Origin of the sequence: Rhizobium sp. BK538 (genome assembly GCF_014197575.1) — a bacterium.
Lineage (GTDB): Bacteria > Pseudomonadota > Alphaproteobacteria > Rhizobiales > Rhizobiaceae > Rhizobium.
Genome location: NZ_JACIFT010000009.1, coordinates 112,886 through 168,914, shown reverse-complemented (window position 1 = coordinate 168,914; position 56,029 = coordinate 112,886). Strand labels below are relative to the sequence as shown.

The following is a 56,029-nucleotide window of genomic DNA, read 5'->3' as shown; positions in this document are numbered from 1 at the left end:
TGGCGGCAGTACCGCGCGAACCCTACGAGAGCGCCGAAATCGATGGCGCCAATGTCTGGCAGAAATTTCGATACCTGACGCTGCCGATGATCGCGCCGTTCCTGATGATCGCCGTCATCATTCGCAGCATCGACGCGGTCAAGAGTTTCGACATCATCTATGCGATGACGCAGGGCGGACCGGGCACTGCCTCGGAGACGATCAACATCTATCTCTACAACACGGCCTTTTCCTATTACGACATCGGATACGGCTCGGCCATGGCCGTTATATTCTTCGTGCTCATCGTGGTGCTATCCTTCGTCCTTTTGATGGTCAAGCAGCGCGCCAACTGGTCCGATGGGGAGGCACGCTGATGAAGCGCAAGGCACTCGATCGCATCGGACTTCTCTTCGTGGCGCTGGTGATGATCTCGCCGGTGGTCCTGTTCTTCCTGTGGATGATCTCATTGTCCCTGAAGTACGAGATCGATAACGGCGCCTATCCGCCGATCTTCATTCCTGAACGTTTCGCCTGGTCGAACTACGTCAAGGTGTTTAAGGAAAACAACTTCTTCCTTTACCTATGGAATTCGGTTCTGGTCACCGGGGCGGCGACGCTCCTGGCGCTCGTTATCGGCGTGCCGGCCGGTTATGGCATTGCCCGTCTGAAGGCTGAGAAATCCGCTGTCGTGATCATGATTGCCCGCATGACACCCGGCCTTTCCTTCCTGATCCCGCTCTTCCTGCTGTTCCAGTGGCTGAACCTGCTTGGCACGCTGTGGCCGCAGATCATCATCCATCTCGTCGTTACCGTCCCGATCGTCGTCTGGATCATGATCGGCTATTTCGAAACGACGCCGATGGAGCTGGAGGAAGCTGCAAGCATCGACGGGGCAACACCCTGGCAGGTCTTCCGATTGGTGGCGCTGCCGATCGCAAGGCCGGGGATCGTCGTTGCCTTCATCCTGTCGGTCATCTTCTCGTGGAACAATTTCGTCTTCGGCATCGTCCTCGCCAGCCGCGAAACGCGCACGCTCCCCGTTGCGGTCTACAACATGCTGTCGTTCGAGCAGGTGAGCTGGGGTCCGCTTGCCGCGGCAGCCTTGATCGTCACCTTGCCGGTGTTGATCCTGACAGTCTTCGCACAGCGGCAGATCGTTGCCGGCCTGACGGCAGGTGCCGTGAAGTGACGTCTGCGATTGCGATGGAGGAGCGACAGAAGCGGGCGAGGCACGTTCTGTGTATCGGCGCTGCGCTCCTCGACACGCTCTTTAGAGTTCGTGTCATGCCGACCGGGCAAGGCAAGGTCCTGCCATACGATATGTTGCAGATTGCAGAAGGCATGGCCTCAAGCGCCGCCTTTGCGGTTGCAAGGCTTGGCGGGAAGGCCAGCCTCTGGGCTGCCGTCGGAGACGACGAGACCGGCGAGCGCATCATCGCTGATCTCGCTGAAGGCGGCATAGACACCCGTGGCATGCGTCGCGTGGCAGGCGCCCGCTCGGCCGTGTCGACGATCCTGGTTGACGACGGCGGCGAGCGCCTGATCATCCCCTTCTACGATCCGCGGCTGCATCAGGTCGTCAATTCGGTTACGGCTGACGATGTCGCGGCATTCGATGCGGTTCTGGTCGACGTGCGCTGGCCAGAGCTTGCATTACAGACGCTGCTCGCTGCCGGTGAAGCAGGTATACCTGCCATCCTCGATGGTGACGTGGCGCCCGTCGGAGTGATCGAGACACTGGCGCCTGCCGCAAGCCACATTGTTTTTTCGCAGCCGGCCGCAGAAAGCCTCACGGGGACGGCGGAGGCGGTATCGATGATCCGTCTGCTGAAGGAGCGCTTCAGCCAAGCCTTCGTCAGTGTGACGTTCGGGGAAAAAGGCTCCTACTGGTTCGATGACGACAGCGCCTCTATCCGCCATCTCGAAGCACCGCGTATCACGGCCATCGATACGCTGGCGGCAGGCGATATCTTTCACGGAACCTTCGCGCTGACGCTTTCCGAGGGCTTGGCGATCGAGGACGTGATGCGCGCGTCATCGATGGCGGCGGCCATCAAATGCCAGCAATTCGGAGGGCGCCTCGGGGCGCCCGATCGAAGAGAGCTTGCGGCTGCGCTACTGAACTGGCCGGCTAGGGCTCTCGATGTCACCGCGCCGCCGGATTCGGCGTAAGCCTTTGGTATCAAGCGGCCTTCGAGGCGGTCATGGAGCAGCCGGAGGCCTTGAGCGCCCCTTCCACGACCTCGACGAACAGCTTGCGGAACCAGACCGAGCGGCCGTCGGCGTGATCAACGCGTCGGTAGAGCATCGTAACCGGGTCTGCGGGGAGCTCGATTGGCGGGGCCGAGACTTCAAGGCCGTGCAACTGTGCCATGCAGCGGGCGATCGACTCCGGAATGGTCGCGATCGCCGGCATTGCCCTCAGGGCTGGCGGCAACGCCGAAAAGCGAGGCACGGTGGCGACGACCTGACGGCTTAGACCGACCTTCGCAAGAACTGTGTCGATATTCGTTGCCGTATTGCCTTCAAAGGACACGGTGACATGCGCGGCATTGACGAAGTCTTCCAGCGTCAAGGGTGCCTTTCGCTTCATTTGCACGGGGTCGTAGACGCAGACCGAACACTGACTGAAGAGCGGTTGCCTAACATGCCAGGATGCCGGATCCTCGTGAACCGCAACGCTGAAATCATAAGCGCCGTCGTCGAGCATGCGGGCGGAATCATGCTTGTCCGCAGCGACACCGATCAGCCGTGCGCCCGGTGAGAGTTCACGCAGGCGCGCGACGAGCGGCCCGAAGAAAGCCGATTCCAGATTGTCGCACATGCCGATCTTGAACTCGCCCTGCCAGCTCTTGGGATCGAAGGCATCAGGCGGCCGGATCGCGCGCTCGATCCCCGACAAGGCATCCTCGATCGCAGGCGCAATGGCAAGGGCACGCGCCGTCGGTTGCAGGCCTCGCCCTACCCGCACGAACAGTTCGTCATCAAGTGTCTCTCGCAGCCGCTTCAAAGCGGCCGACAGGCCCGGCTGACCGAGGAGAAGCCGCTCGGCCGCACGAGAGACATTGCGCTCCTGCATCAATACCGAGAAGGCCAGCAGGAGATTGAGGTCTATCTTTCGGAGGATCGCATCATTCATCATTCTCAGTAATACCTGGCATGGTTACTATCAATTTGCAATAGGTTCAGTAGGTGTACATTTTCTCGTTCCCTGACGCTCAATCTTCCTCCCATGGCGTCGGCAGAAAGGAACGATCATTCATGACCAACTCCCGTTCTCCAGGTACAGCGAGCGTAGCATTGCTGCTGCTCTGCGCTGCCAACTTTCTCGATGCAATGGACGTATCCACGATTGGCGTCGCGCTTCCGGCGATCCAGGCCGAGCTCGGCATGAAAGCGACATCCCTCCAATGGGCGGTCAGCGCCTACGTGCTTGGCTATGGCGGGTTCCTGCTGCTGGGCGGGCGCGTCGCGGACGTCTTCGGCCACCGTCGCGTCTTCCTCTGGTCGCTCGGCATATTCGCTGCCGCCAGTATTGCGGGCGGTTTTGTCGATAGCGGCCCGACTTTGATTGCCGCTCGCTTGATAAAGGGCATTGCCGCGGCGTTCACAGCACCGGCTGCCCTTGCCCTGCTCCTGTCGGTGTTCGGCGAAGGGGCAGCCCGTGCGAAAGCGCTTGGCGTCTTTGCCTCTACCGGCGCGACCGGCTTCGTCCTCGGCATGGTGCTCGGTGGGGCCGCGACCGTTTTCAGCTGGCGGGCAACGCTTGTCATGGGCGCGCCTGTCGCCGTCATCGCGCTGGCGATTGCTCCCTTCGTCCTGCCAGCGGATCAACGTCGCAGCGGGCCGCGTGCGACGTTCGACTGGGCAGGCGCAATGACGATCACGCCTGGACTTTTGCTTTTCGTCTTTGGCATTACCAATGCTGCGGCCGAGGGCTGGCAGGCAGTGCCAACCTGGGGAGCACTGGTGGCGGCCACCGCTTTGATCGGTCTCTTCCTCATCGTCGAATCTCGCCATTCTGATCCGATGGTACCGCTTGCGATATTCCGGCGGGCAAAGCTTTCCCACGCCAATGCCATTGCCGCGCTGTTCCAGGGCGTCTATGTCGGCTTCCAGTTTATCGCGACCCTCTACTATCAGACCGTGGTCGGCTGGTCGGCCTTTGCGACCGGCTTCTCCTTTGCCTTCGGCGGCGTCTGCGTCATGTTCCTGGCGCCACGTTTTGCCACGATCGCGCAAAATCGCGGTACGACCGGGCTGATGACACTCGGCGTAGCGCTGCAGGCCATAAGCTATATCTTCTGGATCCTGAGTGTCGGCCACATCAACCCCATCTTGCTGGTTGCGCTGTCGCAGATCCCGCTCGGTGTGGGTTATGCCATGACCTACCCCTCCGTGCAGGTTGCCGCCCTCTCCGACGTTGGCGAAGACCAATCCGGGCTTGCATCCGGGCTGTTGTTCGCGTCCTTCCAGATTGGTGGCGGTATCGTCCTTGCGGCAGCTTCGGCGATCTTCGGTGCGGCCTCCGGTTTTGGCTGGGATCCGTATTTTGCCGGCATCACATTTGTCGCCGTCCTCTCGGTCCTCGTCACACTTGCTGCGGCACTCGGCCCGAGATCGTCTCTTATCGACCGGAGCATCTATCAGGCAGCGGAATAGTCCCTGACCACGTCGCACGCGACGTCGCCGGGTTCTTGCCCGGCGGTGTCCATTTTATGGATGACAGATGCGTGCTTCTCTGCCACAACAAGCCAATGAGAGACAGGGGCGCCCTCCTGATGGTGGGCTGAGAAGCACCCTTTGAACCTGAACCGGATAATGCCGGCGGAGGGAGTCGCTCGGGACTTCCAGCTTCCCGCGCAAGTCCTCGCGCCTTTCCTCCCCGATTGAAAGGCGCACCATGCCAGACCAAACCTCACCGGGAACGTTGCTGAGCCACTTGCGCGCGCGACCGCCACTCGTCCATTGCATTACCAACTTCGTTGCCATGAACATCGCGGCCAATGTGCTCCTGGCGGCTGGTGCTTCTCCCGCCATGGTGCATGCGCAAGAAGAGGCTGGCGAATTTGCCGCGATCGCTGGCGCGCTGACAATCAATATCGGTACACTTTCGTCAGGCTGGCTGCGCGGCATGGAGACGGCCGCCATCGCGGCCGGTCAGTCTGGAAAACCATGGGTTCTCGATCCGGTCGCCCATTATGCCACGGGGTTTCGTCGTGCTGCTGTGGACCGGCTGCTGGAGCTCGGCCCCGCCGTCATTCGCGGCAATGCCTCCGAAATCATCGCGCTTGCCGGCGGCGCAAGCCGTGGCCAGGGCGTGGACAGCCGCGACGGTGTCGAGCAGGCCGAGGAATCCGCACGCCTGCTCGCAAGGGTGCACGGAGCGACCGTCGCAGTGACCGGCGTTGTTGATTTCGTCACCAACGGCGAACGGGCGGCGCGCATCGAGGGGGGCTCGGCGTTGATGCCTCAGGTGACCGCGCTTGGGTGTTCGCTGACCTGCCTTGTGGGCGCCTTCGTGGCGGTTCGGCCCGACGCACCCTTCGAGGCAACGGTTGCGGCACTCGCGACCTTTGCTGTTGCCGGTGAAACGGCGGCCAGCAAGGCGGACGGCCCGGGCTCGTTTTCCTGGCGGTTCCTCGACGCGCTTGCAGGGCTCGACGCCTCACTTCTCGATCGCCACGCACGGCTGCGCTGTGCATGAAGAACATCGATCTTTCACTTTACCTCGTCCTCGATCCCGACCTTTGCGCCCGCCTAGGCATGGTGGAGACGGCGCGGGCGGCAGTCGCGGGCGGAGCGACGGTCGTGCAACTGCGCAACAAGCAAGCGGATACGGCCCGGATGATCGAGACCGGGCGGGCGCTCAAGGCGGCTTTCTTTGGCACCAGTGCGCGGCTCATCGTCAACGATGACGTCGAGGCCGCGGTCGCAATTGGTGCCGACGGTCTTCACATTGGGCAACAGGACATGGATGCACCCACTGCCCGCGCACGGATTGGGCACGACATGATCCTTGGGCTCTCGGTCGAGACCGAGGCGCTGGCCGCGGCGGTCGATCCGGCAATCGTGGATTATGCCGGCATCGGCCCGGTGTTTGCGACGCCGACAAAGGCGGACCACAAACAGCCGATTGGTTTTGCCGGGCTCGCGCGTCTGGTGCGGATCTGTCGCGTTCCCGCCGTCGCGATCGGCGGCTTGAAGGCGGATCATGTCGGAGCTGTCTTCGCGGCCGGCGCTGACGGTCTTGCGGTCGTCTCCGCGATCTGCGGCACCCCTGACCCAGAGGCTGCCACCCGCGACATCGCTGAAAACATTCGAAAGGTTCACGGATGATCCGCAACGTTCTTTCCATCGCCGGCTCCGATCCCTCGGGCGGCGCCGGAATCCAGGCCGATTTGAAGGCGTTCTCTGCCCGTGGCGTCTACGGCATGGCAGTTTTAACCGCGCTGACCGCGCAAAACAGCCAGGGTGTTTCCGGTGTCCATCTGGTTCCTGCCGCTTTCGTTGCCGACCAGATCAAGGCGGTCTTTGCCGATGTGCGCGTTGACGCGATCAAAATCGGTATGATTGCGAACGCCGAAATCGCCGGCGCCGTCGCCGATGCAATCGAACCGCACAAAGGTATACCGATCGTGCTTGATCCGGTGATGGTCGCCAAGGGTGGCGCCTCCCTCCTTGATCTGTCGGCGGTCGAAGTCCTTACTCGGCGCCTGCTGCCGCTTGCGACGCTGCTGACCCCCAACCTGCCCGAAGCTGCGGCACTCCTGCATGGACCTACGGCTGAGAGTCGTGCGGAAATGGCTGATCAGGCGCAAAGCCTGCGTGCATTGGGCCCGCAGGCCGTGTTGATCAAGGGTGGCCATCTGCCTGGGCAGGAGAGCCCTGATGTCCTGGCCACAGCCTCGAGGTTGAGCTGGTTCGAAGCGGCGCGGATACCAACGGCGAACACGCATGGCACCGGCTGCACGCTGTCAAGCGCGCTTGCCGCCGAACTTGCAAAGGGCGCCGCGCTGCTCAAGGCAGTGGCGGATGCAAAGGCCTACCTCGCCCAGGCCGTCGCGCAGGCAGACACGCTGACAGTCGGTTCCGGTCACGGACCGGTTCAGCATTTTCACGAGCTTTGGCCAACGCCACAGCTCGACCGACATTGAGGCACCCATCGAAACGCGGTGGCTATACCGCAGACCAACATTGCAGGCGTTGGCGGTGATGAGCAAGCTCCGCCGGCGGCGGGCCCGCCGCCCAGTTGAAGGGGATGAAAATGGCGACTGGAACCGTCGAGTTTCTGCCAAGCGGGGCCTCAGCGTCAGCCGATTTGGCACTCGTGGTCAGGAGGAGAATTCTTCCCGCACCATGGTGTCGAGATGTCCTGCAATCAAGCACCCACGCGGCGGGGGCGATTTCAGCGTGCGAAACATGAACGTACACGAACCGTTTTGCGATGGCCGTCGAGCATTGCTACGTTATAAGCTAGCCCTACATTCCGGAAGAGCCCTCTAGCGGTAGCCGATGCCTAGTCATCCCAAATCCTCGACCAAAAGTGGCAATGACCCAACCACGGCTGCCAATCGCCCGGCAAATTTGGAGTTCGCTGCCGACCACGTTGAGCCGCAGGCGCCTGCCTCGGACCCATCGGGAGGGCCCGGCTCATCCACCCAAGCCGCCTCCCCGGAACAGCCTCCCCGCTCCTTTGGTCAAAGCAGACAGGCGGCGCACAATCTACTGGGTGCGCTTCGCCATGATTTACAGGCAAGTTTCGCCTTCACAAGGGCAAGGGCCAAGACGGCCGTTTCCGACTTGAGAGCGAAGCTCACGGCATCAATGCCGCTGGACGCCCCATCAACTGTCCACGAACTTGGCAAGTGGTTCGCGGCTGCTCTGGTTAAAACGCGGGGCAGTGTTCGTGGCCTGCGTACAAGGCCCTTCGAAAATCGCCGGCATGCATCGCTTAAGGCGGGCTGGTGGAAGATCTCTATAGCATTGACCTGTCTTGCCGGCCTCCTCCTTGCGGGAAGTGTACTCGTGTGGGCGCTAAAGGACGTACCCTGGGGCGAGATCCGGGACGGAACATTGAAGCCCGTCGTGATACTGGAAACTGCTGACGGGGAACCGTTGGTAAGACAGGGGCCTTATCAGGGACCGTATGCGCAATACAACCAGTTTCCGCCACGTCTGATCGATGCCGTCCTCTCAATTGAGGATCGGCGGTTCATGGATCATTTCGGCATCGATGTCAGAGGAATCGGAAGGGCGCTCCTGCGAAACGTCGAAGCTGGTTCGGTGGTAGAAGGCGGCAGCACGATCACCCAACAGCTCATCAAGCTGCAATATCTCGACAGCGATCGAACAATAAAACGAAAGATACAGGAGGTCGTCATCGCCCTTTGGCTGGAGTGGAAGCTCGGCAAAAGGGAAATCCTGACGCGCTATCTCAACAGCGCCTATCTTGGGGCCGGCGCGACCGGCATGCCGGCTGCCGCGCGGATCTATTTCAATAAGGAAATCGGCGCCCTCAACCTGCCTGAATCGGCGATGTTGGCGGGATTGCTGCGGGCGCCGAGCCAGTGGAATCCCATCGACAATTACGAAGGCGCCCGGCAACGCGCCTTCGTCGTTCTCGACACGATGGTGTCCAATGGCAAGCTCACCGCATCGCAAGCAGAGGAAGTCAAGGCGAGCTTCGCCGAGCTGCATCCGACGACGCCGATACCGCGCTCCGGAAGCTGGTTTGCCGACTGGATTTCGCCGCAGGCAAGCGAAATCGCCGGTTCCTCGCCGGGTTCGACCACGGTGCGCACAACGCTGGTACCGCACCTACAGCAGATCGCCGAAAGGGTCGTGAGAACAGCCTTGGACGGGGAAGGAAAGGCTGCCAGAGCAAAGCAGGCAGCATTGGTTGCGATGACGCCGGACGGCGCGGTCGTTGCCATGGTCGGCGGGCGCGACTACAGGGCCAGCCAGTTCAACCGCGCCGTCACAGCGATGCGGCAGCCAGGCTCCACCTTCAAGCTGTTCGTCTACTACGCAGCCCTGAAGGCTGGGCTCACCTTGTCTGACCGGATTCTGGACGCGCCAATCGACATCAACGGCTGGTCGCCGGAAAATTCGGGCGGCAGCTATCGCGGCTGGGTAACGCTTGCCGAGGCCTTCGCCCGGTCGTTAAATGCCGCAACGGTGGCGCTTGCCGAAGAGGTCGGACTGGACAATGTGATTGCTGCCGCGCGAGAGCTCGGCATCAACGCGCCTCTTGCCAACACGCCGTCTCTGGCGCTCGGCACTTCCGAAGTAAACCTGCTTGACCTCACCAGCGCCTATGCGTCCGTCCATCTCGGCAGGGCGCCCGTCGAGCCCTGGGGGATCATCGACTTTCGGGCGGCCGGAGAGACGAAAACCTTTCGGGTTGGCTCACAAGCAAGGCCGAATGTCGACCTTTCGACCTACCAATCAGATCTCCTCGACCTCCTGCGGTTGGTGGTCGAGCGTGGCACTGGACGTGGAGCCGACCCTGGCACGTTTGCGGCCGGGAAGACCGGCACCAGCCAGAACAATCGCGATGCCTGGTTCGTCGGCTTCACGGAACCGTTGGTTGCCGGCGTATGGGTGGGCAATGACGACGATACGCCGATGAACGGGGTCACTGGGGGCGCCTTGCCAGCGCATATCTGGCGGGACTTCATGCGGGAGGCGATGACCGAACCTAGGCTGAATGGAGCGCCATCGACTGCAGCAGTGATCGAAGGCCAAGGCGCGCCGCAGTCCTGTAACATCACTGCCTGCGCTCGCAGCTATCGCTCGTTTCGGCCGTCGGACTGCACCTACCAGCCCTATTATGGCGGACGGCGGCTCTGCGAAAAGTGATCCTCGCTTCGGCGCACAGGCTCTGCCGCGATCTGACGCGGCGTCTTGTTGCCAAGCCTGCCGACCGGCTGGAGTGTTTCGCGGTACTGATGGTCCATGAAAGGTGTCGAAGGCGTGCACTGCGCTTTCAGGGCCCTATGGCTTGGCTTGTCCTCGAACCAGTTCCAGAAATTGATTCAGCCGGATGCCGTGACGCCTTGCAACGATGCTGACCGTCGCATCTGGCTCATACGTTTCCTGAACGACGGCAAGCTTCTCAGCAGTCGACCAGCGACGCCGCCGCTCTGGGCCGGGCAGGACGTCTCTCTTAGGATTGTGGCTGGTCATCATGGGCACATTACCTCGCTCACTTATTAAGTGGGAGATCATGTCCGGAGATTTATGGGGTCATTACACGTTCTGCAGTGCAGGCGCCGGTTCGTCGCAAGTGGTCATCATGCAGACCGCTCGACACCACTATTAACGACGTTGAAGAATTGTGACTCGACTCGTCCCTCACGCCAGTAGTTCAATTTGAAAACTGGGGTGTGAGGTTAGGTCGATGAGATACGAATGGGATGATGCCCGCGGGCGTCGGGCTTATGCGATCAAGGTCGTCTCGGTATTGTTGGCATCAGCCGTGACGGCCGGGGTTCCGACCTGGATTGTCGCCAGAGCCATGGGGTTTTGACAGACGGCGATAGCGCACTTGAAGCCGGTGCCTGCGGCCAAAAAGCCGGCCACAGGCGAACCACGTGCGCGACCGCCTCGCTCTTAACGCGATATTTGCAAGGCAAGACCACCTGCCGGCACCGTGGCTAAGGTGACTGCCAACACGGTGAGCCGAGTTGAACAAGACGATCCCGGTCCCCGCGCGCCACAACCGGTCACAATCGAGGCAATCAAACGGGTATACGAAGCACGAGGTGTCATTTTCTTCGATGAAGGGCCGCTCCCAACGGAGGAGCCGGTGTCCGCCTCGCAACGCAGTGCTATTTCGTCGCCTTGATTGGATTCGAGCGGATTTGAACATTTGAACTCCCGACCTCATGATTCTTGATCGGAGTAACGAGCCCATTTCATCAGGCACCAAGGTCGGTCAACGAGGTTGCCCAATCGCCGAACTGCCGGCATGCGGGCTTGTCCGGCCGTCTTAGTGTCATCCAGTAGGATTTGTCTTCGTTCGCCGGCCTGTCTGAGAGCAATATCAGACTTCCGCTTTGAATCTCCCGTTCAAACAATGCCACCGGGCATTGAGCTATGCCCTGACCGGCAAAAATTGCCGCGGCCAGCAGGTTGAAATCTTGATATATCGGACCTCGATCCGGAGAGAACGTTATCCTGCCGGCCGCTCGCATCCATTGCGTCCAAACCTCCATTGTTTCGTCATGAAGCAACTCGCCGGACTCGATCGTCGCAAAATCCACACTCTCCTTTGCCTTCTCGAAATAGCCCCTCGAACATGCGGGATATGTGATCCCGTGCATCAATCTGACGGTCACCTGACTGGCCGGTATATCAACGACACCTTTGTGAGCCTGGATGACGATGTCGGCTCCTTCAAGAGAGACCCCCGGAACGGCATAGACAAGATGCAGCCTGACGTTCGGACAAAGCCGTTGAAAGCCTTGCAGTTTTGGCACCAGCCACCACGAGGCGATGGATGGAATGACGGCAATCGTGAGATCAGGCCCTTCGTCCCTTTGGCGGATCTCAGCGCAAGTCTGAGCCAACTGCGCAAGCGCGTCGTCGACAGCACGTCCAAGCATGACGGCATCCTCGCCGGGCGATATGCCGCGACCATCCCGTTGAAACAGGGATCGTCCGAACCAGCCTTCAAGAGCCTTTATGTGGTGACTGACCGCGGAATGGGAGACGTTGAGTTCTTTCGCCGCCTTCGTGACACTTTGCAGCCTTGCGACAGATGCCAACGCGCGAAGGGCGACAAATGGCGGAATTCGGGACGCATTCACTTGTCTGATTTCCTAACAAATGTGTTCGATCTATCTGCTTTATTTCATGTATGCAGCTTGTCAAATGGGCGCGTCGAAAAGCAAGCAACCGCTGCTAAGGAATGAATTGGGGATCGTGAACAATGTTCGTGCGCACACTGACAGAGCTTATCGGGACAGATCGAGATGTTGATTGGGGTAACGGGTTGAGCAGGCGTTTCGTTCTGGAGCGCGACGGACTTGGCTTCGCGCTGATGGAAACGACGGTTCGCGCCGGCAGCGAATCGCATCTGCAGTACCGCAACCATCTTGAAGTCTGCTATTGCATCGAAGGCCGAGGCGAGATCGAAGATGGCGACGGAAACGTCTGGACACTCGAGCCGGGGACACTTTACGCTTTGGACAAACACGACAAACACGTTCTTCGCGCCCACACAGACATGCGGCTCGTCAGCGTCTTCAATCCACCGATCAAGGGCCAGGAATCGCACAACTACGCAAACGGCGCGTACTCCTCGTATTGACCGCGGTTCAGCGAATGGAAATGCGCTGATGACGATTGCGCAATTCCCCAGAAGCTTTTTCAATCCAGGGTGCGATAGTGACAGGTTTCGTTCATAAGTTCGATCAGGATGCAACCGGTATTGCTGTCGAAGTGGCTGCAGGACGCCTGACAGCGAGGTCGGTCGCCGAAAGCTTCATCGCCCGGACTTTGATGAAAGAGCGTGACATCCAGGCGTTCGCTGCATTCAATCACGCGCTGGTGCTCGAACAAGCCGATCGTATAGACAGAAGTCCCGCAAAGGGACTGCTTGCGGGCGTCCCAATCGGCGTCAAGGATATCTTCGATACGGTTGACTGGTCGACTGAGTTCAATTCGCCGATCTATCGCAACAATCGACCCTCTCGAGATGCCCATGCCGTCGCTCTTCTCCGGCAGGCAGGAGGGGTCGTTATGGGCAAGACAGCGACGGCCGAATTCGCGTTCATGCATACCGGCCCTACCCGCAATCCCCATGATCTGTCACGAACACCAGGCAGTTCGAGTGCGGGATCGGCGGCGGGGCTCGCGGCGGGCCTTTTTGCCGCTGCGCTCGGCACGCAGACCGCGGGTTCCCTGATCAAGCCGGCATCCTATTGCGGGCTCTACGCTTACAAACCCTCGCACAACCTGGTTTCACTCGAAGGCGTCAAGCCGCTTGCACCCAGCTTTGACACGGCGGGCTGGTATGCTGCATCCGCACGAGATCTGAGCCTGATTGCTCGGGTCTTGATTCCTGGTTTGCCAAAATACGCTGCGGCCAATGGGCGGTTGAAGATCGGCTTTTGTAGAACGCCGTATTGGGGCATGGCCGATCCGGATGTCCACCAAGCTGTCACGGCAGCCGCAACCGCGTTTGCCGAGCGGGGCCATGGCGTCGACGAGATTGTTCTGCCACCGGCTTTCGAAACAGTTGCTCGTGATCACCAGATCATAAACGATTGCGAAGGTGCCAGGGCGCTCCACAAGGAACAAAGGACCTCCATCGAATTGATGAGTCCGGAGCTCGCCGAAATGTTTGCGCGCGCCTCGGCGATTTCCTGGCAAGATGAAGTCGCAACGCGGAGCCGGCTGGCGTTGTTCGTTTCTGTTATGAATGCCACCATCGAGCCCTATGATGCCGTGATCGCACCGGGCTGCGCCCACGTGGCACCGGTCGGACTGGCTGCTACCGGAACGTCGGACTTCATAAGGCTTTGGACGGCATTTGGCCTTCCCCAAGCCAGTATTCCGCTCATGCGCAACGACGGGGAGTTGCCGATAGGTCTCCAGGTCATCGGTTCAGCATTTTCCGATGTAAAGCTTCTGCATTGCATCGAGGTCCTGTCCGGCACCCTGAACCATCGCTCCGGACATGCCCAACCGCAATGAGTTCGTCGCATTCCTCAACAAGGAGAATCCCTATGCGTTCTGCCTTTCATCTTGCCTATCACGTGACCGATCTGGACGCGTCGAGGCGCTTCTATGGTGATGTCCTTGGCTGCCGGGAAGGCCGCAGCACGGAGACTTGGGTGGATTTCGATTTTTTCGGGCATCAGATTTCCTTGCATCTCGGCATACCGTTCGCCGTCACCCGGACCGGCAAGGTCGGCGACCATATGGTGATGATGCCACATCTCGGCGTCGTGCTGCCGCTCGATGACTGGTTTGCACTGGCCGACCGCCTTCAGGCCGCTCAGATCAATTTTGATATCCCGCCAGTCGTTCGCTTTGCCGGCGAGCCAGGCGAGCAGCGCACCATGTTCTTCTTCGACCCCAGCGGCAATCCGATCGAAGTCAAAGGTTTCCGTGATTTCGACGGTATATTCGCACGCTAAGCATCGTCCCATTTGACGATTGCATTCCAAATCTCGAACCGAAAGGCCCACTATCGCCTCATGCCCTGCCGAGGGAAATCCATCAGAAATTGGCGGCGAATGGATACTATGAACAGAGCTTCGTGGCCCTGTATGGCGACGCCGCGCTCGAAGAGGCGAAAACAAAATTGAAGGACGCCTGCAGTAGACGGGTTTCCCCCGATGTCGATCTAAGGCACGCGCGTCATTAAGAACGCCCGAACGCGAATATAGAAGCCGTCACCCATGATTTGCCGATAACATCCGGGTGAGATGTCGGAACCTCCAAGTTCCAGCAACGTGCCGCCGATGCTGCTGCATAAACGGGCTGCGCAAGCTGCTTGCGATGGCTCACGGCGCACCTGAGCCCCTCACCGGTATTGCGTCACGACAGCAGGGCACGCGCGGAACCTCCGGCACGCTTTGAAAATTGGCAAGGGCTCCTTGGCTCTTTCGTGCTTGGCAGACCAGTCGGTCCCTATAATGGCGACAGCCATTCCGGACGGTGGAGAGTGCAAGCAACTAGTGTCGCGGATTACCCTCGTGAACTTTCCGGTCTTGATCGGGCACCAGCTTCGTCCTCGTGCTCCTTGCCGGAGATTGATGAGCATGCGATTATGATGCTCTCATCATCACGCACCAGCGGAGCATTCGGCTTCAATAACGATGAACAACGCTTCAGGAGCGTTTGATGATCGGCATGGGCGTGCTCGTTTCCAAGACGAACAAAAATAGGAGGTTGCTATTCATGCCTTCTGAAACGCACCGTAGCTTCCAGATCCCACGTCGTGATGGACTTTGTCTTGCGAGCCTATCCAATGGAACTGGCCTCTCCATCTCGCTCCTGCCGAACGGGACGTTGTTTGCGATCGAATACAGCGATGCGATGGGCGCAATCATGATCAATCAGGTCTTGGGATCTCCGGTCTATGGCGGCATTGGGAGGCTTTATCTCAGGATCGGTGGTTCGCGAGCCGGTGTCTTTGAAATGGTCGGACCGCGAGCTAGGGTTACATTCAGCCAAGGTGCGACTGACTTCTTCTGGGAAGGGGAATCGGGGGATATTCGACATTCAGTTCAACTTGAGTTGCACCCGACCGAGACGACGTGGTTCTGGCGGGTGACGTTGGAAAACCTCTCGCGTGATCCTCTGGAGGCGGACCTCATCCTCATGCAGGATGTCGGCATCGGAGATTTCGGTTTCCTGATGGGAAGCGAAGCCTATGCCTCCCAATACATCGACCACACGATTGCCAATCACCCTACGTTTGGGCCGGTGGTGATGAACCGCCAGAACCTTAAACAACCCGGCGATCGCAATCCATGGCTCGCCCATGGTTGTGTCACGGGAGCTGCCGCCTACGCGACAGACGCGGTGCAGTTGGCGTTTCCGAGGCGTGATTGCCACAGCGCGATAGTTCCCGATTTCGGAGACAATCTCCCCAGTTTCCGTCGACAGCATGAACTGGCATGCCCGAGTATCCAATCCACACCGTTTTCCATTTCACCGGGCGCAATCTCAACATCGACATTTTTCGGTCTGTTCGTACCCGATCACCCCGAGCCTTCGAGCGAAGGAGATCTCTCAAGGCTCGACAGAATGGAGCATATGATGGCCGTTCCCGTGCGAAGGGACAGGTCGGCAGCGGGTATCTCGCGCAGTCTGCTTCAGGACGCAAGCGAAGCGACGCCTCTAGCGCTCGACGACGAGGCCGTGGCCGCGCTCTACCCTGTGCGGCACTTGGAGGAGCGCAAAGATGGAAAGCTTCTTTCCTTTTTCGTGCCGGACGGATTGCGCAACCGCCATATCGTCCTACGGGACAAGGAGCACGTGTCCGTTAGGCGCCACGGCGCGATCGTGCGGAGCGGCCAAAACATGCTGCTGGATGATAATACTCTTGCCGCAACCTGCTGGATGCAAGGTATCTTTGCCGCGCAACTGACGATCGGGAACACGTCGTTCCACAAACTCTTCTCGGTATCGCGCGACCCCTATAATTTGTCAGTCGCGAGTGGCTTGCGGATCCTCGTCGACCAAGGCCACGGCTGGCAGCTTCTTGGTGTTCCTTCGGTTTTCCAAATGGGACTTAGTGACTGCCGGTGGCTCTACAAACTTTCAGGGCGCACCGTCACCATCACTGCAGCCGCCTCCGGCATAGAACCGGCGATGCAGTGGGAAATGACGAGTGACGGTGCCCCCTGCCGTTTCCTCATCGTCGGACACCTCACGTTAGGCGAACGGGAATATGAAAGCGGCGCACACATCGATGTCAACGTCGCACGCAGGCGCGTAACCTTCCGCCCGGACGCCACTGGCCTCTGGGGACAGAAATATCCGGACGCTGCCTATCATCTGGTCACGTCAATGCCTGACGTCGTCGAAGCTATCGGAGGGGACGAACTCCTGTATACCGATCGCGTCGCGCGTGGCGGGCCGTTCGTGGTCCTCAAGGTCGGTGAGACACACAGATTCCGCTTCGCCGTCACCGGCTCGATGGTTGACGCGGGCCAAGGCGAAGAGCTCGCGGAGCGCTACGAAGCCGGTATCGACCTCGTGGATATGCTTGTTCCCGCCACGCAATTCTGGGATCATGTGACGCGCGATCTTTCGATTCAGGGAGAGGGCCCCGACCTTGTCGCACACGCAACATTCCTTCCCTGGCTCGCCCATGACGCAATCATCCATTTGAGCGTTCCACATGGGCTTGAGCAATTTACCGGTGCCGCTTGGGGAACGCGCGACGTCTGCCAAGGCCCGGTGGAGCTTCTGCTCTCCTTCGAACATGACAACGAGGTTCGAGAGATTCTGAGGATTCTATTTGGCGAGCAGTTTCGGGACCGAGGCGACTGGCCACAGTGGTTCATGCTCGAACCCTATTCGAACATTCGCGCCGGGGAAAGTCACGGCGACATCGTCATCTGGCCCTTGAAGGCACTTTGCGACTACGTCGAGGCAACGGGCGACATTGCGGTCCTTGACATTGATGTCCCATGGCGGATCGACGACACCTTGGAGCAAACGCAGGAAACGGCGACAATCTCCGGTCATGTCCAAAAGCTGCTCCAAACGGTTCAAGAACGTTTCATCCCCGGCACAAGTTTGATCCGCTACGGCGACGGGGACTGGAACGATTCCCTTCAGCCCGCCGATCCGCATCTCCGAGACTGGATGGTGAGCAGTTGGACCGTCGCACTGTTGTACGAACAAATGACCCGATATGCCGTCATTCTTGACCGCGCCGGACGCACAGCGGAATCGGCTGAACTTCGTATAACAATCGCTGCCACGCGCCGGGATTTCAATGCTTTGCTGATCCGTGATGACGTCGTCGCTGGCTACGGCATATTCGACCCTGGCCGAGACGTCGAGCTGCTGCTCCATCCAGATGATCGGCGTACCGGTCTCAAGTACTCGTTAATTGCAATGACGCAATCGATCCTCGGTGGGTTATTTACGCCCGAGCAGAGCGAACAGCATTTCGCAATCATTGAGGAGAACCTCCTGTTTCCGGATGGCGTGCGTCTTATGGAAAAGCCCGTGCTCTATTCGGGGGGCACCGAACGGCTATTTCGCCGCGCTGAATCATCTGCATTCTTCGGCCGCGAGATCGGCCTGATGTATATGCACTCGCATCTTCGTTATTGCGAAGCGCTGGCGTTGCATGGCGACGCCGAGGGCCTGTGGAATGGGCTTGCACTCGCCAATCCTATATCGCTTGCCGACCGGCTGGCGCAGGCCTCGCTGCGCCAGCGAAACACCTACTTCAGCAGCAGTGATCCCGGTTTCAGCGACCGCTACCAAGCTACTTCCGACTGGGAGGGATTGCGGTCCGGTCGGATACAAGTTGACGGAGGATGGCGGATATACTCCAGCGGTGCGGGCATCTTCACGAAAATCTTGGTCGAGAAGGCTCTGGGGGTCAGGCGAGAGTTTGGCCAGCGGATTCACAAGCCGTTGCTGCCGGGATCGGTAAGGCTCACCAGCGTACGCCAATAAGCGGTCAGAGAGCCCGAATTTAGCTTCAACTAATGAGTGACGGAGGTAGCTCCGTCGTTGTCCGTCGAACGTCGTGAACAACCAGGATGCGATCGTGCGGCAAAGCGGGGAAAAAAGACGGAACAAGAACCCGGCGGAATTCGCGACTGAGTTGCCACGGTGTACTGTAGCCGACTGCCATTCCGATTTCTCCCACCCCCTGCCGTCTAAGTTGGAGCATCTCGCGGGCAGCTATTTTTGGACTTAAACTTTATCGGGCATCTCCATACTGTCGCACAACCGTGATAGATTTCCGCCGGTCAACTGGGGAGGCGCGGATGGATACGAACTATCGGGTCACTGGCAAGAACGCGGCGGCACCATTTTCTCTCACCATCCATCGCGGCGACGGCATGCTGCTTCTGGGAATGGACTGGAAGGATGGCCGCCCCTCGACCAACTTCGTTGGTTTTGCGATCCAGTATCGAGAGCCTGGAACCGATTTCTTCAAGAACGTGCGCAATCGCATCGGCTTCCCTGGCCAGGACGTTCCCGGTGACGGTATTCGCACCACTGACGCGCCGATCCAAAAATTCCGCTGGGTGCATTTTCCCTTCAACGCAGATCTGCCAGGCGCCTTCGTCTATCGAGTGATGCCGATGTTCATGGGTGCCGACGGTGCGCTCACGTCTGGCGAGGCGCAGGAAGCGGAACTCGCGCTGATGCGCGAAACCATTCCCGGCAAGCTCAACGTCGCCTTCACCCGGGGTTTTGTCTCATCGCAGGCATTCGTACGCAACTTTTCAGCCGGCGGACCCTTGATCACGCTAGTGCCGCCTGATGGGGATGAGGGATTGGACTTCGTGCCTACTCATGCCGATGCCGACCGCGCACTCGCCTGGATGGGGTTCGAAGCGCGCGGCGAAACGCTTTCGCTACTCGAACGCGCACGCGATGCAGGCGCGCAGGTCCGCGTCATTGCTTATGACCTCAATCTGCCGGAAGTGGTCGAACGGCTGGAAGCGCTTGGGCCAAATCTCAAGGTCATTATCGATGACAGCGCCCGAACCAGGGGACACGGACGACCAGACTCCCCCGAGACCCATGCGGCCGAACGGCTGATCGCCTCGGCCGGCGCGGAAAACGTGAAGCGCCAGAACATGGCAAACCTGCAGCATCACAAGTCGATCGCTGTCCGCGGAGGCGGTGTCGATACCGTCGTCTACGGTTCGACGAACCACAGTTGGCGGGGCTTTTATGTTCAGTCGAACAATAGCCTCGTTGTTCAAAGTGCAAGCGCGGTCGACGACTATTTTGCCGCCTTCGAGAATTACTTCACGGCGGACGGTGCGGCGGATTTCATCGCCTCGGCCAGTTCCCGCGGCTGGCATGACCTGGGGCTGGACGGCATCGACGCGAAGGTCGCCTTTTCTCCGCACAGCGAAGCCAACGGCCTGCTAAATGAGATCGGCGCCGATATCGACGCCGCGGGGTCGAGCGTGTTCTTCTCGCTCGCCTTCCTCGGCCAGACCACCAGGGGGCCGATTGGCCCGGCCTTGGGGCGGGCGTTGCGAAAGCCGGATGTGCATGTCATGGGCATCGCAGACGGGCGGGTTGCAGCCGATAACCTGGGACTGACCGTGTTCAGTCCCGACAATCGCCGCCGTGTCGTGCGCGCGGCAGCACTGACGGGCAACGTTCCGCCGCCGTTCCTGACGGAACCATCCGGACTTGCCGGCGTCCATGGAAATCAGCGCGGAACGAGGATGCACCACAAATTCGTCGTTCTCGACTTCGACAAGCCGACCGCCCGGGTCTACCTCGGCTCCTATAATTTCTCGGAGCCAGCCGACCTCGAGAACGGCGAAAATCTGGTGCTCGTCCGCGATCGCACGGTGGCGACCAGCTACATGATCGAAGCACTCAGGATGTACGACCACTACCGATTCCGCGTCGCATCCGAAGATGGGGAAGAAACGGGGCATCCGCTCGAGCTGCAATTGCCACCGCACACGGGCGAAGCCGCCTGGTTCGAACGCGACTGGACCGATCCCGTGCGCGCTCGCGACCGCCAGCTCTTTGCACGTGCCGACTGATGCCGGTGCGACGGCCGTCGGGTCTAACACTCGACTATCGTCGGTTAAAAACGAGCAATTCTATCAAACGGAAGAGTTCGCGATCGCCACCTGATTTGCGCTAACCATTGGTCTGAGAATGTTCCTGCGCTTCTTCGGCGACAAGCAGCCGCCATTGTCTGACGAGATCGCGCCGCTTTCCTGGATAGCGCTCCGCCAGGAGCGTCGCATGCTGAATCCGATCGGCGCGGAACATCCGAAAATCCTGCCTCAACTCGCACCAACCAGCGATAATGCGGCGCGAGTCAAAGAAGGCAACGGCGATCGGCCAGATCACACGGTCGCTATCAGCCTCCCTGGCATCCCGATAAATGATCCGAAGCTTCATTTGCTGCTGCATAGCCTGACGAAGCACCTTAAGATCGATGGCAGGTGTTGGAAGTGCACCACGACCGACATGGAAATCATTGTCGTTCAGCTTGTGGCGTAGCTCTGACGGCAGCACCGCGTCGATTTTCGAGAGCGCGTCATGTGCCGCCAGTGAGAGCTCGTCGTCAGTTTGCCGGCTGACCCACTGAATTCCGAGTGTAATCGCCTTCAGTTCTGCTTCCGAAAACATCAACGGCGGCAGCATGAAACCCGGTCTCAGCACGTAGCCGAAACCTGGTTCACCCTCTATTTCCGCGCCCATCGACTGGAGGAGCGCGATGTCCCGGTAGATCGTCCGCAGCGATACGCCAGTTTCCTCCGCGAGGTAGCTACCCGAGACCGGTTGCCGGTGCCGGCGCAGGATCTGCAAGAGGTCGAACAGACGTTGGCTCTGGGACATGGCAATATCCTAGCACAGGCAAAGCCGGAACAAGGCAGCAACCCTGTTGCGGCATCTCGTGCCTAATCCATTCGGACCAGAACCTTTCCGCCGAGTTTATGACCTCTCTCCAGCTTGGTGAGCATGGTGATTGCGTCGGTCAGCGGAATGATCTCGGCGATCGGCAATCGTAGCTTCCCTTCGGCCGCCGCGCTCGCGAGACCGCCGAGAATGTCAGCCCGAGCGGTGCAGATGATCGGCTTGAACCTGCGATTGACGATGGCGCGAATGAACTTGCCCGGCGTTGGGTCGATGTCCAAAAAGACGCCGCCCTTGCGCAACAGCTGGAGACCTGTGGCCACTTTCATTGTGCCAGCCGTGTCATAGACCACATCGAAACGGTCACTGATCGTCGCCAGATCGGTGGTGCGATAGTCGAACGCTTTTTGCACCCCGATCGTGCGCGCCCTTTCCATAGCCTGCGCGCTGCAGCTTCCCGATACCGTCGCACCGAGCCGTCGCGCGAGCTGGATCGCCGCTTCACCCACGGCACCCGTGCAGCCGTTGATGAACACTGACTTCCCACCCTTCAGGCCTGCCTTGTCGAACAAGCCGTTCCATGCCGTAACGCCCGGTGTGGCGAGACAGGCCGCGTCCTCAAGAGAAACCGAATCCGGCCTTTTCGCGAGGAAGGTTTCTGGCGCGATCACTGCCTCGCCAAGTGCTCCGCCGTCCTTGATCTGTGCCATGCCGAAGACGGCATCCCCCGGCTTGAAGCGGGTTACGCCGGGTCCGACCGAAATCACAGTGCCTGAGAAATCGCTGCCCATGGCCCGGGGAAAGGTCTTGCCCGTGACCATTTTCAGATAGCCCTTGCGAACCTTCCAGTCGATCGGATTGATGGCGGCAAAACTGACTTTCGCCGCAACCTCACCCTTGCCGGGAGTCCGTAGCTGGAAATCCTCAAGCTTCATAAGCTCCGGACCGCCGTATTGATGATACTGAATCCGTTTCACAGCAGTCCGTTCCTCTTCAGCGTCGCTTCGACGACATCGGCGAGCGGGGTACTCGGACGCCCCAAGAGGCGAGACAGATCAATGCTTTCCGAATACCAATCGCCGCGCTGGGTGGCGAAGCTGGTATCGGCGACGATATCTGCGAGGAAGGCTGGCAAGCCCGCGCCTGCAAGCGCCTGACCGTATGCGTCGACTGGCATGTCATGATAGACGAGCGGCTTGCCTGTGAGGTCCGAGATCGTTTGCGCGATGTCCCCCATGGTGAAGGGCGTGCCACCGAGTTCATAGACGGCGTTGCCGGGAACATCGCTGGTGAGTACCACTGCAGCCGCTTCCGCGAGGTCGTCGCGGCTCGCGCCGGAGACAAGACCACCGTCGCCTGCCGCCCCTGTCAGCAGCCCCGTGGAGAGCGCATAACCAATGTTGCCGAGATCACCGGCATAGACCTCGATATAGGCACCGTTACGCAGGAAGACGTAAGGCAAACCGGATGCCATGATAACCGCCTCGGTCTGTTTGTGTTCCTCGCCCAACCGCAGAGTGCTGGTGTCGCCATTGATAAAGCCGGCATAGGCAATGCGCCCCACCTTTGCCTCGACGGCCGCGTTGACCGCGCGTTCCATGTGGGGGAAACGCTCGCCGACCACGGTCGAGGGAATAAGTAGGAGCTTGTCGGCGCCGGCGAACGCAGGCGCCAGGGTGTCCGGCCGGTCGAAATCAGCCTCACGGATCTGAACTCCCTTGGCAGCCAGGTCGGCTGCCTTTTGGGGATTGCGAACAGCTGCCACGATGCTGGCAGCGGGCCGTCAGGGTTTTGTCGGTCCGGATCGCGGACAGCGCCTCGATGATCTCGGTTTCATGACCTGGGCGCGAAAACATCCATCGGAGCGGATGGCGCAGTGCGGCATTCTCGATTCGAGGCGAAACTAAGCGCCCGCTCCTGGGCATCCCAGTCGAGTTCAAGAAAATTAGTTGGCAAGTTCCGCCTCGTTGATTGCCTTAACCATCCACGCAGGAACGCTCGGCTTCATCTTGGAAACCTGCTTCCACTCCCCGGCGGTCAGCTTGCTGCGTACTGCCTTTGCGAAGGACGCTGCGTGCTGCGGACCCAAATGTGCAATCGCCCTGATCGCTTCACCTGCCCTGGAGTTCGGCATTGCCGTCTGCCAGGAAGGGGCATGCTTCAGAAAGACCTTTCGCCGTCCGAGCATCAGAGTCCTTGCCTTTCCGGTTGTTAGGAAAAGCTCTCCCACAGGCACTTGTGTCGTCAGACCTAGGTTATTGGCCGCCCTCGCGCCGCTGGGAACAATCCGCTCGCCAGTGATCTTTCCGTACGAGCTGACGACTTTTTCCGCAGACGGTGGGTAAGTGCCGAACTCGCTTTCCTGGGTGGCTACATACATTCCTCGCGTCACGCGGATAACCTTCCCTGCTGCCGCAAGCCGACTAAAGGTTTTGTCGACAGCAGTCCGAGACCCGAGGGAAAGGAATTCCTTCGGGGTCACGATCTGGCCTGCAGGTGCCCGGCGAAGCCGTTGGCTGATGACGCTTTTCACTTCTTCCATGATTGTTCTCTTGTCCGAATCAATATGCATGTTTCGGACATATGGCAATGTCAAGTGACTGATTCAACATCATTATTATTTAAATATAAAATGCGCATTCTCAAGCACCGAGCCGAGCAATTCTATTTCGACGAAGAAATTCAAAGCTGAAGGTGCGCTTGCCTCCGTCCCGTTCGCCCATGCCGCGGGCCGGGACGCTCGAATGGACCTATTTCCAAGCGCATGAGGCCGGCTTCCGCCGCACGCCGGTGCTGCTGACCGGCGACAAGGCGGAAATCCTCATCGACGGCGGCTTCACGCTCTCGGATGGGCCGCGCCTTGGCCGACTCCCATCCGTCGGACGGGCAAGGTGCTGACGACTATTTATGTGAGTTGCAACGACCCGGACTATTACTTCGGCCTTCGTCCGGTCGTCGAGGCTTTCCCCAATGCAAAGGTCATCGCCAAGCCGGCGACCGTCGATGCGATCGGAGGCAATGTTGAAGGCAAGCTCGCGGTCTGGGGTCCGCAGTTGAAGGACAACGGCCCGCAGACGCTTGCCGGTGTCGTCATTCCCACGGACGCCAACACGCTCGATTTCGAAGGCAACAGCATCGAGATCGTCGACGTGCCGGATAGGCACGACCGCCGTTATCTCTGGGTGCCGTCGCTGGAGCCGGTGTTCGGTGGCGTGCTCGTCTCCTCCGGCATCCATGTCTGGGTCGCCGACGAGGCGACGCCCGAAAAGGGGTCGGCTCCGGGAGGGGGCGAAATGACACCCTAAGGGAAAGCAGGAACGGCTTCAGCCAAGAATGTGGTAAACCGCGAATAAGGGCGGCGCGGGAGCGCGGCCAACATCCTTAGTGATCGAAATTGACTCGCGTTCACGGGCATAAGGGTGGTTCGCCCGTTCGCCCCGACACGGTTCTTCGTTGCAGAGATCGTTGATCTCCCCCGCAGCGCGGCCTTTCGGACGTCTTGAAATTCGCGATTTCGGCACCGATATTTTCTTCACTTCTTTTTCATCCGGTGTGAATGCGAAAGGAGGACATCATGCTCAACCCGGAATTGGTTTGGATGACGCCTGTCACCGTCCGCATGAAGGACGGGGTGCCCCAGGTCTTCGCATCTGTCAACGACGCGCTCGATTTCCTCGAAGGGGATTGGAATATCTATCGAGGCAGAAAATACAATCGGGCGGTTCAAACGTGCCGCCGTGCTCTGAACCGAATGACGCCAGTCGCCATCGCGCGTGACGCGTTCATTGACGCCTGTCACGATGCGGGCATGTCGACGGCTGCGGATGGACCGCTCGGGACGAAGAGCAGCGCTGGCGGTCCACGCTCGCTTGCCTAGAAAGGAAAGGCTGGGGCACTCTTAGTGCCCCAGCCTTTCGAGCATTCGCCCCGCGACGTGCCCGAGCAATTCGTCGTCGCGCTTAACAGGTTCCGTTAGGGCGGCCAGGCGCCATGTGTGGGCATTTGGGTCCCGCCAGAGTTCGCCTTCGGCTGCCTTTACGCATGCCAATCGCCGGGGCCGGTTGCCGACCTGCTCCGGGAACTTCCGCTCAGCGTCGAGACTTGGTTCGTACCGCTCTACCAGCCGGGCGCGTCCGCACCCGGCTGGCTTGCGGCGAGCGGTATTATTTGGTGCTGTCGATGGTGATCCGCTTGACGTTGGCTCGCGCCTTTTCGGTCTTCGGCAGCGTCACTGTGAGCAGGCCGTTCTTGAACGTTGCGGCAACGTTATTCTCATCGACCTGACGACCAAGAGCCAGCCGCCGTTCGAAGCGCCCGTAGTAGCGCTCGCTGAAGCGGCGATCCTTGTCCTCGGTCTCCCTTTTGTTTTCGCCGCGAAGCGTCAGCACACCGTCTTCCAGCAGCACCTCGACGGCGTCTGGATCGATGCCCGGAACCTCCGCTGTGATGCGGATCTCGTTGTCATTCTCCTCGATCTCCACGTGCGGCCACGCGCCATTGAAGGGCGTATCACCGAACAACGATGGCGAGCCGAAACCGCGGAAGACTTCGTCGAACAGACGGTTGACATTGCGGTGCAGCGACAGGAATGGATCCATGTCATCACCGCGATACACGCTCGGAACCTGGCTGCTGCCACGGCTCCAAGGGATCAGATCACGTACACTCATAGCTTCATCCTTTCTTCGGTTTCTTTTTCTCCTTTTTGTCAACTGCTTCCTCGGCTGTTCGGCAACAACCGAGGATCGAGCAGTGCGCGTCACATTAGGCTGCCTTGTCGCCTTCGATCTGCTTCGAAGCGGGCTTCGTCGGCTCGGCCTGGATGGCGATCCGACGCGGCTTCATCTCCTCAGGGACTTCCTTCTTGAGTTTGATGACAAGTAGCCCGTTTTCGAGCTTGGCGCCCTCGACGATGACATGATCGGCGAGTTCAAATCTGCGCGCAAACGGCCTCACAGCGAGGCCCTGGTGCAGATACTGTACCTCCTCATCCTCCGACTTCGCGCCGTTGACCACAAGCATGTTCGCCTCGTGGGTGATCGTCAGTTCGTGCTCGGCAAAACCTGCCACCGCGATAACGATGCGGTACGCGTCTTCGCCAAGTTTGACGATGTTGTAAGGCGGCCAGTTGTCAGCGTTGAGGCTGGCGTTTTCGAGCAGGTCGAACATGCGGTCGAAGCCGATGCTTGACCTGTAGAAGGGGGTAAAGTCGAGGTTTGTTCTCATAGCTACATCCTCCGTAGAGCAACATAGATACGAGGGAACGCCAAGAAGCTCGGCGCTCCCTGACCGTGCCGACCCCATTTGGGCATCGACAATAATAAGTTGGGAATGCCATTGTCTTGCGTCAAGAGGGGTGCCAAGCCTGGCGGGCCCGGGTCGGCGTAAAATATCCTATGAATTTACGGCATTAGCACTCTCTAGATGCGAGTGCTAAAAAATTTTCGTCCCCTCTTGAAACTCGAAAAATCAGAAACCAGATCGATTGGCGCGCGATGCCGAAAGGATCGCACGTCCCGCGTCGAATTCTTTAAGATGCGGCGCGGAGGAACCTCTAAAACCCTGTTAGTCCATGAGGAGAACGACATGGCGTTCCGTCCATTGCACGACCGAATCCTGGTCCGCCGCATTGAAGCCGAGGAAAAGACGGCCGGCGGCATCATCATCCCAGACACGGCAAAGGAAAAGCCGCAGGAAGGTGAGGTCATCGCCGTTGGTCCGGGCGCACGCGACGACAGCGGCAAGCTGGTCGAACTCGACGTCAAAGTGGGCGACCGCATCCTGTTCGGCAAATGGTCCGGCACAGAGATCAAGCTCAATGGTGAGGACCTCCTGATCATGAAGGAATCCGACGTCATGGGCGTGATCGAGAGCGAAGCCTCGGCGAAGAAGGTCGCCTGAGCGAACCGGATCGATTGAAGGAGTAGAAAAATGGCTGCCAAGGAAGTGAGATTCCACACCGAAGCCCGCGAGAAGATGCTGCGTGGCGTCGACATTCTCGCCAATGCCGTCAAGGTCACGTTGGGCCCCAAGGGACGCAACGTCGTTATCGACAAGTCGTACGGCGCGCCCCGCATCACCAAGGACGGTGTAACCGTCGCCAAGGAGATTGAGCTCGAGGACAAGTTCGAGAACATGGGCGCCCAGATGGTGCGCGAAGTGGCGTCGAAAACCAGTGACATCGCCGGCGACGGTACCACCACGGCAACGGTTCTTGCCCAGGCGATCGTCAAAGAGGGAGCGAAAGCCGTCACCTCCGGCATGAACCCGATGGACCTCAAGCGTGGCATCGACAAGGCAGTCGAAGCCGTGGTCGAGGAACTGCGCGGGAACGCCCGTAAAGTGACCAGGAACGACGAGATCGCCCAGGTCGGTACGATCTCGGCCAACGGCGACGCGGAGATTGGCCGTTTCCTTGCAGAGGCGATGGAAAAGGTCGGCAATGAAGGGGTGATTACCGTCGAGGAAGCCAAGACCGCCGTAACGGAGCTCGAGGTCGTTGAAGGCATGCAGTTCGACCGCGGTTATCTCTCGCCGTATTTCATCACCAATCCGGACAAGATGCGCGTCGAGCTCGAGGAACCATACATCCTGATCCACGAGAAGAAGCTCTCGAACCTGCAGGCGCTGCTTCCGGTGCTCGAGGCGGTCGTTCAATCCAGCAAGCCGTTGCTGATCATCGCCGAAGACGTTGAGGGCGAGGCGCTGGCGACCCTCGTCGTCAACAAGCTGCGCGGCGGCCTGAAGATCGCCGCTGTCAAGGCGCCGGGCTTCGGCGATCGCCGCAAGGCCATGCTCGAAGACATCGCCATCCTGACCGGCGGAACGGCAATCTCCGAGGATCTCGGCATCAAACTTGAGAACGTCACCCTCGAGATGCTTGGCCGTGCGAAGAAGGTCGTCGTCGAGAAGGAAAACACGACGATCGTCGACGGCGCAGGCTCGAAGAGCGAGATTCAGGGCCGCGTCGCCCAGATCAAGGCGCAGATCGAGGAAACGACCTCCGACTATGATCGCGAGAAGCTGCAGGAGCGGCTGGCCAAGCTCGCCGGCGGCGTTGCGGTGATCCGCGTCGGCGGCTCGACCGAGGTCGAGGTGAAGGAACGCAAGGACCGCGTCGACGATGCGATGCACGCCACACGGGCGGCCGTCGAGGAGGGCGTGCTGCCCGGCGGTGGCGTCGCCTTGCTGCGAGCCGTCAAGGCACTGGATAGCGTTGAGACCGAGAATCCCGACCAGAGACACGGCATCGAGATCGTCCGCCGTGCCATCGAAGCGCCGGTTCGCCAGATAGCCGAGAATGCGGGTGCCGAAGGCTCGATCATCGTCGGCAAGCTGCGCGAGAAGACCGAATTTGGCTATGGCTGGAACGCCCAGACCAACGAATTGGGTGACCTTTACGATCAGGGCGTGATTGACCCGGTCAAGGTCGTTCGCACCGCGCTGCAGGACGCTGCCTCGATCGCCGGCCTGCTGATTACCACCGAGGCAATGGTCGCCGAGAAGCCGAAGAAGGATGTACCGCTCCCGCCGATGCCGGGAGGAGGCATGGACTTCTGACTGAAGCGACAAGTCCGCCCCGACGGGGCGCGGACGATGGATCCAATGAACCAAGCATGCGTTGCGCCGGGATGGGTGCGACGTTTGGATGTCCGGAGCTGGTGCAGGTTACAAGCCGCGAAGATCGCGGCTTGGATGAGGCTGGATCGGAGGGCCTGCCCGCACCGAAGGAGGATCTTAAGTATTCGGGGCCAGAAATGACCACGCGTTCGTCGAATTTGGCTGGCGTATTCGCCGCACTCGTCCTCATCCTGGTTCCTGCGCCGCTACCGGCGGCGCAGCCGCAGTCCGCCTTTTCGGCGAGCACTCAGCGATTGCTTGCTGATGTCCTGGAGGAGCTCACGCCGGCGGTTGTCAACATTGCAGTGAGGTCGCGTGCTCCGGCCGAAAGCAATCCTCTCTACAACGATCCCTTTTTCCGTCGCTATTTCAACGTGCCTGAGCAGCCGCAGCAGCGCCTGAGCGCCGGTTCCGGCGTCATTGTTGACGCCGACAAAGGCTATATTCTCACCAATCATCACGTGGTCGCGGACGCCGGCGAAATCGCGGTCACCCTGAAGGACCGCCGCCGCTTCACAGCCGAGCTGGTGGGCAGCGACAAGGCAACCGATATAGCGTTGCTGAAGATCGCCGCGGACAAGCTGACGGCGCTGCCCTTTGGCGATTCCGATGCCCTCCGTGTCGGGGACTCCGTTGTCGCGATCGGCAATCCGTTCGGGCTTGGACAGACGGTAACCTCCGGCATCGTCAGCGCCCTTGGTCGTGGCGGCATCAATGTCGAGGGCTATGAGGACTTCATCCAGACGGATGCCTCGATCAATCCCGGCAACTCGGGAGGCGCCCTGGTGACTGCCGATGGCCGGCTGGTCGGCGTCAACACCGCGATCATCGCGCCCACCGGCGGCAATGTCGGCATCGGCTTTGCGGTTCCGATCGTGATGGCGTCGGCCGTGATGGAGCAACTGATAGAGCATGGCGAAGTGCGGCGCGGCCGGATCGGCATCTCCGTCCAGGACCTGACGCCCGACCTCGCCGAAGCGCTGAGGATTGAGGAAAGTTACGGCGCCGTCGTCGGCAGCGTCGAGCAGAATTCGCCGGCGGAACAGGCGGGCCTTCAGGCTGGCGATGTCATCCTCGCCGTCAACAATCGCAAAATCACGGGCGCGGCAGATCTCCGCAATCGGGTCGGCCTGGCTCAGGTCGGATCTCAGGTCGAAATGGAATATCTGCGCGATCGGGTTCGCAAGACGGTGACAATGCGCATCGAGCCGGACGAGTCAATTGCCAAGGCCGGCGCCACATCCGCCCGCCTCGAGGGCGCTGAGTTCCAGGATGCGGCCGGCAACGTGGTTGTTTCCAACATTGAAGACGGAAGCGCAGCGGCCCGATCGGGTTTGCGCGCGGGCGACGTGATCGTTGTCGTCAATCATCAGCCTGTCGCGAGCGTGGCGGAACTCGCGGCGGCCTTAGAGAATGTGAGCGGCACGATAGCGCTCGATCTGTTTCGCGCCGGGTCGAAACTCTTCCTGGTGATCCGGTAGGGTGCAACTTCGAAGACACGTGAATGGAGGAAAACGATGGAACGCGGTTGCTTTCGACATCCAGTCACAATCCTTGTGGGTCTCGGATTTCCCGCTGAGATCCAAGGTGCGAAAGAGGCCTATGCCTGGCTGAATGAGTGGCCGCCATCGAAGCGCGACCCAACGCACGCCATCGCGCTCAATGCCTGCAGAGCAGCACTTGCGGGCGAGATTGATGTCGAGACCGCTCGCGGAACGCTTGTCGCCTTCGCTCGACGGGCCAATCTCCTCGCACCTGACGCCGAGGCGATCGCCGCCGCTAGCAGAGTCGTGCGCCTGACGACGCTTCGCCCGCCGGAGCCGGCACCTCAATGTGATCCGTAGGACCGAGCCGGCGATGAGCGATATTCGATTTCCCGTTCCGGTGAGATTGCGGCTGACCTCCGCCGAGGTGCGAGTTGTCGCCAATTCCTGGGAAGCGCTGGAGTGCCTTCGCGACCAGTGGCCCGAAGGAGCGAGAGGGCGCACCTATCGCGCAGCTTGGCGGGTCTGCCGCGACGCGCTGGACGGCTGGAGACAACCGCACGAAGCAAGGCGCGCATTCGTGAAGGCGGCACGCCGCGCCGGGCTGGTAGAGCACATGGCGTGGATTCCCCGCCAGACAACATGAGAACGAAGCCGGATTGCCGTCGCGCAGCGCGTTATTTTCGCCCAACCAAGGGAGGTAGCATTATGTCCCCAGCAGAGACTTCCATTCCCTTCCGCTCTCACCCGATGACCTCGATGTGCTCCAGCGCATACTGGATGGAGAATTGGAAACTAGACACATCTCAAGCGACAGCGACGAAGCGGACATACTTGCACGAGCTCTCATAGAGCTCTTTCAGACCGGCGTGAGAGGTGAAGATGCTCTGCGCGAAATGGTGAAGGCGGCCTAAGGCAAGATCGCGCTCCTGCCGTTCTAGGAAGCGGTGCTTCCGGGTAACCGGTCATTAAGGAGTTGAGAAATTGCGGTCGTCAGTTGTGCCATGGCAAAGGGCTTCTCGATCATGATGCTGTTCGGGACACCTTTTGATGCCCAATCATGGGCACTGTCTCCACTGACGTAGACAACGGGCATCTCGGAGTCGCACTCCCTGGCGTTACGTGCGACATCCCAACCATCCGGCGGCTCGCGGAACTGAATATCAGTGATAAGGCCCTGGATGGATGAACCTTCGGCATTCAGGAGCGCTATTGCCTCCCCGCCACTCGAAACAGCGAGAACACCGAATCCTGCCTCAATGAGCGCCTGTTTGAAGTCAAGCAGTAACAGCGTCTCATCCTCGGCTAGCAGTATGACGCTGGTTTCCATTGTAAGGCCCGGGGCATGTCCGACACGGACGAACGCCGGTGGAGGCAAAAGGTTCCTTTTAGGTACAGATGCTTGCGACAAGGCGCCTCGGGTGTGAAGAGACGATGCACTGGCAGGGCTTTCCAAGGGAGGGGGAAAACGGCCGTAGGAATAATCTTCGCAGCGTCGATCGCCATCATCGCCTACCTTATCGTAGGCGGAGTGATGGTCGGTAACAAGCAGTCCGCGTCGAAAGTCTACCTGCCAGCAGCAACCCAGCACCAACCCGGATAACGAACAGCCTTCCGAACTCGTTCCAAGACCTCCACAATCTTACAAGGCGGCCGCCATAGCCCATTTACAGCGCGCATAAATGGTGTGGGTCACGACACTAGGAAGAGAACAAAAAACTGGGCAGCGGTCATCCTCGGGTTATTCCGCGGGACGCCGCGGCGGTTCCATTGCTCGAAATCGCTGCACAACGTCAGCGACGGTATTCTTGCTAATGCCAAGGTCCCGAGCGATCCAGCGGTAGCTCCGGCCTTCGGCAATTAGAGCTAACACTCTCGGGGCGAGCCGATCTGATTTAGGACGCTGACCCAGTTGGCGGCCTAGGTGCTTTCCCCGCGCTCTTGCGGCGGCGAGACCGGATTTGACGCGTTCGCTGATGAGGTCGCGTTCGAATTCGGCGATACCCGAGAGGAAAGTTGCCAGCATTCGACCATGCGGCGAGGCTAGATCGAAGGTCATACCGTTCATGGAAATGACAGAGACCTTCCAGCTTTCCAATTCGCGCAGCGTGTTGAGAAGGTCGATCGTTGAGCGCCACCAGCGCGACAATTCGGTCACCAGGATCGCGTCGATCTGCCTGGCTTGGGCTAGAGCCATGACTTTCTTGCGCTCAGCACGATCAAGCTTCGCGCCGGGGCCTGTCTCCTTGAAAATTCCAACGACATCGTAGCCGGCGCGGCTGGCAAAAGCCGTCAGGTCACGTTCCTGCCGTTCACAGGACTGGTCGGCGGTCGAAACGCGGCAGTAGACGGCGGCGCGCTGTCCCAATTGAACCCTCGTCGATTTTGGTGCCGGAAGGCCTTGATTTGCATGGGGCGATTGTTGTCCAAAACAGACTATACTTCAATAGGGACAATTCCGGCATGCCAAGGCGACATATTCTCACCGAGCGACAGCGCTCGGCACTCTTCGATATGCCAACCGATGAACTGTCGCTGCTCAGGCATTACACATTGGCCGATGACGATCTTGAGCATATCCGGGAGCGGCGCAGACCAGAGAACCGGCTCGGGTTCGCTCCAACTATGTGCCCTTCGTTATCCAGGCCGCTCGCTCGCGCCGGGCGAGATGATCCCGCATGAAGTCCTATCCTTTATCGGAGCTCAGCTCGGCATTCCGGCTGACGCGCTTCTTACCTATGCTACCCGGCGTCAGACCCGCCAGCAGCATATGGACGCGTTGCGTAAGATTTACGGCTACAAGGCGTTCGCGGGCCGTGGTGCGCGAGATCTGCGAGACTGGCTTTTCGATCAGGCCGCGGATGCCCGGTCGAACGAGGATCTTGCCCGGCGTTTTGTCGCGCAATGCAGAAACACGCTGACGATCTTGCCGGCGGTGTCAACAATCGAGCGCCTGTGTGCCGACGCTCTCGTTGCCGCCGAACGACAGATCGAGACCCGGATAGCCGAGAAGCTTGATGCTGACGTGCGCGAGCGATTGGATGGGCTGCTGACTGAGATGTCGGCCGGAAACGTCAGCCGCTTCATCTGGCTTCGCCAGTTCGACGTTGGCAGCAATTCCTCGGCTGCAAACCGACTGCTCGATCGGCTGGACTTCCTGCACGGCCTGGAAATCGATCCACAAGTGCTCGCCGGTGTTCCTGCGCACCGTATAGCGCGTCTGCGTCGGCAGGGTGAGCGCTACTTCACCGATGGTCTGCGTGACATCGGCTCTGATCGTCGTTGGGCGATCCTCGCCGTCTGCGCCGTGGAATGGGAAGCGGCGATCGCCGACGCCATAATCGAGACCCACGACCGCATCGTAGGGAAAACCTGGCGCGAAGCGAAACGGCTGCATGACGAGCGGATTGCCGGCTCAAAAGAAGCCGTCACTAATACTCTTCGCGCATTCACGGCATTGAGAGCCTCTTTGCTCGAAGCCCGCAACGATAGCATCCCGCTGGAAACGATCCTCGCCCAAACAGCCGAATGGCACCAACTTGAACAATTGGTCGCGGCAGGGACGCAGCTCACAAACACACTGGCGGACGAGCCGCTGGCTCACGTCGGCCAAGGGTATCATCGCTTCCGCCGATATGCGCCGCGGATGTTGCGATGCCTGAAGCTGAAGGCTGCACCGGTAGCCGAGTCACTGATCGCAGCCGCAAATGCCATCGGCAAAGCGCATGCGCTATCATCAGCAAGTATTTCTTTCCTACGGCCCAATTCGAAATGGCATCGCCATCTCCGAGCGCAAGACCAAGGCGATAATCGTTTGTGGGAGGTCGCGGTTCTGTTTCATCTCCGGGACGCTTTCCGATCCGGCGACATATGGCTGGATCATTCTCGTCGCTACGGTGATCTGAAGCAGGTCCTTGTACCGATGACATCGGCGCAAGCAAATGCCAAGCTGGCTGTTCCGCTCGATCCTCAAGCTTGGCTGGCCGATCGCAAAGCCCGCCTCGCGGACGGCTTGAAGCGGCTGGCGCGTGCGGCTCGCGATGGGACCATCCCCCATGGCAGCATCGAAGATGGAACGTTGCGGATCGACCGGTTGACTGCCGACGTTCCCGAAAATGCAGAGGAACTGGTTCTCGATCTCTATCGTCGAATGCCGCCCGCGCGCATCACCGATATCTTGCTGGAAGTCGACGCCGCGGTCGGCTTCATCGATGCCTTTGCCCATCTCAGGACCGGAGCGCCATGCGGCGACCGGATCGGCCTGTTGAACGTTCTGCTTGCCGAAGGGCTGAACCTCGGCCTTCGAAAAATGGCGGAGGCCTCGAATACGCATGATTACTGGCAGCTCTCGCGCCTGGCCCGCTGGCACGTCGAAAGCGAGGCCATGGACCAAGCGCTGGCAATGGTCGTGGCGGCGCAGGGCAAGCTTCCGATGTCCCGGTTCTGGGGCATGGGAACGACGGCGTCGAGCGATGGCCAGTTCTTTCCTTCGGCACGACAGGGCGAGGCGATGAACATGATCAATGCCAAATACGGCAATGAACCTGGGCTTAAAGCTTACACCCACGTCAATGACCAGTTCGCACCTTTTGCCTCACAGACTATTCCCGCAACCGTCAGTGAAGCGCCGTACATCCTCGATGGCCTGCTGATGAATGAAGCCGGCCGGCAAGTCGGCGAGCAATATGCCGATACGGCCGGGTTTACCGATCATCTGTTCGGGATCAGCGCCATGCTCGGCTATCGGCTCGTGCTGCGCATTCGCGACTTGCCCTCAAAACGGCTTTACGTGTTCAATCCCGCGGCGACGCCCAAGGACTTGCGCAAGCTGGTCGGCGGCAAAATCCGCGAAGAACTGATCGTTGCAAACTGGCCGGATCTCTTCCGTTGTGCGGCCACGATGGCCTCCGGTAAAATCAAACCGAGCCAGTTGCTCCGAAAACTCGCATCCTATCCCCGGCAGAACGATCTGGCGGCCGCCCTCCGCGAGGTCGGCCGCGTCGAGCGCACTCTCTTCATAATAGAGTGGATTCTCGACACCGATATGCAACGGCGCGCCCAGATTGGCCTCAATAAAGGTGAGGCTCACCATGCGCTGAAGAATGCCCTGCGCATCGGTCGCCAAGGCGAAATACGTGATCGCACCACCGAGGGGCAACATTACAGGATCGCCGGGCTGAACCTGCTCACGGCGATCATCATCTACTGGAATACGGTGCATCTTGGACATGCTGTCGCGGAACGCCGAAACGACGGCCTTGATGTGCCGCCCGAGCTTCTAGCCCACATCTCTCCCCTCGGCTGGGCGCACATCCTGCTGACCGGCGAATATTTGTGGCCCACAGACGCGAACGCTTAGGGTGTCATTCCGCCCCCAACCGGAATCGACCCCGAAAAGCGCGCGGCCTGGATCAAGGCGCTCGACGCCATGGCCGCGCGCAAACCGAAGGTCGTGCTTCCCGCCCACCAAGCCGAAGACGCTCCTCAGGGGCTAGCGACCGTCGAGTTCACTCGCGACTATCTCCGCGCATTCGATGAGGAAGCGGCCAAGGCCAAGGACAGCGCAGCGCTGATCGCCGCCATGACCGGGCGCTATCCGGATCTGAAAGATGCCGGTTCGTTGGAACTCGGCGCCAAGGTGGCAAAAGGCGAGATGAAGTGGGGCTGAGTAGCCTCCACCGACTTAAACAAGGAAGGAATGGTCAGTGGCAAACATCGCCCTCATCGGCGCCTCCGGCAATGCTGGCTCGCGCATTCTCAAAGAACTCTCCGACCGTGGGCATCCCCAACACGTGAAGCAGCGTTTTACCGTGGGTTATTGAGGCCTCGATAAGAAGGACAGAGCCTAGACCCACCGCTGCTCTGCCACGGCACGCGACGTCCGCTCAGCGAATAGCTTCTCAGGCCTTGAACCGGTCGAATGCCGTGAGCCGCTTGATCGGTGGGTCGGCTTCATCCCACCGATAGATTTCCGAGCGCAGATAGCGGAGTTCGTCGTCGAGGGCGTCTTCCGCAAGCTCGATCCACCATGACTTCGGGCGGCCGTCACTGCCATCCGACCAGCGATAGCCACGCGCCTTGAGGTGATCCTTCATGTCGAACGGACTGTTTTCCGCGAAGATGCGAATGCGGGATCGCTGGCTCGTCTCATAAAGTTCGGCAAACGGTGTCCGTCCCGGCTCTCCCCCATCCTGCGCGAGGACTTCGAGCAGGGCAAAGCAGTCGTCGACGGCCCGATGGCCTTGGTGGAAATAGCCCATTTGTCCCATCAGGTAGCCGAGCTTGGTACCCTCAAAGCCACGCGCCGACCAATCGACTTCGGCGACCGAGCAGGCCCAGGCTTTTCCGGTGAAAATGGGCGAGAATGCCTCGCAGAACGGCCGGTCGAAGCCGGCGTTGTGCGCAATGACGAGATCGGCCGGCTCGACCACGGCGCGTAATTGTTGGAGATCGATCATCTGGCCGGCCACCATTCCGTCAGCGATGCCGGTGAGACGGGTGATTTCCGGTGGGATCGGAACGCTCGGCTGCTGCAATCCACCATAGACGCCAATAACATCGCCAATGTTTCCAGCCGCGTCGAATGTGAATGCGACCGCGCCGATCTCGATGATCTCGTCGTTGCGATGATTGAGGCCGGTAGTCTCGGTATCGAGGATCACACCTCTCAGCGGAAATCCCGGTCGCGCGGATGCCGGAACTGGGCGAGGCTCAAGCTTTTTCAGGATGCGGTACCGGCCCGTCTCCTGGAGGTGCCGCACCATGTCGTCTTCGCTCAACGCTGCCGGAGAATGGCGTTTCATCGCCGGGGAACCGGTCGCCTTCACCGGTGTTGCCTCCGGCGAAACAAACAGATCGAACTGCTGCGTCATTCGCTATCTCGGGTTCATTCGTTAGACGACTCTCAGGACTGCAGTGTCCGCCAGATCCGCTATAAGGCATCCGCTCGAACAAATCAGGAGAAATGATGGAAACCGTGGAAATCACCAACCGCAGCGACTTTGCCTTGTGGACGAACCAACGCGCGCAAGAGATCGTGACGGTTGAAGGCGCCGCCCTCGCGATGGCCGCGCGCGACATGAATGAGGAAGCACTTGCGGAGACTGCGGCCGCGCTCGGCAAGGCCATCAGCGACGCTTCTCCAATCGGCGTATTGAGGTCAAGCGTTTTTCGAGCTTTTCCCTGGGCGGGACGAGATGACATCGTCGTCCGCTATTGGCAGCCCAATGCGGACTCCCCTACAGGGTCGTGAAGAGCGACTCGAATCTGTGCACTCCAACTGCCGGCGACGACCGACCGACGGCACGCCTGCCGTAGCCGATCAAAACAGCAATCAATCATTTTGGCTTCCGCTGCAAATGAGTTCGATGCCTTCGCGCTGGCACGGCCGGGCAATCCGAGGCACGCTGTCATTGCGTAGACGATGGCGGACCTCCAGTCCTGCCGTACCATACCAGATGTTGCGGGCGTGGCAGCACATAAAGGCGTATAGTCCCAACCACAACCCTGAATTTGACCCAGCCGTTGGGGCAATTCGCCTGTTAGCGCAATCGTCACACGGCCGAAGAGAAGCAATTCTGGAGGTTACCAGTGGCTATCATCAAGCGGCAGGAGGGTTAGAGCGGGGCGGCGGTGGCACGATAGTGGATCGATCCCGGCCGGCATGGGGTGGAGGCCCGCAAGGGAGGGACAGGGAACGTGAGCGAAGAAACCGCAGTCGATTTGGACGTCAATTCAGCGATAGCGGCCATCGAGAAGGTTACCGACGGTTTTGCGACGGGGCTGCACGCACGGTTCTCTGCTGTGCTCGACCTGCCCGGTGAGTTTGCAAACTTGCGGAACTCCATGGCGACAACATCGACTTCGCCGCTCTTCCTTTGCTTTGCCGTCGTCCTGGTGGTGACGTTGACGGCAGGCACTTTCCTGGTGCTGGCCCGGCAAATGACCATATGGAATCCCGCGAGTGCCGGTTGGCGAAGATTTGGCTTGCGTGCGGCGGCCATGGGCGTTGCCCTCGCGGCGGGTGTTGTCGCGGCATGGCTGCTTACCCCGCCTGGCCCGCCTCTGCGGACCCTTCGACTATGGGTGGTAGTGACGGTCGTTGTTTTTGTCGTTTTCTATCTGACGAGAGTTATATTGACGGCATCGCGACGGCCGGAATTCCGCCACCGGTCCCTTCATATGCTGGCGCTGTCCCATGACCTGTCGATCATCATTGGCTGGGCGACAATCGGGGTCGCCCTTGTCGCCACATTGCAGATTTGGGGTGCGGGGCCGGGCCTCCGGGATCTGACCCGGACAGTTTTGATGGCAATCCCGTCCTACCTTCTGCTTGCAGGTGTGGTGTGGCGACACAAGCGCACGATGGCCGCTGCGGTTGCTGGTCCGCGCCCGAGAAGCAACTGGCGCAGTCGTCTTTCCCGATTCTGGCCTGCGATCGTCATCGGATTTCTCGTCATCACGTTTATTAGCAGCCAGACCGCTCTCACGCTTGGCGCCCCGCTGCCCGGATCGGCTGTGATTGTGACCGTCCTCATGCTGCTCCTAACGCCGCATCTCGATGCGATGATCCGGAACTGGGCGCGGCGTAAGTTGCAGGCCCCCGACGTTTCGATCCCTACCGCGGCCGGGCGGCAGACAGTCCGCTTCGCCATCCTGATTGCCGCAGTTTCCATGTTGGGAGTATTGTGGGCGACGCCGTTGGCGCTTGCACTCGGCTTCGAATTGCGAAGCGTCACGCGCGACGCGTTCGGGATCGCTTTGATTGCGCTTCTGGCGGCGTTTCTTTGGAATGTGATCGGGACCGTAACAGCGCGCGCCACGATCGTAGCGAGTCCAACACCCGGTGGTGGAGAGCTGGGCGTACCACGATCAAGGCTAGGCACGATCGTCCCGCTGATCAGCGCCGTCGGAAAATCGAGCATCCTTGCAGTGGCGCTGCTTTCGATCCTGGTGTCGCAAGGCGTCAATGTCTGGCCACTGATCACTGGCCTGAGTGTCTTTGGGCTCGCGATCGGTTTCGGCTCGCAGACGCTTGTTAAGGATGTCGTATCCGGCCTTTTCTTCCTGATCGACGATGCCTTCCGATTCGGCGAATATATCGAAACGTCGGGTGCCAAGGGGACCGTGGAGAAGATTTCGATACGGTCCGTATCGCTGCGCAACTCACGTGGCTCAATAGCGACGGTGCCCTACGGCCAGATCGGCAAGATTCAGAATTTCAGCCGTGATTGGGCGATCGAAAAGTTTAGTTTTCGCGTTGCATTCGAGACCGACGTCGAATTGGTCCGCAGGCTCTTCAAAAAGATCGGACAGGACATTGCCGCCGACCCGGAGCTTGCCCCAGACCTCATCGAAACCTTCAAGAGCAAAGGCATCGGCGACGTTGAGGACGGGACGCTGATCATCAAGGCATCGTTCACAGCAAAACCGGGCAAACAGTCGATGATCCGCCGCGCAGCCTTGATGGCGGTGCAAAACGCATTCAGGGAGAACGGTATCAAAGCCGTGCCGAAACCAATGACGGCCGATGCCGGTCCGGGGGAATCCGGTTAGCCAATCTAGTCTTAGACCAAATATCGCATTTCAGTCGATCCCCGAATAGGCGGACATGACCGATCCGTTTGCTTTCGCCGGACTGGTTGAGTCCCACTACGGCTCCCACCGCCCGCGAATGGCGGAACCGGCTGGGAATATCGATCGTCGCCTTCGTGTGGCGCGTCTCGATACAGAATACCGGCAGACCGGCATTTGCCAGTCCTTCGAACAGCCATTGAGGCTTCCAGGCCCACCCGTTCCAAGCTGAACGCGGGATCACTCAGGATGGCGATCAAATCCTCCGGGTGAGATACAACCTTTTTCTCCTGGCAGGTCTTCCCGCTCTCATCGAGATGGCGCCGACATGCCTGATCGCGCGCCGATTTTCTCGATATCGGAACGCCCAACGCTGTCGAAAAGGCCCTCCAGCGACTCGCCAAGCGCGGTGACATTCGTCGCCCCACCGCGGCCTCTACGACAAGCCAAACACGAGCCGACTGACGGGCAAGATGGCCTTTCCGCCGCGAGGCTCATTCATCGATGCTATTGCCCGGCGCGATAAGCAGCGGGTCCTGGTCGACGGAATGACAGCTGCCAACGATTTGGGCCCGACAACAGCCGCGGGGTCGATGCTTTCGACGGCGGAAAGCTCTTGCCAAATTCCAGCTGCGTATCGCGGACGGCGTTATTTGTGCTTCAGCAGCCACATCTTGCCGGCCATCGTAATGCCGCGCGCAGACTGTCCCGGTGCAACCTCGAGATTGAGGGCTTGCAGAAGGCCACGGTCTGTCAACTCTTCCAATGTTGCTGTGGTCAGCGATTTCACCTTGATCGGCCGCTCCTTGAAGCGATCTGTTTTCGCATAAGTTACCGCGGCATCGAAATGTGTCCACTTCCCGCCCTCCTGAAGATAGAGGTTGCCATCTTTAGCAAGCTTCAGGCCTCTGATCTGGGTCGGCGTCAGCGTCACGTCCAAAGCGGCTGTGTTGGTCGTTGTCTTTGCAGTCGTAATCAATGTTCGATCCTAGCGTTAATGATTTCTTGTGACGCCGTTTTGAAGTCGCCGGAAGGTTGTTGGACTATGTTCGCTGACGCTGCTTCCCGGAAGGAAACGAGCTTGCCAATGCGCTCATCCCAAAGCGCCAATCGCACACAGCCAAGGCTCTGCCACAGGGTGATGCGGCCGATCCCTGCCAACTCCGGATGTTCGCGCAACACGTCCGGCAGTCGATAGTAGGGAATTCTGCTCGAGAGGTGGTGAATGTGGTGAACGCCAATATTGCCGCTCAGCCAGCGCAGCACGACAGGCAGGTCGTAATGAGACGCACCGTGGAGGGCTGCCTGTGGAAATTGCCATTCTTCGGTCTTCGACCAATGAGTTTCCTCGAACTGGTGCTGGACATAAAATAGCCAGACGCCTGCGGCACCCGCGAGAAGGACGACAGGCAGATGGATCAGAATGAAGGGAACAAACCCCACGGCCCATATCATCGAGGCAGCCAGGACTGCGACCGCCAGATTGGTGCTCATGGTTGAAACCCACGGCATGGCACCGGAGCGCATCATCCCGAAAGGCAGCCGCTGTTTGCATAGAAAGAGCCAGGCTGGTCCGATGCCGAACATCACCAGCGGATGCCGATAAAGTCGATAAGCAAGGCGCCCCGACCAGGAACGCGTCCGATACTCTTCGACGGTGAGGGTGGTGATGTCGCCGATGCCACGCTCATCCAGATTGCCGGCGGACGCGTGATGCAGGGAATGAGCCCGTCGCCAGTAATCATAAGGTGTGAGGGTCAAGACCCCGAGCGTGCGCCCGATCCATGTATCGAGTCGCCGCCGTGCGAAGAACGATCCGTGTCCGCAATCGTGCTGGATCATGAATAGCCTGAGCAGAAAGCCGGCTGCCGGGACGACGAGGATCAACCCCGGCCAGAACTCCTGGATCAGGGATACGTAGGTCAAGGCCCAAAGCGCGACAAATGGGCCAACCGTCACAAGTAGTTCGAACGCGCTGCGGCTCAATCGTGGCTGTCGGTATTTTGCAAGGATCTTCAACCACGCACCGGCGGTGTCTTCGATGGCCGCTTCCGGTCGATGGGCGTGGGCGTTCATTGGTTGGAATCTCTTTCCAGCAGCAAGGAAGCGGGTTGGATCCACGCTTCGAGGCGGTCGCATGCTTGTTAGCCCTGACGCGCCTTGCGAGCAGCATAGCGGCGATCGCGCTCGGCCTTGCGCGCGGCCTCATCCGCTACGACACACGCGGTGCGATTGTTGACTTCGGCCTGCCGGGCTTCGGCTTCGGCCCTTTCATGAACCTCTGCGGCAGCAGCCAAAGCGTTGGTTTCTGCCAGTACGCGCTCGTTTTCGGCTGCTTTCAGCGCGTCGCGCTCAGCGCGGCGGGCCGTTCTTGCAACAGCGGCAGCCTCGCGCGCCGCCAGACGTTCCTGCATAGCAGGATCGGTAGGCTTCGGCGCGGATGCAAATTTCGTCAAAAGCTTAAGTCTGGCCTCTTGTGCAGTCTTGCGGCGCTCGGCGAAGCTGTTGTCGTTCGGAGTTCTCAATAAATCGTCCTATCGAATTTCGGAGGTTGCGGTGGAGGCGATTTGAAACCGTACAGCCCGTCCGAAGCACCTGGATCGCTCAACCGCCTAACGGAAAAAGGCCAGACATTCGCCTGGCCTTTCAATGCTATTGCCGCATGCCAGGACATCCTTGGTCATGGGAGGCTCAAGCTTCAAGCGGCTTGGAGCTGGCCTGCGGACATCTTGCCCGACTTGCGATCCTGCTCCAGCTGGAAGCCGAGCTTCTGGCCTTCGACGATCGATGTCATCCCGGCGCGCTCGACGGCGGAGATGTGAACGAACACATCGGCGCTGCCATCATCGGGCTGAATGAAGCCGAAGCCCTTGGTGGCGTTGAACCATTTTACTGTGCCAGTGGTCATAACAAACCCTTTCATTGCACGACTGATCGACCACCGTGCGACGCACGGCGGTGGTTTCGACTTTTGAGAGGGAAAGTTGATCAAGAGGCGCAGAGCGCTGCAAAAACAATATCGGCAAACAAAGTATCGATGGTTCTTGATATAGCGTCATCGACGTCTCGTCAACTTCTTGTTATGCAGTTTGCCACTATTCTATTTTTGGTTGCGTATCTTGCGGATACATGCCGCCCTGTTTGTCTTCGGCCGGTGAGCACGGTAACTCGAAAGCCTCTGACCGATCCGCGCTGCATACTCCGCTTTCGTCAGGCTTTCGCCTTCGATGATCGAAAGAACTTCGTTGTAGCCTTGCCAAAAGTTCGCCTCGCCTCCATCCATGATCGTGTCCAACACAGCTAACTGCGTTTGCGAGAACGTTGTCATCGAATAGCCTCTGACGAAGCGCCCGGTCGCGTGACGCGCCGCTCTCTTATCAGCAGATGCTGCGAGCGGAGCACGGTCTGAATTCTCATTGATGCGCGGCCCGCCGCCGCGGCGATCTCAAAACACATCTCCGTGAACCCGCCTTCCATTCCCGGAATCGTCATGCCAATATCCGACACATGAATCTCCACAAGGTCCTCCATCACCTGTTTCTGCTTGTCGCCATGTTCGCCGTCGTCGTCGGCCCTGCGAGCATTGGACTGGCCAGCAGCGCCATGGCGTCTTCGGGTGCGGCGGCGATGGAGGATATGTCCAGCACCATGCCCGGCATGAAGATGGCGGCGGAGATGCCCTGCTGCCCGGAAAAGCAGCCCGTCAAGCCGGACTGCGCCAAGGGCTGCCCGCTGTCACTGGTGTGCACGACCTCGATCTTCGCCCACGCCCCGGGCGGCCACGGCTGGTCGTTCGCCGTCTCCTGGCAGTCCCACCGCTACAATCTGATTCCCGCGTCGCAACTGACGCCGGCCCTTGTCGAGCCGCCGGCCCGACCTCCGAAAGCCTGATCTCAATCCATTCTTGAAGCACGCCTGCGGCTCACACCGGACGCACGAATACGTTCGTTGGAATCCGACGGCCATCAATTTTGACCCGAGGACGCGATCAAAGAGATCCGTCCCGATGAGATCGGAATCATGAACAAGACTTCCTTTTCAGCAGGAGCGATGCTCCTCGCCGGCGCTCTGGTCGTCGGCTCCGCCACCGTGTCCTTCGCAGCCGCGCAGGACTACGAGTTCCAGCCGGTTTCGACCGACGTCAAGCAGGGCCAGGGATCGCTGGTCTCCGTCCGCCTGGTCGACAAGCGGACGGGCAAGCCGGTTCCCGACGCCGTCATCTTCACCACCCGCATGGACATGGCCCCCGAGGGCATGGAGACGATGACGACTCCAGTCGAAGCGGCCAGCTCGACGGAACCCGGCGTCTACGCCTTCAAGTCCGACTTCACCATGGCGGGCGGCTGGCGCTTCAAGCTCGCCGCCAAGATCCAGGGCGAGCCGGACACCGTCGAGGGCGAAGTCGTCCTCAAGGCAGCGCCTTGAACACGCCATCGCGTGTGGCAGCCACGCTCTGCCTCGCCGTATTGCTCGGCGCGGGAGGCTATTGGGCTGGCACGAACAACCTGGCATCCGTTCTCGGCTTCGACCTGGCCGAGACGGCGCTCGCAACGCCCGCCGCTCCCACACCCTCCCCGACTGGAGTGGTCATCTACTACCGCCATCCGGACGGCTTGCCGCAGTTCTCGGCGACGCCGAAGAACATCGACGACGGACGACCGTTCGTCGCCGTGCACGCGAGCGAGGACGTCAGCTTCGACGACAAGGCGAAGGCGCCCGCCGCTACCGCAGCCACGGACGCCGAGCCGTCGAAACGACCCATCCTCTACTATCGCAACCCGATGGGTTTGCCGGACACGTCGAAGGTGCCGAAGAAGGATTCGATGGGCATGGACTACATTCCTGTCTACGAGGGTGAGCAGTCCGACGCTTCCACGGTCAAGGTCTCGCTCGGCAAGCTGCAGCGCACGGGCGTGAAGACGGCGACCGCCGAGATGGCCAGCATCGGCCGCAAGGTTCGCGTGCCGGGCACCGTGGCGCTCGACGAGCGCCTCGTCAGCATCATCTCGATGCGCACGGACTCCTTTATCGACGACGTCGCCAACGTCACGGCGGGCGACCACATTGGCAAGGGAGAGAGACTCTTCCGCTTCTATTCGAGGGAGATCGCCACCGCCGCCTCGGAATACGCCGCCGGCAGGACCGGTGGACGCGGAGACGACGACGCCGGCTCGGCATTGCGGCTGAAGAACCTCGGCGTCCCGCAGGAAGTCGTCGATAGCATAGCCCACACCCGTCAGGTGCCGGCGAGCATGACCTACACCGCCCCGCGCGACGGCATCGTGCTCGAGCGCACGGCGACGACGGGCATGATGGCCAAGCCCGGCGACGTGCTGTTCCGCATCGCCGACATCTCCAACGTCTGGGTGATCGCCAACGTCCCGGAATACGACCTCGCCTCCGTCCGGATCGGCGCGCAGGCCGACGTCACCGTCCGGAGCCTTCCAAGCAGGACGTTCAAGGGTACCGTCAATCTTGTCTATCCGGAGGTCGAGACGCAGACGCGGACGACGAAGGTCCGCATCGAGCTCCCCAATCCGGACGGCACACTGCTCGCCAACATGTATGCAGACGTCGCGATCGAGGCCGGTGCTCCCAACCCGGTCGTCGCCGTCCCCAATAGCGCTGTCGTCGACACGGGTGACCGCAAGATCGTCTTCATCGACAAGGGCGACGGAAAGTTCGAGCCGAAAGACGTCGTGCTCGGCGTCCGGGGCGAGGACAGCACGGAGATCACCAAGGGCGTCGCCGCCGGCGACAAGGTCGTCGTGTCCGCTAACTTCCTGCTCGACGCGGAAAGCAACCTGAACTCGGCGCTCAGCGCCATGACCGAGGGGGCCAAACCATGATCTCCCGTTTGATCTCCTGGTCCGCCCATAATCTCGTGCTGATTTTCGTTGGCGCCGCGCTCGCCGTCGCCGGCGGCGTCTATGCTCTGCGGTCCCTTCCCCTGGACGCCATTCCCGATCTCTCCGACGTGCAGGTCATTGTCTATACCGAATATCCCGGCCAGGCCCCGCAGGTGGTCGAGGACCAGGTGACCTATCCGCTGACGACGTCGATGCTGACGGTGCCGAAATCAAAGGTCGTGCGCGGTTTCTCCTTCTTCGGCGTCTCCTTCGTCTATGTGATCTTCGACGACGGCACCGATCCCTACTGGGCGCGCAGCCGCGTGCTCGAATATTTGAACGCCGCGCAAAGCCGCCTTCCCCAGGGCGTCACGCCGACGCTCGGCCCCGACGCGACGGGCGTCGGCTGGGTCTACCAGTATGCCGTCATCGCCAAGGAGCTGTCGCTCGCCGAACTGCGATCGGTGCAGGACTGGGTGGTGCGCTTCGCCGTTTCCAAGTCCGAAGGCGTCTCGGAAGTCGCCAGCGTCGGCGGCTTCGTCAAACAATATTCCATCGTCGTCGATCCGGCCCGCCTCAAGGCGCAGGGCGTGTCGCTCAGTGACGTCGCCAACGCGGTCCGCGCCAGCAACACCGACGTCGGCGGCCGTACGGTCGAGCTGTCCGAGTTCGAGTTCATGGTGCGCGGGCGCGGCTACCTCAAGGGTATCCCCGACATCGAGAGCATCGTTCTAAAGAGCCAGAACGGCGTTCCGCTCAAGCTCAGTGACGTTGCCAAGGTGGAACTCGTTCCGGACGAACGGCGCGGCATCACCGAACTGAACGGCGAAGGCGAAGTCGCGAGCGGCATCGTGCTGCAGCGGTTCGGGGCCAATGCGCTGACCGTCATCGACAATGCCAAGAAGAGCCTCGATTCCATCCAGAGCAGCCTTCCGGCAGGGACCGAGATCGTTCCCGTCTACGACCGCTCGACCTTGATCGAGGCTGCTATAGAGACGCTGAAGGGCACGCTGGTGGAAGAATCCATCGTCGTCGCGCTGGTAACCATCGCGTTCCTGCTACATGTCCGCAGCGCGCTCGTCGCCATCATCATGCTGCCGGTCGGCATCCTGATCGCCTTCATCGCGATGCGGCTGCTCGGTCTTGGCGCGAACATCATGAGCCTCGGCGGTATCGCCATCGCCATCGGCGCGATGATCGACGCGGCGATCGTCATGATCGAGAACGCCCACAAGCATCTGGAACGGGCGCCACCGGACAAGCCGAGGATCGACATTCTTGTCGAGGCGGCGAGCGAGGTCGGTCCGGCGCTGTTCTTCAGCCTGCTGATCATCACCGTATCCTTCCTGCCGATCTTCACGCTGGAATCGCAGGAGGGACGCTTGTTCGGTCCGCTCGCCTTCACAAAGACCTTCTCGATGGCGGCGGCCGCGCTGCTATCGGTGACGCTGGTGCCGGCACTGATGGTGCTGTTCGTCCGTGGGCATATCGTCCCTGAACGGAAGAACCCGGTGAACCGTTTTCTGATCTGGGTCTACCGCCCGGTCATCTCCGGCGTGCTGAAGGTGAAGACTTTGACGATCCTGGCCGCCGTCACCATCCTGGCGGCGACCGTCTGGCCCGCACAGCACATCGGCAGCGAGTTCATGCCCAATCTCGACGAGGGCACGCTGATGTACATGCCGACGACCCTGCCCGGCATCTCCGTCACCAAGGCGGCGGAACTGATGCAGACGCAGGACCGCATCATCAAGTCCTTCCCCGAGGTGCAAAGCGTCTTCGGCAAGGCTGGGCGTGCCCTGACCGCCACCGATCCGGCCCCGACGGAAATGTTCGAAACGATCATCACGCTCAAGCCGAAGTCGGAATGGCGGCCGGGCGTGACGATCGACAGCCTGAAGCAGGAGATGGACGCGGCCCTGCAGTTCCCCGGCGTCTCCAACGCCTGGACCATGCCGATCCGGGCACGCATCGACATGCTGTCGACCGGGATCAGGACGCCCGTGGGCGTCAAGGTCTATGGCACTGACCTCGGCGAGATGGAGACGATCGCCCGCCAGATCGAGGCGGTTCTGAAGACGATCCCCGGCACGTCGAGCGCCTATGCAGAGCGGGTGATCGGCGGTTACTACCTCGACATCGTTCCCGATCGCGTCGCGCTGGGCCGCTACGGACTGACCATTAACGATGTCCAGGATGTCGTCGGCATGGCGCTCGGCTCGGAGGTCGTGACATCGACCGTCGAGGGCCGCGAGCGATATGGCGTGGCAATACGGTATCCACGGGCGTCGCGAAGCGATCCGCAGTCAATCGCCAGGGACGTGCAAGTATCTCTCCCTGGCGGCGGAACCGTTCCTCTCGGCGAGGTGGCCGACGTCAAGCTCACCCGAGGGGCGACGACCATCCGTACCGAGAACGGCCAGCTTGCGGTCTACATCTACGTCGACATCGCCAACCGCGATCTCGGCGGTTACGTCGCCGAAGCCCAGCAGGCAGTCGCCAAATCGGTGAGGATGCCGCCCGGCTATTCCGTCGCCTGGAGCGGCCAGTTCGAATATCTCGAACGGGCCGAGGCGCGGCTCGCCATCGTCGTCCCCCTGACGCTGGCGCTGATCTTCCTGCTGCTCTACCTGAACTTCAAGGCGCTGACCGAGACGATGATCGTCATGCTGTCCCTGCCCTTCGCGCTGGTCGGCGGCATATGGCTGATGTGGTGGATGGGTTTCAATGCGTCCGTGGCGGTCGCCGTCGGCTTCATCGCCCTTGCGGGTGTGGCGGCCGAGACGGGTGTGATCATGCTGATCTACCTCGACCACGCCTTGAAGGAACAGCGCGAAGCCTGTGAAAAGGAAGGTCGTTCCTTCTCGAGGCTGGACCTCAACAGAGCGATCATGGTCGGCGCGGTCGAGCGCGTCAGGCCGAAGATGATGACCGTCGTCGCCATCATGGCCGGCCTCGTTCCCATCCTCTGGAGGACCGGCACGGGATCGGAGATCATGCAGCGCATCGCCGTGCCGATGATCGGCGGGATGGTGTCGTCGACGCTGCTGACGCTGGTCGTCATTCCGGCAGTCTACGGCATGGTCAAGGGATGGCGACTTCCTGCGACGGCGTATGCGATCTTGCGGTCCGACACGGAAGACGACGAGCGTAGCCTCGAGGCAGCGGAATGAACGGAGGCCATGATGGCCGACATTATGTGAGCATGGGGCTCGCGGGCATCCTCGGACTTGTGGTGATCGCGACTCTCCTTGTCGCGGTGGTCCTGCTGCTGCGGATGAAGGGAATAGTCTACGTCGCCGTTGCGTCGCTCGAGTCGGCCATGTCGAACAGCGACCTTCTCGATCTTCGGCCCTCGTTCGTCGTCCATGCCGCAGGCCTCGTCGTATTTCGTGACGACGGCACTGTCGGTGCACAAGCCGCAGGGAATGACCCGATACGGATGGCGCAGACACCACCCGCCGCGAGCGGGCCGCCATTTCGCGTCCTTGGTTTGAAGTCCTCCTCCCTAGAATCCCAGTGGCGGCGCATAGAAGCATCGCACCGTGTCTTCGTTGGGAAACAGGCAGAGGTGGTAGGCGCCGTCCGGCGACTCCCTTGTCTGCGCCTGTGGGATCAGGAAGACGTGTCTGCGCGTCGCCAACCGATGGTCGCCAGGCAGCAGCGTCACTTCGTATCCTTCCTTGCGTGGGCGGACGGTCTTCGACGAAATCCTCTGGCAATCCCCGCTGTCACCGTCTCCATTGCAGCAATAAGGCTCGTAGGTGAAGCCCGACGGCGCATGATGGGCGTGGGCCACGGTGGCGACCGCCATCCCGATCGCCGCAAGTATCATTCGCATGGCGTCCTCGCTTTCATATGCGTCGCGGAACATGGCAGCGCCCACGATCCCGACAGGACACGTCACTCCCTTCCGTCGAAAGGATTAGCCAGCGCCGCCACCGGGCGGCTGATCGGATACTTGATGACGGAGACCTTCTTCGCGAGCTTGACGTCGCCGTTTTGCTTGAGAAGCGCACGGAAGCTCGGGTGCATGCCTCCATCCTGATATGCGAGCGGCGTGAAGCTCTTGGCGGCAAGTTCCTGGTATTTCCGATCGTCGGCGGATGATTTGGCTACGACCGCCGGATCGGATTGATCAATGCGCTCCGGACATGCCGCAAGCGGATCGCCAGGATCGCCGTCCTTGAATTCGGCGTCGAAGACGTACTTCCTGCCGCATGCGGCGACCCTGGGTTCGTGTCGCCGAACCTCAAAGATGTCGTAGCCTTCCTTGAGGTTCCTCCAGAAGGCGAAATTCAAGTCGTCGCGATGTGCGGCCAGGTTCTGCGGCGTCATGCGAAACGGATAGGCCTGGACCTGGAACGCCTGCTGTCCACGCTTCAGGGCCGTCTCGACCACGGCGTAGATTTCGCCGACCCCCTGATCGGTCAGCGCAAAGCAACCCGACGACGAGCAGGCGCCGTGCACCATCAGTGCTTCGCCGGAATAACCAAGGGCAGTCTCCAATCGGTTCGGGTAGCCGAGATTGAAAGAAAGATAGAACTGCGATTTCGGATTGAGGCCTCCCGTGGAGACGCTGTAGAACCCCTCTGGCGCCTGTCGGTCCCCGGTCTTCGTCTTAGGGCCGAGCTTGCCGGACCAGCGACACATCGGATAGGTCTTGAGCAAGGCATAGCTGCCGCTGCCATCGACTTTCCAGACCTCCAGTTCGCTTTCCATCTTGAAGATGCGGACAAGGATCGGACTTTCCGGCTTCATGCCTTTTGCCCGCATGCTGGCCAGCAGCTTCGGCGGTATATCGTGCGAAGCCACGCCGAGATCGTCGAGCGACTGTACGCAGCCGCTCAGGACCACGGCCACGGCCGCAAGCGCTACCCCGCGAAGACGTCGCCGCCCCCAGTCTATTTGATAAAAGACATTCAACAACGAAGATAAGCCACTGACGTGGATTGCAAACATCGACATGCGCAAGGTCATGCCCTTCCCTTTGGTCTGGAATTCGAGCGAACGGAGATCAGACGGAAGCGATGGGGGGACGCTGCTCGACAGGCTCGAGAGCGCCCGCAAATGCAACGGAAGCGATGACGCCAAACACTACGGCGTCGGGCTGCGAATGAAGGTTTTCTGGAGCTTGTGCGACGATGCCGTCCTGCTGGCAGTGTGCCCCCGAAACAGATCGGCCGTCGCCGCGATGGTGTCCGTCGGAGGTCGCCTCGACACTGACGACAACCGGGTCTGCGTGGGCACGATCGACAGGTGCAGCTACGCAGGGTGCGGCAAGCGAACCCAGCAGCATCATGGTCGCGACAAGGACGTTGATCAGTAGGCGCATCGACTCGTTCTTGAGCAGGAGCATTCCTGCTTCAGCGGCGTCATCATGGTGAAGTTCGCGTTTCCGGTCAACGAGAAGGCCCATTTGTTCATCCTGCCCGTCGGCTATCCCATGGCTTGCGGCTTGCCAACACGCCAACCGTCTTCCAATGTCTGTCCGCTGGAGTGTTACACGTGAGGATCGGATTTTGGCTACCGGTACAGTAAAGTGGTTCAATCAGGACAAGGGTTTCGGCTTCATCCAACCGGACGACGGATCGACCGACGCATTCGTCCATATATCGGCTGTTCAGCGTTCGGGTCTGTCCGGATTGAAGGAAGGCCAGAAGGTCAGCTACGAGATCGTTCAGGACCGGCGGTCAGGAAAGTCTTCTGCTGAAAACCTCAAGGTCCTTTAGGCGAACGGCCGTCGACCAGCATGTTCGAACGGCCGACGTCTTTCGCGGGCCACCACGGCCGGCAAAAAGAAGCGCGCCCGTGCCAATATCGCTCTTGTTCGAGAGCATCGTCTCCGCACGAAGCGAGGGGTGCGGTTCCGTGCCTAGGAAAGGGCCACGTCGGGTCGCAATGATTGCGTCGGTCGTCGTCGCCTTTCTCGCAGCGAACGCGCTACACGCGCTCTTCGATGGCTAGAAACGACGAGATGGTTCCGCCGTCATCGACCTTGGTGCGAAGACTGCACAGACCAAGCTTGACCCGTCAGCAATAAACGCGGCCATCGCGACTGCCGGATATCCCTCCAGTTTCAGGCAGATCTGACTGTTGCCAGACCTCGCGATCAAGGCGCAGCCTCACTCGAATCCTCGTCCTCAGTCCATCCTGAACCTGGCGTGGCAGGTCGTGCAGGTCTGGAGCATGAGGTGGAACGCATGTTCCGCCGGCATCGCCGACAGCTCCTGCTCGTTGCGTACGTGGGTGCCGAGTGGGCCGCCGCCCATGGCCTCCCCAGGCTTCATGCGCATGCCGGCGGGCATCGGTCCGGGGTTTTTCTCCGCCGCGGCGTCGAGCGCGACAGCGTAGTCGCGCAGGTCGTTCGCAATGCGGTCGAACCGGTCGCGCTCTTCGAGGATGCTCGGCCTGGCCTTCGACTGCGGGCTTGCGGTCTCGGACGCAAAATGTCCCGAGAGAACGACCCCCGACCTGTCGCGGATGGTGTCGGCCGCCCACCTGAACTCGGCGGCCTTGTAGATCGCCGGATCCTTGAACATGCCCGAGATCGTCTTCGCGGCCGCGGCCATGGCCTTCATGTCCGCCTGCCGAAGGGCGACGACGTCCTCGGCGGCAGGCGACGGGACAGCCGTCATCAGGGCCGCTCCCACGACGGAGAGCAGTCCGAACCTGTTCAGGTAAGTAGTCTGTCTCATAAAAGCTGCGTTCCGGATCGGCCCCATGCCACTTGCGACGGGTATCCGTTGCTTCACCGGATATCCGCTCTCATCTGGGCAGGAAGAGGGCGAGCGCCCTCCCCGATCAAGCCGCCATCTTGCGGCAGCTGTCGGCGCAGTGGTGGCAGGCGTCGACGCAGCTCTGCATGTCGCCGATCCGCTCGTACTCGTCGGCGCGACTTGCCGATGAGGAAGCGTTAACCGCTGCCGGTTAGTCTGCGCCTCTCGCTCGGAGAGGATCGATGAAAGGCGGCTATTCGCTGGCCCAGATAGGACTTCACTGGCTGGTCGCCCTCCTGGTGCCGGTCCAGTACCTGACGGGCGGCAGCATCGAGAGAACCCACCACGCCGTCCACATGGGCATGACGCCGTCGTACTGGGACGTCGTCCAGCACCACCTCCACAACTACGCGGGCATGGCGATCGGCCTGCTGATGGGCATACGGCTGGGTCTTCGCATACTTCAGCCGCCCGAGACCGACGCGCCCGGCTCATGGACCGGGCGGGCCGCCACGGCGCTTCATCACGCCTTCTACGCAGCAATCATCGGACAGGCCTGCATGGGGTTCGTCGCAAGCTACCTCTGGTTCGGGATCGCGCCGTACCACGTCGTGGGGTCGAGGATCATCCTGGCGATGGTCGCGCTGCATCTCACCGCGGCGGCCTGGCACACGCTAGTCGCCCGTGACGAGGCGGTCGATCGGATGGTGTTCCCGCGCCGAAAGCGGTCAGCCCAAGAACTCTAAAGTGGCCAGCGTCAACACGACGTAGCGGCCCGTCTTGGCCACGAACACGAGGATCGTGAACGGAAGCAGCGGCTCCCTGAGCACTCCGGCGACAACCGTGAGAGCGTCTCCAAACACCGGCATCCAGGACAAGAGCAGCGTCCATTTCCCGTATTTCCTGTACCAGCGGGACGAACGTTCGAGCACGTCCTCCCCGACCGGAAACCAGCGCCGGTCCCGAAACCTTTCGACGCCGCGGCCGAGGAACCAATTGACGATGCTTCCAAGCGTGTTTCCGACACTGGCGACGGCGAGCAGAACCGGGACGGAGAACTTGCCCGTGAGAAGAAGACCGACCAGTACGGGCTCCGACTGCATCGGCAATATCGTGGCCGCGTCCAACGCTGCGATGAAAAGGCCGAGGTAGGATGCGAGATCGATCATTGTCAGAAAGGAACAGCCCCTATTGACCTTACTACCGTTGGAAGCCCTAGCTGTGCACAACGTGATGTTCGCGCCACATAAAGGACTCGAACATCGACGAGACATAGGTCCTAATTGAAATCGCGCTGCTTTGCATGTAGCTCGTTGGGAATGGGCAAGATGTACCGAATCACAGTGAGCAGGCTGCTCGTGATGATGCGGCTGGTGATCATCGTATCACTGGCGGGGTACTCGCTGTCGAATGCCAACGCCGCGATGCACGGCTCTTCATTCCCCGATCTGAAAGCCGTCGTCGCGGACGTGTCACCCTCCCGCGAGGCTCACGACATGACGGAAGCGGCCCATCACGACCACTCGCTTGGCGACGTATCTGATGATGGCGATAGCGCTTCGAAGCTTGTCAAGCAGGAATGCTGCAAGGATTTCTGCGGCGGGCTTGGCATCATTTGTGAAGGCCCCGACGTCGGCGGACCGGTCGTGACGTCGATCCGGCAGTTCGTCGACGACCGGACGACCGTGGGCGAACTGCCGCCCCTCCACCGTCCCCCGAATATCTGAATAGAGACGCACCCGCTTGATCGGGTCCAGTCGGTCGCCTGCCTTTGCTTAGGCGAGCGCCCGTAGGCTATCTCTTATTCGGAAATTACATAATGAAACCCTCGCTTTTCGTGGTGGGGCTGCCGCTTGTCATCGGCGGCTGCGCATCCACGCTGCCTCCCGACGTGGTGGCATCCTCCGCTGCAGTCGAACAGCCGTTCGCGCGCCCGGCCGCATACCGCTCACCGATTGCGGGCTATGTCGCCAGGCAGCCCGTCGATCCCAAGCCATGGCGCAGACAGAACGACCTGCAGTCTCCAGCCAATGGAGACGCCCCATGATCGACCCTAGAAGAACCATGGTGGCACTGGCATTCCCGCTGGTGCTGAGCGGCTGCGTCACAGGCGCCGAGTATTCCAGCAAGGAGGCGGGCTTCACCTCCGTCTCAAACAAGACCACCACTGTCACGGCGAAAGAGACCGTCTGGATCCAGAACCAGAACCAGGCCCGGTCGGCCGCCGCGCAGGTCAGAAGCCTGCTCGCTCGAAAGAAGACCCTCGACGTCGAGACGGCCGTCCAGATCGCCCTGCTCAACAACAGGGGCCTTCAGGCGGCCTACGCCGATCTCGGCGATAGCGCGGCCGATGCCTGGCAGTCGACGATGTTCATCAATCCGACCGTCTCCATCGGCACGACGGGCATGGGGACGCCGGAACTGGGGGCGTTCAAGACCATCGAGGGGATGATCACGACGAACATCCTGGCGCTCGCGACGAGGAACCGGGACATAGCGATCGCCGACACCCGTTTCCGGCAGGCGCAGTTGAGCGCGGCCGTAAGAACGCTCCAGGTCGCCGCCGACACGCGACGTGCTTGGATCGGAGCGGCGGCGGCCTGGGAGAACGTCGGGCAGCTCCAGCGCGCCCAGGCGGCGGCCGACGCCGCTTCCGAGCTCGCGGAGAAGCTGGGCGAGACCGGCGCGATGACCAAGGGCGCCCAGGCACGCGAACATGTGTTCGTCGCCGAACTTGCCGGAGAAACCGCCAAGGCCCGCCTGGCGGCACGACTCACCAAGGAGGAACTGACGCGGCTCATGGGCCTTTGGGGCACCGACCTGGACTACCAGGTTCCAAACAGCCTGCCGCCGTTACCCAGGTCCGTCGTCAGACGCGACACCATCGAGGCCGAAGCACTCCGAAACCGGATAGACCTCCAGGTGGCGAAGCTCGAACTCGAAGCCACCGCCAGGTCGTACGGTCTGACTGAAGCGACCCGCTATGTCACTGACCTCGAGATCTTGACGGGCTTCGAAACGGAACGGGAAATCGAGGACGACGAGAGAAAGACGAGGACGACCGCCCAGGTCGAGCTGGAGTTCGCCATCCCGATCTTTGACACCGGCAAGGCCCGCATGCGCAAGGCCGAGGTGGCATACATGCGCGCGGCCAACCAGCTCGCAGAGAAGGCCGTCAACGTCCGCTCGGAAGCACGCTCCGCGTACGAGGCGTACCGCTCGAACTACGACATCGCGCGGCACTACCGCAACAGCGTCGTGCCGCTGCGCACCAAGGTCGAGGAGGAGTCCCTGCTGACCTACAACGGCATGATCACCAACACCTTCGAGCTGCTGACCGACACCCGCGAAAAGATCAACTCCCTCCTGCTCTCCGTCAACGCCAAGCGCGACTTCTGGCTGGCCGATGCCAACCTCGCGCCTGCGATCTACGGCGGCGGCGCGACGAACGCGTCGGCAGAGCCCGAGGTCGTCGCTGCTTCCGAAAGCAGCGGCGGCGGCCATTGAGAAAGGAACCCACCATGTTCAACAGACGACAACTGTTCGGTGCGAGCGCGGCCCTGCTGGCGGCGGGAGCCTGGACGAAGACGCAGGCGATGGGCCTGCCCGACGCCCCGACAATGGAATCGGCCGACATGCAGCCGCCGCTCCACCCGACCTCGGGTCCGGACTACCAGCCGGTCGTCACCCTCAACGGCTGGACCCTGCCCCACCGGATGAACAACGGCGTCAA

The 56,029-nt window shown here is 60.5% G+C and carries 56 protein-coding genes, 5 pseudogenes and 1 riboswitch (2 of these 62 cut by a window edge); of the genes and pseudogenes, 38 read left to right on the top strand and 23 right to left on the bottom strand.

Translation table 11 applies throughout. From position 1 onward, the window contains the following. The 3 genes in view from FHX09_RS13395 to FHX09_RS13385 are tightly spaced (at most 14 nt apart) and all read left to right on the top strand, a layout consistent with a single transcriptional unit that may run on beyond the window. A protein-coding gene (locus FHX09_RS13395) for a sugar ABC transporter permease (protein WP_132594623.1) crosses the window boundary here: on the top strand, positions 1–356 show its end. It extends 586 nt beyond the left edge of the window; only the last 356 of its 942 coding nucleotides appear in the window; its start codon lies off the left edge, out of view; the stop codon is at positions 354–356. Next, positions 356–1,171 carry a carbohydrate ABC transporter permease gene (locus tag FHX09_RS13390; RefSeq protein ID WP_132594621.1) on the top strand — a complete coding sequence of 272 codons (816 nt, stop codon included), beginning with the start codon at positions 356–358 and terminating at the stop codon, positions 1,169–1,171. The genes FHX09_RS13395 and FHX09_RS13390 overlap by 1 nt, the downstream gene beginning before the upstream one ends. A gap of 14 nt (positions 1,172–1,185) precedes the next feature. Further along, on the top strand, positions 1,186–2,154 hold the full coding sequence (locus FHX09_RS13385) for a sugar kinase (RefSeq protein WP_132594635.1): 969 nt from the start codon (positions 1,186–1,188) through the stop codon (positions 2,152–2,154). A 10-nt stretch (positions 2,155–2,164) separates the two neighbouring features. Here FHX09_RS13385 and FHX09_RS13380 read toward each other — a convergent pair whose 3' ends face one another. Then, entirely contained in the window at positions 2,165–3,124 is a 960-nt protein-coding gene (locus FHX09_RS13380) for a LysR family transcriptional regulator (RefSeq protein ID WP_132594619.1), read from the bottom strand. Positions 3,125–3,243: 119 nt separating this feature from the next. Between FHX09_RS13380 and FHX09_RS13375 the strand changes: the two genes are divergently transcribed. From FHX09_RS13375 to FHX09_RS13355, 5 genes are all read left to right on the top strand, one after another. After that, positions 3,244–4,644: an MFS transporter gene (locus FHX09_RS13375; protein ID WP_132594617.1), complete on the top strand. Its 1,401-nt coding sequence runs from the start codon at positions 3,244–3,246 to the stop codon at positions 4,642–4,644. A gap of 94 nt (positions 4,645–4,738) precedes the next feature. Then, a riboswitch (TPP riboswitch) is annotated at positions 4,739–4,835 on the top strand. Between the two features lie 50 nt (positions 4,836–4,885). Continuing rightward, positions 4,886–5,689, top strand: a complete 804-nt coding sequence (gene thiM / locus FHX09_RS13370) for a hydroxyethylthiazole kinase (RefSeq protein ID WP_132594615.1) — start codon at positions 4,886–4,888, stop codon at positions 5,687–5,689. Continuing rightward, entirely contained in the window at positions 5,686–6,321 is a 636-nt protein-coding gene (thiE, locus tag FHX09_RS13365) for a thiamine phosphate synthase (RefSeq protein ID WP_132594613.1), read from the top strand. The genes thiM and thiE overlap by 4 nt, the downstream gene beginning before the upstream one ends. Beyond that, on the top strand, positions 6,318–7,139 hold the full coding sequence (thiD, locus tag FHX09_RS13360) for a bifunctional hydroxymethylpyrimidine kinase/phosphomethylpyrimidine kinase (RefSeq protein WP_184450158.1): 822 nt from the start codon (positions 6,318–6,320) through the stop codon (positions 7,137–7,139). The genes thiE and thiD overlap by 4 nt, the downstream gene beginning before the upstream one ends. 358 nt (positions 7,140–7,497) lie before the next feature. Next, on the top strand, positions 7,498–9,846 hold the full coding sequence (locus tag FHX09_RS13355) for a PBP1A family penicillin-binding protein (RefSeq protein ID WP_132594609.1): 2,349 nt from the start codon (positions 7,498–7,500) through the stop codon (positions 9,844–9,846). A gap of 135 nt (positions 9,847–9,981) precedes the next feature. Here FHX09_RS13355 and FHX09_RS13350 read toward each other — a convergent pair whose 3' ends face one another. Beyond that, entirely contained in the window at positions 9,982–10,173 is a 192-nt protein-coding gene (locus FHX09_RS13350; RefSeq protein WP_348632843.1) for a transposase, read from the bottom strand. A 214-nt stretch (positions 10,174–10,387) separates the two neighbouring features. Here FHX09_RS13350 and FHX09_RS30335 point away from each other — a divergent pair, with 214 nt between their 5' ends. Continuing rightward, a complete protein-coding gene (locus FHX09_RS30335) occupies positions 10,388–10,516 on the top strand; it encodes a hypothetical protein (RefSeq protein ID WP_007788057.1) in 129 nt (42 codons plus the stop codon). 391 nt (positions 10,517–10,907) lie between these two features. Here FHX09_RS30335 and FHX09_RS13345 read toward each other — a convergent pair whose 3' ends face one another. After that, complete coding sequence (locus FHX09_RS13345; RefSeq protein WP_246699436.1) at positions 10,908–11,594, bottom strand: LysR substrate-binding domain-containing protein; 687 nt, start codon at positions 11,592–11,594, stop codon at positions 10,908–10,910. Between the two features lie 326 nt (positions 11,595–11,920). Between FHX09_RS13345 and FHX09_RS13340 the strand changes: the two genes are divergently transcribed. The 5 genes from FHX09_RS13340 to FHX09_RS13320 all read left to right on the top strand — a co-directional run bounded on the left by FHX09_RS13340 (position 11,921) and on the right by FHX09_RS13320 (position 20,225). Continuing rightward, positions 11,921–12,301 (top strand): ectoine synthase, encoded by a 381-nt coding sequence (locus FHX09_RS13340; RefSeq protein WP_132594605.1) that lies wholly within the window; start codon positions 11,921–11,923, stop codon positions 12,299–12,301. 77 nt (positions 12,302–12,378) lie between these two features. Next, positions 12,379–13,689 (top strand): amidase, encoded by a 1,311-nt coding sequence (locus FHX09_RS13335; protein ID WP_348649168.1) that lies wholly within the window; start codon positions 12,379–12,381, stop codon positions 13,687–13,689. A gap of 32 nt (positions 13,690–13,721) precedes the next feature. Next, on the top strand, positions 13,722–14,135 hold the full coding sequence (locus FHX09_RS13330) for a VOC family protein (protein ID WP_184450154.1): 414 nt from the start codon (positions 13,722–13,724) through the stop codon (positions 14,133–14,135). 766 nt (positions 14,136–14,901) lie between these two features. Continuing rightward, positions 14,902–18,150 carry a cellobiose phosphorylase gene (locus FHX09_RS13325; protein WP_184450152.1) on the top strand — a complete coding sequence of 1,083 codons (3,249 nt, stop codon included), beginning with the start codon at positions 14,902–14,904 and terminating at the stop codon, positions 18,148–18,150. A 317-nt stretch (positions 18,151–18,467) separates the two neighbouring features. After that, positions 18,468–20,225: a phospholipase D-like domain-containing protein gene (locus tag FHX09_RS13320; RefSeq protein ID WP_184450150.1), complete on the top strand. Its 1,758-nt coding sequence runs from the start codon at positions 18,468–18,470 to the stop codon at positions 20,223–20,225. A gap of 100 nt (positions 20,226–20,325) precedes the next feature. Here FHX09_RS13320 and FHX09_RS13315 read toward each other — a convergent pair whose 3' ends face one another. The 4 genes from FHX09_RS13315 to FHX09_RS13300 all read right to left on the bottom strand — a co-directional run bounded on the left by FHX09_RS13315 (position 20,326) and on the right by FHX09_RS13300 (position 23,593). After that, on the bottom strand, positions 20,326–21,033 hold the full coding sequence (locus tag FHX09_RS13315) for a YafY family protein (RefSeq protein ID WP_132594599.1): 708 nt from the start codon (positions 21,031–21,033) through the stop codon (positions 20,326–20,328). Between the two features lie 62 nt (positions 21,034–21,095). Then, the gene (locus FHX09_RS13310) at positions 21,096–22,028 is read right to left on the bottom strand and encodes an NAD(P)-dependent alcohol dehydrogenase (RefSeq protein ID WP_184450148.1); all 933 of its coding nucleotides are present in this window, start codon (positions 22,026–22,028) and stop codon (positions 21,096–21,098) included. Continuing rightward, positions 22,025–22,816, bottom strand: a complete 792-nt coding sequence (locus FHX09_RS13305) for an NAD(P)H-binding protein (RefSeq protein WP_348649167.1) — start codon at positions 22,814–22,816, stop codon at positions 22,025–22,027. Before FHX09_RS13305 ends, FHX09_RS13310 begins: the two co-directional genes overlap by 4 nt. A gap of 180 nt (positions 22,817–22,996) precedes the next feature. Then, positions 22,997–23,593 carry a DUF6088 family protein gene (locus tag FHX09_RS13300; RefSeq protein WP_132594595.1) on the bottom strand — a complete coding sequence of 199 codons (597 nt, stop codon included), beginning with the start codon at positions 23,591–23,593 and terminating at the stop codon, positions 22,997–22,999. A 158-nt stretch (positions 23,594–23,751) separates the two neighbouring features. Between FHX09_RS13300 and FHX09_RS29855 the strand changes: the two genes are divergently transcribed. The 3 genes from FHX09_RS29855 to FHX09_RS13290 all read left to right on the top strand — a co-directional run bounded on the left by FHX09_RS29855 (position 23,752) and on the right by FHX09_RS13290 (position 24,928). Next, positions 23,752–23,949, top strand: a complete 198-nt coding sequence (locus FHX09_RS29855; RefSeq protein WP_245505575.1) for a hypothetical protein — start codon at positions 23,752–23,754, stop codon at positions 23,947–23,949. Continuing rightward, positions 23,943–24,356: a hypothetical protein gene (locus FHX09_RS13295; protein ID WP_246699435.1), complete on the top strand. Its 414-nt coding sequence runs from the start codon at positions 23,943–23,945 to the stop codon at positions 24,354–24,356. Before FHX09_RS29855 ends, FHX09_RS13295 begins: the two co-directional genes overlap by 7 nt. Before the next feature lie 269 nt (positions 24,357–24,625). Beyond that, a complete protein-coding gene (locus FHX09_RS13290; RefSeq protein ID WP_165933204.1) occupies positions 24,626–24,928 on the top strand; it encodes a DUF982 domain-containing protein in 303 nt (100 codons plus the stop codon). Positions 24,929–25,214: 286 nt separating this feature from the next. On the opposite strand, the gene FHX09_RS13285 is transcribed toward FHX09_RS13290, so the two are convergent. Beyond that, positions 25,215–25,721 (bottom strand): Hsp20/alpha crystallin family protein, encoded by a 507-nt coding sequence (locus FHX09_RS13285; protein ID WP_132594591.1) that lies wholly within the window; start codon positions 25,719–25,721, stop codon positions 25,215–25,217. Positions 25,722–25,815: 94 nt separating this feature from the next. After that, positions 25,816–26,277 carry an Hsp20 family protein gene (locus FHX09_RS13280; RefSeq protein ID WP_132594589.1) on the bottom strand — a complete coding sequence of 154 codons (462 nt, stop codon included), beginning with the start codon at positions 26,275–26,277 and terminating at the stop codon, positions 25,816–25,818. Between the two features lie 360 nt (positions 26,278–26,637). Here FHX09_RS13280 and groES point away from each other — a divergent pair, with 360 nt between their 5' ends. The 5 genes from groES to FHX09_RS13255 all read left to right on the top strand — a co-directional run bounded on the left by groES (position 26,638) and on the right by FHX09_RS13255 (position 30,801). Next, the gene (gene groES, locus FHX09_RS13275) at positions 26,638–26,952 is read left to right on the top strand and encodes a co-chaperone GroES (protein WP_132594587.1); all 315 of its coding nucleotides are present in this window, start codon (positions 26,638–26,640) and stop codon (positions 26,950–26,952) included. Between the two features lie 30 nt (positions 26,953–26,982). Further along, a complete protein-coding gene (groL, locus tag FHX09_RS13270; protein ID WP_132594585.1) occupies positions 26,983–28,611 on the top strand; it encodes a chaperonin GroEL in 1,629 nt (542 codons plus the stop codon). A gap of 197 nt (positions 28,612–28,808) precedes the next feature. Further along, positions 28,809–30,152 carry a DegQ family serine endoprotease gene (locus FHX09_RS13265; RefSeq protein WP_184450146.1) on the top strand — a complete coding sequence of 448 codons (1,344 nt, stop codon included), beginning with the start codon at positions 28,809–28,811 and terminating at the stop codon, positions 30,150–30,152. A gap of 36 nt (positions 30,153–30,188) precedes the next feature. Then, positions 30,189–30,515 carry a DUF982 domain-containing protein gene (locus tag FHX09_RS13260; protein WP_132594583.1) on the top strand — a complete coding sequence of 109 codons (327 nt, stop codon included), beginning with the start codon at positions 30,189–30,191 and terminating at the stop codon, positions 30,513–30,515. Between the two features lie 13 nt (positions 30,516–30,528). After that, positions 30,529–30,801, top strand: coding sequence for a DUF982 domain-containing protein (locus FHX09_RS13255; protein ID WP_132594581.1), 273 nt, complete (start codon positions 30,529–30,531; stop codon positions 30,799–30,801). A 291-nt stretch (positions 30,802–31,092) separates the two neighbouring features. Here FHX09_RS13255 and FHX09_RS13250 read toward each other — a convergent pair whose 3' ends face one another. Both FHX09_RS13250 and FHX09_RS13245 read right to left on the bottom strand, forming a co-directional pair. Then, a complete protein-coding gene (locus FHX09_RS13250) occupies positions 31,093–31,485 on the bottom strand; it encodes a response regulator (protein WP_132594577.1) in 393 nt (130 codons plus the stop codon). 411 nt (positions 31,486–31,896) lie between these two features. After that, positions 31,897–32,523, bottom strand: a complete 627-nt coding sequence (locus FHX09_RS13245; protein ID WP_184450144.1) for a recombinase family protein — start codon at positions 32,521–32,523, stop codon at positions 31,897–31,899. Between the two features lie 95 nt (positions 32,524–32,618). Between FHX09_RS13245 and FHX09_RS13240 the strand changes: the two are divergent. The 3 genes and pseudogenes from FHX09_RS13240 to FHX09_RS30480 all read left to right on the top strand — a co-directional run. Beyond that, a pseudogene (locus FHX09_RS13240) lies at positions 32,619–35,514 on the top strand (Tn3 family transposase). A gap of 69 nt (positions 35,515–35,583) precedes the next feature. Then, complete coding sequence (locus FHX09_RS13235; protein ID WP_245505497.1) at positions 35,584–35,823, top strand: hypothetical protein; 240 nt, start codon at positions 35,584–35,586, stop codon at positions 35,821–35,823. Between the two features lie 37 nt (positions 35,824–35,860). Continuing rightward, positions 35,861–35,938: pseudogene (locus tag FHX09_RS30480) on the top strand (NAD(P)-dependent oxidoreductase); the annotation flags it as partial. Between the two features lie 117 nt (positions 35,939–36,055). On the opposite strand, the gene FHX09_RS13225 reads toward FHX09_RS30480, so the two are convergent. Further along, positions 36,056–37,027, bottom strand: coding sequence for a 3'-5' exonuclease (locus FHX09_RS13225; protein ID WP_165933127.1), 972 nt, complete (start codon positions 37,025–37,027; stop codon positions 36,056–36,058). A 95-nt stretch (positions 37,028–37,122) separates the two neighbouring features. Between FHX09_RS13225 and FHX09_RS13220 the strand changes: the two genes are divergently transcribed. Together FHX09_RS13220 and FHX09_RS13215 are read left to right on the top strand one after the other, a co-directional pair. Then, on the top strand, positions 37,123–37,407 hold the full coding sequence (locus FHX09_RS13220; RefSeq protein ID WP_183719637.1) for a hypothetical protein: 285 nt from the start codon (positions 37,123–37,125) through the stop codon (positions 37,405–37,407). Between the two features lie 446 nt (positions 37,408–37,853). Then, positions 37,854–39,710, top strand: a complete 1,857-nt coding sequence (locus tag FHX09_RS13215; RefSeq protein ID WP_132591413.1) for a mechanosensitive ion channel family protein — start codon at positions 37,854–37,856, stop codon at positions 39,708–39,710. Positions 39,711–39,852: 142 nt separating this feature from the next. On the opposite strand, the pseudogene FHX09_RS29845 reads toward FHX09_RS13215, so the two are convergent. Beyond that, positions 39,853–40,099 (bottom strand): annotated as a pseudogene (locus tag FHX09_RS29845) (hypothetical protein); the annotation flags it as partial. On the opposite strand from FHX09_RS29845, the pseudogene FHX09_RS29840 reads away from it, so the two are divergent. Further along, positions 40,086–40,312: pseudogene (locus tag FHX09_RS29840) on the top strand (DUF6088 family protein); the annotation flags it as partial. The pseudogenes FHX09_RS29845 and FHX09_RS29840 overlap by 14 nt on opposite strands. A 65-nt stretch (positions 40,313–40,377) precedes the next feature. Here FHX09_RS29840 and FHX09_RS13210 read toward each other — a convergent pair. From FHX09_RS13210 to FHX09_RS13195, 4 genes are all read right to left on the bottom strand, one after another. After that, the gene (locus tag FHX09_RS13210) at positions 40,378–40,707 is read right to left on the bottom strand and encodes a hypothetical protein (RefSeq protein ID WP_184450143.1); all 330 of its coding nucleotides are present in this window, start codon (positions 40,705–40,707) and stop codon (positions 40,378–40,380) included. After that, positions 40,704–41,804 (bottom strand): fatty acid desaturase, encoded by a 1,101-nt coding sequence (locus FHX09_RS13205; protein WP_184450141.1) that lies wholly within the window; start codon positions 41,802–41,804, stop codon positions 40,704–40,706. Before FHX09_RS13205 ends, FHX09_RS13210 begins: the two co-directional genes overlap by 4 nt. A 68-nt stretch (positions 41,805–41,872) precedes the next feature. Next, positions 41,873–42,253 (bottom strand): DUF6481 family protein, encoded by a 381-nt coding sequence (locus FHX09_RS13200; protein WP_132591407.1) that lies wholly within the window; start codon positions 42,251–42,253, stop codon positions 41,873–41,875. Positions 42,254–42,426: 173 nt separating this feature from the next. Then, a complete protein-coding gene (locus FHX09_RS13195) occupies positions 42,427–42,636 on the bottom strand; it encodes a cold-shock protein (protein ID WP_007788021.1) in 210 nt (69 codons plus the stop codon). A gap of 599 nt (positions 42,637–43,235) precedes the next feature. On the opposite strand from FHX09_RS13195, the gene FHX09_RS13190 reads away from it, so the two are divergent. The 4 genes from FHX09_RS13190 to FHX09_RS13175 all read left to right on the top strand — a co-directional run bounded on the left by FHX09_RS13190 (position 43,236) and on the right by FHX09_RS13175 (position 48,750). After that, positions 43,236–43,619: a hypothetical protein gene (locus tag FHX09_RS13190; RefSeq protein WP_132591405.1), complete on the top strand. Its 384-nt coding sequence runs from the start codon at positions 43,236–43,238 to the stop codon at positions 43,617–43,619. Positions 43,620–43,748: 129 nt separating this feature from the next. Beyond that, entirely contained in the window at positions 43,749–44,153 is a 405-nt protein-coding gene (locus FHX09_RS13185; RefSeq protein WP_244423699.1) for a FixH family protein, read from the top strand. Continuing rightward, positions 44,150–45,577 (top strand): efflux RND transporter periplasmic adaptor subunit, encoded by a 1,428-nt coding sequence (locus FHX09_RS13180; protein ID WP_210301547.1) that lies wholly within the window; start codon positions 44,150–44,152, stop codon positions 45,575–45,577. The genes FHX09_RS13185 and FHX09_RS13180 overlap by 4 nt, the downstream gene beginning before the upstream one ends. After that, positions 45,574–48,750 (top strand): CusA/CzcA family heavy metal efflux RND transporter, encoded by a 3,177-nt coding sequence (locus FHX09_RS13175; RefSeq protein ID WP_184450139.1) that lies wholly within the window; start codon positions 45,574–45,576, stop codon positions 48,748–48,750. Before FHX09_RS13180 ends, FHX09_RS13175 begins: the two co-directional genes overlap by 4 nt. A 335-nt stretch (positions 48,751–49,085) precedes the next feature. On the opposite strand, the gene FHX09_RS13170 is transcribed toward FHX09_RS13175, so the two are convergent. The 3 genes from FHX09_RS13170 to FHX09_RS13160 form a co-directional block, all read right to left on the bottom strand. Further along, on the bottom strand, positions 49,086–49,418 hold the full coding sequence (locus tag FHX09_RS13170) for a hypothetical protein (RefSeq protein ID WP_132591435.1): 333 nt from the start codon (positions 49,416–49,418) through the stop codon (positions 49,086–49,088). A 62-nt stretch (positions 49,419–49,480) separates the two neighbouring features. Continuing rightward, positions 49,481–50,557, bottom strand: coding sequence for a murein L,D-transpeptidase family protein (locus tag FHX09_RS13165; protein ID WP_246699434.1), 1,077 nt, complete (start codon positions 50,555–50,557; stop codon positions 49,481–49,483). A gap of 37 nt (positions 50,558–50,594) precedes the next feature. Further along, the gene (locus tag FHX09_RS13160) at positions 50,595–50,996 is read right to left on the bottom strand and encodes a hypothetical protein (protein WP_132591399.1); all 402 of its coding nucleotides are present in this window, start codon (positions 50,994–50,996) and stop codon (positions 50,595–50,597) included. Positions 50,997–51,099: 103 nt separating this feature from the next. Here FHX09_RS13160 and FHX09_RS13155 point away from each other — a divergent pair, with 103 nt between their 5' ends. Beyond that, positions 51,100–51,309 (top strand): cold-shock protein, encoded by a 210-nt coding sequence (locus FHX09_RS13155; RefSeq protein WP_007788011.1) that lies wholly within the window; start codon positions 51,100–51,102, stop codon positions 51,307–51,309. A 411-nt stretch (positions 51,310–51,720) separates the two neighbouring features. Here the strand turns inward: FHX09_RS13155 and FHX09_RS13150 are convergent, their stop codons facing one another. After that, a complete protein-coding gene (locus FHX09_RS13150) occupies positions 51,721–52,275 on the bottom strand; it encodes a cytochrome c (RefSeq protein ID WP_132591397.1) in 555 nt (184 codons plus the stop codon). A gap of 106 nt (positions 52,276–52,381) precedes the next feature. Continuing rightward, a pseudogene (locus tag FHX09_RS29835) lies at positions 52,382–52,471 on the bottom strand (four-helix bundle copper-binding protein); the annotation flags it as partial. Between the two features lie 67 nt (positions 52,472–52,538). Here FHX09_RS29835 and FHX09_RS13140 point away from each other — a divergent pair. Beyond that, positions 52,539–53,042 carry a cytochrome b/b6 domain-containing protein gene (locus tag FHX09_RS13140; protein WP_132591395.1) on the top strand — a complete coding sequence of 168 codons (504 nt, stop codon included), beginning with the start codon at positions 52,539–52,541 and terminating at the stop codon, positions 53,040–53,042. Here FHX09_RS13140 and FHX09_RS13135 read toward each other — a convergent pair. Beyond that, on the bottom strand, positions 53,025–53,465 hold the full coding sequence (locus FHX09_RS13135) for a YqaA family protein (protein ID WP_132591393.1): 441 nt from the start codon (positions 53,463–53,465) through the stop codon (positions 53,025–53,027). The two genes, FHX09_RS13140 and FHX09_RS13135, sit on opposite strands and share 18 nt — an antisense overlap. A 159-nt stretch (positions 53,466–53,624) precedes the next feature. On the opposite strand from FHX09_RS13135, the gene FHX09_RS13130 reads away from it, so the two are divergent. From FHX09_RS13130 to FHX09_RS13115, 4 genes are all read left to right on the top strand, one after another. Then, on the top strand, positions 53,625–54,023 hold the full coding sequence (locus FHX09_RS13130; protein WP_132591391.1) for a hypothetical protein: 399 nt from the start codon (positions 53,625–53,627) through the stop codon (positions 54,021–54,023). Between the two features lie 92 nt (positions 54,024–54,115). After that, a complete protein-coding gene (locus tag FHX09_RS13125; protein ID WP_007787990.1) occupies positions 54,116–54,343 on the top strand; it encodes a hypothetical protein in 228 nt (75 codons plus the stop codon). Continuing rightward, complete coding sequence (locus FHX09_RS13120; protein ID WP_132591389.1) at positions 54,340–55,803, top strand: TolC family protein; 1,464 nt, start codon at positions 54,340–54,342, stop codon at positions 55,801–55,803. Before FHX09_RS13125 ends, FHX09_RS13120 begins: the two co-directional genes overlap by 4 nt. A gap of 14 nt (positions 55,804–55,817) precedes the next feature. Then, on the top strand, positions 55,818–56,029 hold the beginning of the coding sequence (locus FHX09_RS13115) for a copper oxidase (RefSeq protein ID WP_132591387.1). The gene runs 1,135 nt beyond the window's last position; only the first 212 of its 1,347 coding nucleotides appear in the window; it begins with the start codon at positions 55,818–55,820; the stop codon falls past the right edge of the window.

Coding starts and splice junctions, on each gene's coding strand:
- FHX09_RS13390 (WP_132594621.1), top strand. CDS start 356: ATGAAGCGCAAGGCACTCGATCGCATCGGACTTCTCTTCGTGGCGCTG.
- FHX09_RS13385 (WP_132594635.1), top strand. CDS start 1,186: ATGGAGGAGCGACAGAAGCGGGCGAGGCACGTTCTGTGTATCGGCGCT.
- FHX09_RS13380 (WP_132594619.1), bottom strand. CDS start 3,124: ATGATGAATGATGCGATCCTCCGAAAGATAGACCTCAATCTCCTGCTG.
- FHX09_RS13375 (WP_132594617.1), top strand. CDS start 3,244: ATGACCAACTCCCGTTCTCCAGGTACAGCGAGCGTAGCATTGCTGCTG.
- thiM (WP_132594615.1), top strand. CDS start 4,886: ATGCCAGACCAAACCTCACCGGGAACGTTGCTGAGCCACTTGCGCGCG.
- thiE (WP_132594613.1), top strand. CDS start 5,686: ATGAAGAACATCGATCTTTCACTTTACCTCGTCCTCGATCCCGACCTT.
- thiD (WP_184450158.1), top strand. CDS start 6,318: ATGATCCGCAACGTTCTTTCCATCGCCGGCTCCGATCCCTCGGGCGGC.
- FHX09_RS13355 (WP_132594609.1), top strand. CDS start 7,498: ATGCCTAGTCATCCCAAATCCTCGACCAAAAGTGGCAATGACCCAACC.
- FHX09_RS13350 (WP_348632843.1), bottom strand. CDS start 10,173: ATGACCAGCCACAATCCTAAGAGAGACGTCCTGCCCGGCCCAGAGCGG.
- FHX09_RS30335 (WP_007788057.1), top strand. CDS start 10,388: ATGAGATACGAATGGGATGATGCCCGCGGGCGTCGGGCTTATGCGATC.
- FHX09_RS13345 (WP_246699436.1), bottom strand. CDS start 11,594: ATGCTTGGACGTGCTGTCGACGACGCGCTTGCGCAGTTGGCTCAGACT.
- FHX09_RS13340 (WP_132594605.1), top strand. CDS start 11,921: ATGTTCGTGCGCACACTGACAGAGCTTATCGGGACAGATCGAGATGTT.
- FHX09_RS13330 (WP_184450154.1), top strand. CDS start 13,722: ATGCGTTCTGCCTTTCATCTTGCCTATCACGTGACCGATCTGGACGCG.
- FHX09_RS13325 (WP_184450152.1), top strand. CDS start 14,902: ATGCCTTCTGAAACGCACCGTAGCTTCCAGATCCCACGTCGTGATGGA.
- FHX09_RS13320 (WP_184450150.1), top strand. CDS start 18,468: ATGGATACGAACTATCGGGTCACTGGCAAGAACGCGGCGGCACCATTT.
- FHX09_RS13315 (WP_132594599.1), bottom strand. CDS start 21,033: ATGTCCCAGAGCCAACGTCTGTTCGACCTCTTGCAGATCCTGCGCCGG.
- FHX09_RS13300 (WP_132594595.1), bottom strand. CDS start 23,593: ATGGAAGAAGTGAAAAGCGTCATCAGCCAACGGCTTCGCCGGGCACCT.
- FHX09_RS13290 (WP_165933204.1), top strand. CDS start 24,626: ATGCTCAACCCGGAATTGGTTTGGATGACGCCTGTCACCGTCCGCATG.
- FHX09_RS13285 (WP_132594591.1), bottom strand. CDS start 25,721: ATGAGTGTACGTGATCTGATCCCTTGGAGCCGTGGCAGCAGCCAGGTT.
- FHX09_RS13280 (WP_132594589.1), bottom strand. CDS start 26,277: ATGAGAACAAACCTCGACTTTACCCCCTTCTACAGGTCAAGCATCGGC.
- groES (WP_132594587.1), top strand. CDS start 26,638: ATGGCGTTCCGTCCATTGCACGACCGAATCCTGGTCCGCCGCATTGAA.
- groL (WP_132594585.1), top strand. CDS start 26,983: ATGGCTGCCAAGGAAGTGAGATTCCACACCGAAGCCCGCGAGAAGATG.
- FHX09_RS13265 (WP_184450146.1), top strand. CDS start 28,809: ATGACCACGCGTTCGTCGAATTTGGCTGGCGTATTCGCCGCACTCGTC.
- FHX09_RS13260 (WP_132594583.1), top strand. CDS start 30,189: ATGGAACGCGGTTGCTTTCGACATCCAGTCACAATCCTTGTGGGTCTC.
- FHX09_RS13255 (WP_132594581.1), top strand. CDS start 30,529: ATGAGCGATATTCGATTTCCCGTTCCGGTGAGATTGCGGCTGACCTCC.
- FHX09_RS13250 (WP_132594577.1), bottom strand. CDS start 31,485: ATGGAAACCAGCGTCATACTGCTAGCCGAGGATGAGACGCTGTTACTG.
- FHX09_RS13235 (WP_245505497.1), top strand. CDS start 35,584: ATGGCCGCGCGCAAACCGAAGGTCGTGCTTCCCGCCCACCAAGCCGAA.
- FHX09_RS13225 (WP_165933127.1), bottom strand. CDS start 37,027: ATGACGCAGCAGTTCGATCTGTTTGTTTCGCCGGAGGCAACACCGGTG.
- FHX09_RS13220 (WP_183719637.1), top strand. CDS start 37,123: ATGGAAACCGTGGAAATCACCAACCGCAGCGACTTTGCCTTGTGGACG.
- FHX09_RS13205 (WP_184450141.1), bottom strand. CDS start 41,804: ATGAACGCCCACGCCCATCGACCGGAAGCGGCCATCGAAGACACCGCC.
- FHX09_RS13195 (WP_007788021.1), bottom strand. CDS start 42,636: ATGACCACTGGCACAGTAAAATGGTTCAACGCCACCAAGGGCTTCGGC.
- FHX09_RS13190 (WP_132591405.1), top strand. CDS start 43,236: ATGAATCTCCACAAGGTCCTCCATCACCTGTTTCTGCTTGTCGCCATG.
- FHX09_RS13185 (WP_244423699.1), top strand. CDS start 43,749: ATGAACAAGACTTCCTTTTCAGCAGGAGCGATGCTCCTCGCCGGCGCT.
- FHX09_RS13175 (WP_184450139.1), top strand. CDS start 45,574: ATGATCTCCCGTTTGATCTCCTGGTCCGCCCATAATCTCGTGCTGATT.
- FHX09_RS13170 (WP_132591435.1), bottom strand. CDS start 49,418: ATGCGAATGATACTTGCGGCGATCGGGATGGCGGTCGCCACCGTGGCC.
- FHX09_RS13165 (WP_246699434.1), bottom strand. CDS start 50,557: ATGACCTTGCGCATGTCGATGTTTGCAATCCACGTCAGTGGCTTATCT.
- FHX09_RS13160 (WP_132591399.1), bottom strand. CDS start 50,996: ATGGGCCTTCTCGTTGACCGGAAACGCGAACTTCACCATGATGACGCC.
- FHX09_RS13150 (WP_132591397.1), bottom strand. CDS start 52,275: ATGAGACAGACTACTTACCTGAACAGGTTCGGACTGCTCTCCGTCGTG.
- FHX09_RS13140 (WP_132591395.1), top strand. CDS start 52,539: ATGAAAGGCGGCTATTCGCTGGCCCAGATAGGACTTCACTGGCTGGTC.
- FHX09_RS13135 (WP_132591393.1), bottom strand. CDS start 53,465: ATGATCGATCTCGCATCCTACCTCGGCCTTTTCATCGCAGCGTTGGAC.
- FHX09_RS13130 (WP_132591391.1), top strand. CDS start 53,625: ATGTACCGAATCACAGTGAGCAGGCTGCTCGTGATGATGCGGCTGGTG.
- FHX09_RS13125 (WP_007787990.1), top strand. CDS start 54,116: ATGAAACCCTCGCTTTTCGTGGTGGGGCTGCCGCTTGTCATCGGCGGC.
- FHX09_RS13120 (WP_132591389.1), top strand. CDS start 54,340: ATGATCGACCCTAGAAGAACCATGGTGGCACTGGCATTCCCGCTGGTG.